This is a genomic window from Kitasatospora sp. NPDC056327 (assembly GCF_042261735.1).
In the GTDB taxonomy this organism is placed as follows: Bacteria; Actinomycetota; Actinomycetes; order Streptomycetales; family Streptomycetaceae; genus Kitasatospora.
Window position 1 is genome coordinate 1 of sequence record NZ_JBHJRC010000032.1, and the last position, 40,949, is coordinate 40,949.

Genomic DNA, 40,949 nt, shown 5'->3' on the forward strand with positions numbered 1-40,949 from the left:
GCCCCGGAGGGGGCGCCGGGGCCGGGACGGAAGGTCCGCCGGGGCCGGGGCGGTAAGCCCCGCACCAGGTCAGCGGGCGATACTCCAGGCGATGCCGTCGAGGATGTCGTGCTCGCTGACGACCACCTCCGCGGCGCCCGTCCGCTCCATGATCTCCAGCAGCTCCAGCGCACCCGCCGCGATCACGTCCACCCGGCCCGGGTGCATCGACGGGATGGCCGCCCGCTCCGCGTGGGTGGCGTGCAGCAGCCGGTCGGCGATCTCCGCGACCCGCTCCCGGGAGATCCGCGAGTGGTGGATCGCCTCCGAGTCGTACCGGGGCAGGTCCTGGGCGATCGCCGAGACGGTGGTGACCGTCCCGGCCAGGCCGACCAGGGTGGCCGCACCGGTCAGCGGGACGGTCTCCCCGGCCCGGTCCAGCTCCGCCCGCACGTGCGCCCGCGCCTCGGCGATCTGCTCGTCCGAGGGCAGCTCGGCTCCGGCGAAGTGCCGCTCGGTCAGCCGGACGCAGCCGATGTCCACCGAGCGCGCCGCCTCGACGCCGTCCGCGCCGAGCACGAACTCGGTCGAACCGCCGCCCAGGTCGAAGACCAGGTACGGGGCGGCGAACTGACCGCCGGTGAGCTCCTTGGTGGCACCGACGAAGGACAGGTGCGCCTCCTCCTCGCCGCTGACCACCTCGGGCTCGACCCCCAGGGCCGCGCGGACGCCGTCGACGTACTCGGCGCTGTTCTCGGCGTCCCGGGAGGCACTGGTCGCGACGAAGCGGATCCGCTCGGGGCCCACCCCGAAGCCGGAGATCACCCCGGCGTACTCCCGGCACGCGGCGAAGGTGCGCTCCAGCGCGTCCGGGTGCAGCCGGCCGGTGCGGTCCACGCCCTGGCCCAGCCGGTTGATGGTCATCCGCCGGTCGAGGTCGGTGATCGCCCCGGTCTCCGGGTCGAGGTCCGCGACCAGCAGCCGGATCGAGTTGGTCCCGCAGTCGATCGCGGCCACCCGGGTCGTGGTCATGCGCCGGCCTCCCCCGCCTCGTCCGCCCCGCGCGCGGCCCGCTTGGCGGCGCGCTCGGCGGTCTTCTGCTCCTTGGCCGCGATCACGGCCCCGTGGTCCTGCTCCTTGGCCCGGTTGCGGGCCACCCGGTCACCGGCGGCCGCGACCTCGGCGGCGGAGACGCAGGGGCCCTTGGCCCACCAGTCCTCCAGCATGCCGATCGCCTCGTCGCCGAGCGGGTTGACGCCCTCGCCGGCCGCAAGCGAGTGGCCGACCAGCACGTGCAGGCACTTGACCCGGTCCGGCATGCCACCGGCACTCGGGAAGCCCTCCAGCACCTCGATGGCGTCCCGGCGGGCGATGTAGTCCTCGTGCGCCTTCCGGTACGCCTCGGCCAGCTCCGGCTCCTCGGCGAGCCGGGCGGTCTGGTCCTTCATCACGCCGTCGGCCTCCAGGGTGCCGATCAGCGAGGCCGCCTTGGGGCAGGTCAGGTAGTACAGCGTGGGGAACGGCGTGCCGTCCGGGAGCCGGGGGGCCGTCTCCACGACGTCCGGGTTGCCGCACGGGCAGCGGTGGGCCACGCCGCGCAGACCGCGCGGGACCCGGCCGAGCTGTGCGGCGATGGCCGCGACGTCCTCGTCGGAGACGTTGGGGTGGTTCTCAGTGGTCATGGGGGGAGCTGTCTCCAGCGGGGACGGGGGCGGGTGGTGAGGAGGGGGCGGGCTGCGCCGGGGCGGCCGGGGGCGGGGCGACGGGTGCCGCCGGGGCGGCGGCAGCGGCGTCCACGGAGTCCCAGACACTGGCGTACCAGGGCCGGGCGGCCTTGGCCGGAGCGGCGGCCGGACCGGCCGCGGGCGGTGGCGCGCCCAGCGCGGACTTCGCCGCGTCCCGGGCCGCCGGGTCCACCGCGATGTACGGGGTCTCCCCCGGCATCGCGTAGTGCAGCCGGGTGCGGGCCTGCGCCCTGACGTACTCCGGGTCCTGCCAGCGGGCCTTCTCCCGGCGCAGCTGCTCGACCTGCTGCCGGGCGTGCTCGGCCCGGGCCCGCTGGGCCGAGATCTCCGAGCGCTGCGAGATGAACTGCCGCGTCGGGTACGCCAGGATCGCCACCAGTGAGCAGAGCACCAGCACGAGGACGGTCGCCCGGCTCGTGAACCGGGGCCGGGCCGCCAAGCCCGGGATCCTCCAGCCTGCCATCTCCGGTGTCCCCTCCTGGTCGCGACGGTGCCCCGCCGTCCACCCTACGGGGTGAACGGCGGGGCACCGGTCAGGCGTGCGCTACCGGGCGGCCGGCGGGACCGGCCGGGCGCCGCCGGGCGGGCTCAGCCCTCGTGCTTGAACCGCGGGAAGGCGCCGCGGCCGGCGTACTCGGCGGCGTCGTCGAGGATCTCCTCGATGCGCAGCAGCTGGTTGTACTTGGCGACGCGCTCGGAGCGGGCCGGGGCGCCGGTCTTGATCTGGCCGCAGTTGGTGGCGACGGCGAGGTCGGCGATGGTGACGTCCTCGGTCTCGCCGGAGCGGTGCGACATCATGCAGCGGTAGCCGTTGCGCTGGGCCAGCTCGACGGCGTCCAGGGTCTCGGTCAGCGAGCCGATCTGGTTCACCTTCACCAGCAGCGCGTTGGCGGTGCCGGTCTCGATGCCGCGGGCCAGGCGGGCCGGGTTGGTGACGAACAGGTCGTCGCCGACCAGCTGGACCTTGTCGCCCAGCTTCTCGGTCATGGCCTTCCAGCCGTCCCAGTCCGACTCGTCCAGCGGGTCCTCGATGGAGACCAGCGGGTAGGCGGCGACCAGGCCGGCGTAGTACTCGATGAGCTCGGCGGAGGTGAGCGCCTTGCCCTCGAACTGGTAGGCGTCGTCCTCGAAGAACTCGGAGGCGGCGACGTCCAGAGCCAGCGCGATGTCCTTGCCGGGCACGTAGCCGGCCTTCTGGATGGCCTCGACGATGAGGTCCAGGGCCTCGCGGTTGGAGTCCAGGTTCGGGGCGAAGCCGCCCTCGTCGCCCAGACCGGTGGAGAGGCCGCGCTCCTTCAGCACGCCCTTGAGCGTGTGGTAGACCTCGACACCCCAGCGGACGGCCTCGGAGAAGGACTCCGCGCCGATCGGGGCGATCATGAACTCCTGGATGTCGACGTTGGAGTCCGCGTGCGAGCCGCCGTTGAGGATGTTCATCATCGGGACCGGCAGGACGTGCGCGTTCGGGCCGCCCAGGTAGCGGAACAGCGGCAGGTCGCTGGCCTCGGAGGCGGCGTGCGCGACGGCCAGCGAGACGCCCAGGATGGCGTTGGCGCCGAGCGAGGACTTGTCCGGGGTGGCGTCCAGGTCGAGCATGGCCTGGTCGATCAGGCGCTGCTCGGTGGCGTCGTAGCCGACCAGCTCCGGGCCGATCTGCTCGATGACGGCCAGCACGGCCTTCTCGACGCCCTTGCCGAAGTAGCGGTTCTTGTCGCCGTCGCGGAGCTCCAGCGCCTCGAACGCACCGGTGGAGGCACCCGACGGAACGGCGGCACGGCCGGTGCTGCCGTCGTCGAGGCCGACCTCGACCTCGACCGTGGGGTTGCCGCGCGAGTCGAGAATCTCACGGGCGACGACGACATCGATGGACGGCACGAGGCATCTCCTAGCGGAAGCAGGTTCGGCTGACGGTGGATGCCGGTCGGCCGGACGATTGCGGAGTCGTTACGACCAGAGCCTAACCGCACGGACTGTCCGGGCCACGTCGACCTCGGTTCCGTCTCAGCGTGTGGCCCGGTTACCCACCGGTAGTTCACCTGGTTGCCCGACCCGGGAGGCCCGGATGGGGACGAAGGGGACCGAACGCCGGCCGGCCGCACCCCGGGGGCGCGGCCGGCCGGGGCGCGGTACGGCCCTTCGGGGCGGCGGCCGATCGACCGGGAACGGCCCCTCGGGCGCGTCACGGGCCGGTCGGCGCGGCGTCAGGCGAGGGCCAGGACCTGGCCCGGGACGATCAGGTTCGGGTCGGTGCCGACGGTGCCGCGGTTGCCGTCGTACAGCGCCTGCCAGCCGCCCTGGACGTGCTGGGAGGCGGCGATCCCGGCGAGCGTGTCGCCGGACCGGACGGTGTAGCCCTGGCCGGCCTGCTGCTGCGCGGCGGCCGGGGCGGCGGCCTGGCCGGCGTACTGCTGGTAGACGTCCTGGTGGCTGGTCCAGTACCAGCCACCGTTGTTCTGGTACCAGAAGACCTTGGCGTCGGCGTCCCAGCCGGACTTGCCGGCGAACGACGGCGCCTGCTGCTGGGCCTGCGGGGCCGGTGCGGTCTGCGGCTTCGGGGCGGCGTGCTTCGGGGCGTACGGCTTGGCGGTCCGCTCCTGGGCGGCCTGCGGGGTCTGCGCCTTGGGGGCGGCGTGCTTCGGCGCGGCCGGCTTCGGGGCCTCCTGCTTCGGGGCCTCCTGCTGCGGCTGGGCCTGCGGCTTCGGAGCGGCCGGCTTGGCGTCCGTCGAGGTGTCGACCGCCGCCGGGGCGCCGCCCTTGGTCAGTCCGGCCTTCTTGGAGCAGACCGGCCAGGCACCCGGACCCTGCGAGGCGAGCACCTTCTCGGCGACCGAGATCTGCTGCGCCTTCGAGGCCTGGTTGGCCTGCGGCGCGAAGGCGTTGCCGCCGTACGCCTTCCAGGTGCTGGAGGTGAACTGCAGACCGCCGTAGAAGCCGTTGCCGGTGTTGATGCTCCAGTTGCCGCCGCTCTCGCACTGGGCGACCGAGTCCCAGGTGGAGACCGGGGCGGCGGAGGCGCCGGTGGCGCTCAGGATCGGCATCGCGAGTCCGACGCCGGCGACACCGGCGACGGCGATGGCCTTCTCGGCCTGGGTGCGACGACGGTGACGGCCAGTTCCAACGAACAGCATGAGACGTCCCTCTCCGCACGCCTGCGAGGTGAGCTGTCGGGTTCGGACCGGGAGGTGGCCCGGCCGCGCGGAGGCGGCTTCACCCCTAGCCGTGGGAGACGGCGCAAAACCTGGGTCCCCCGCCCCTGCCCAGGGTTCTGGTCGGTTTCCCGGAGCGCGACGGGCAGGACTCGGCGTTCCGCGCACGGGGCCCGCAGCAGCGGGCTCCCCGGAGACTAGACAGATCATCAGAGCAATCACAAGCTCATATCGCCGACATCACACGAACATCACGTCATGTGAATGATTGCCTACCAACCGAGGATGTTTGTCCGGATTGATGCGGGTTCATGACCCGTGAAACCGCAGGTCGGCGACGATCCGTCAGCGTGTCGCACGCCTTCCCCTGCTGCCGCCGATCACCGTCATCCGCCGTCCGGCCGGCCGTTCCCGTCGTTCGGAAGTGCCCCGGCGGGCAGTTTCTCCGGCGTGAATTCCACGGGAAGTTCACGAAGTCCACGCATGATCAGACCGCCGCGCCAGCGGAGCTCCTCCGGGCCCGCGGCGAGCCGCAGGTCCGGCAGCCGGGACAGCAGGGTGGTCAGCGCGGCCCGCCCCTCCAGCCGGGCCAGCGGGGCGCCGATGCAGTAGTGGATGCCGTGGCCGAAGCCCAGGTGCGGGTTGTCCGTCCGGGCCAGGTCCAGGGTGTTCTCGTCCGGGAACCGGGCCGGGTCCCGGTCCGCCGCCGCGAGCACCACCAGCACCGGGTCGCCGACCGGGATCGCCACCCCGCCGATGGTCAGCGGACTGGTCGCGAACCGCCAGGTGGCGAGCTCCACCGGTCCGTCGTAGCGCAGGAGTTCCTCGATCCCGGTCTCCAGCAGCGCGCTCTCGCCGCGCCCGATCGACTCCTGGAGCAGGGCGCGCTGCCCCGGGTTGCGCAGCAGCGCGTACACGCCGTTGCCGATCAGGTTGACCGTCGTCTCGAAACCGGCGAAGAGGAGGATGAAGGCCATCGCCGCGGCCTCGTTCCCGGTGAGGTGCTCCCCGTGGTCGCTGGCCCGGATCAGCCCGGAGATCAGGTCGTCGCCGGGGTCCGCCCGCTTGCGGTGGATCAGCTCCGCCAGGTAGGCCCGCATCCGCTTCACCGCGCGCCCCACGCCGCCGCGCTGACCGCCGCCGTGCCGGATCATCATCCCGGCCCAGTCCCGGAAGTCGTCCTGGTCCTCGGCCGGCACCCCGAGCAGGTCGCAGATCGCGTAGATGGGGAGCGGGAAGGCGAACTCGTGGATGAGGTCGGCGGAACCGCGGGCCGCGAACCCGTCGATCAGCCGGTCGGTCAACTGCTGCACCCTCGGCTCGAAGGCCGCCACCCGGCGCGGCGTGAACGCCTTCGACACCAGGCGGCGCAACCGGGTGTGGTCCGGCGGGTCGATGTTCAGCAGGTGCGTCATGAGGTCGGCCTGGCGCTCGCCCGGGATGCCGACCCGGCCGGTGCGGTGCGCCTGCTCGCTGTGGTGCACCGGGTTCTTGGAGAGCCTGCTGTCCGCGAGCGCCTGCCGGGCGTCCGCGTACCGAGTGACCAGCCACGCCTCCACCCCGCTCGGCAGGGTGGTCCGGTGCACCGGCTCGTGCTCGCGCAGCCACGCGTACGCCGGGTACGGATCGGCGGCGAACTCCCAGGTGAACAGGGGCGGACGGGCGGCGTCGGACTGAGCTGGCATGGGTCGACGGTATCCCGAGCGTGTCCCGGCCGGCGCACGGCGTGCTCGCGGGCGGCGGCGGCCCGCCGGCCGCGTGCCATGTACACGCAGGAGCGGCCGTGCGCAATGTCCGCCGGGCGCAACAGGCGTGAGCCTGGTCACCTGAGGGGTAATTCCTGTTGCGGAGGGTCAGGACCTGCCTACGATCCTCCGCAAGATGTCCGTGGGCGCCGGTGCGGAGCCGCCCACAGGGAGGAGCTGGACCATGCGGGTCACCGGGTCGGTCGTCGTGATCGCCGTCCTCGACGGCGGTTCGGGGGCGGGTCTCGCCCGCCGGTTCGCCGCGGAGGGGACCGTCGGGATGCTGATCGCCGACCAGCGGGTCGGGATCGCCGAGGACCTCGCCGCCGAGCTCGACCGGCGGGGCTGCCCCGTCGTCGGCGTCTGCGGCGACATCCGCCGCCCCAGCGACGTCGCCGCCCTGGTCGACACCGCCGAGAAGCACCTCGGCCCGATCGACCTGTTCTGCGTGGCCGGGCCGGACGGCGAGCGGGTCGTCTCCCTCGCCGAACTGCCCGACCACCTCGACCTGGAACGGCTCGCCGAACTCGTCGCCCTGGTCGGCGAGGCGATCGGCGAGGTCGTCGTCCCGGTCCGGCGCCGTCCGGTGCCGGACGCCGCGGCGGCCTGACGGCCGGCCCCGGCGCGGGCTCCGCTGTGGCCCGGGCCACGTCACGGCGCGGGCCACGTCACGGCGCGGGCTTCAGGCCCTCCGCGGCGCGCACCGCGTCCCGGTAGCCGCGCGCCGCGGCCCGCAGCGCGGCGTCGACGTCCACCCCGGCGTCGTGCGCGCGCTGCGCCAGCGCCAGCAGCAGCCGGCCCGCCGACTCCGCCGTGAGCTCGGCGGGCAGCTCGTAGGGCTCGTCCGGCACCCCGGTGAACCCGGCCCGCCGCACCCGTGACACCAGCTTCGCCGCGTGGGCGAGCGAGGGCAGCCCGGCCGGCACGCCGTCCAGCACCGACTCGCGGTCCGACTTCTCGGCCGCCTTGAGCGCCTCCCAGTTGGCCTCCACCTCGGCCGCGCCGTTCGCCTCGGCGTCCCCGAACACGTGCGGGTGCCGGTACATCAGCTTGTCGACGATGTCGCCCGCCACGTCGTCGATCGTGAAGGCGTCGGTGGGGTGCTCCTCGGCGATCCGGGAGTGGAAGAAGACCTGGAGCAGGACGTCGCCCAGCTCCTCGCGGAGCGTGTCGCGGTCCCCCTCCTCGATCGCCTCGACCAGCTCGTAGGCCTCCTCGACCAGGTACTTCACCAGGCTGGCGTGGGTCTGCTCGGCGTCCCACGGGCAGCCGCCCGGCGAGCGGAGGCGGTCCATCACGGAGACCAGGTCCAGCAGGCGGGCGCCCGGCAGGTCGTAGGAGCCGGGGAGCACCTCGATCTCCGGGACCTCGCCCGCGTGCTCGACCGCGAGGCGGGCCAGCGCGTCGGTCAGCCCCGGATCGCCGTCCGGGCTGCCCAGCCAAACCGTCGGAGCGGGCGCGGCGGCGGTTCCGGGGGTGGTCCCCGTCAGCAGCCGGGCCAGCGCGGGAGCGGAGCCGGGCGGCACGATCTCCACCTCGACTCCGGCCTGCCGCACGGCGGGCACCTGCGGGTGACCGGCGTCGGCGGCGAGCACCCGCCCGGCCGACCGCAGCGCCTCCCAGGCGGGCCAGGACAGCAGGCCGGGTGCCACCCGGTGGGTCGTGATGAGGAGGATCAGCTTGGTGCCCGGGGGATTCGTCGTCACCCTTCGAACCTACCCGCCCGCCCCACCCACCCGCCGCCGGGTTTCACCCCCGGACACCCGCCCCGGGCGCAGCAGGCCTCCGGCCTGCGCAGGGCCCCGGCCGCGCGGGAAGTCGGACCCGCGGACTTCCCGCACACGCGGACCCAGGGCTTGTCCGCCACCTCACCCACCGCCGGGCTCCAGCCCCCGACAACCGAACCCGGGCCACGAAGGGCATCGCGCCGTACAGGAGGTCGAGCCCGTCGACTTCCCACGGAGGCAGGCCGCCCGGGCCCGGCCGACACCTCCCCACCTCGCTCCACCGGGCCCCCCAGGACACAACGCACGAGTCGCCGGGCCCATCGACTTCCGGCGCCGGCCGACGCGAGTTCCGTCGGCACTCCCCGATCCGCCATGGGGCACAGCCCCGGCTGCCGCTCCTTGGTCACCCCGGACGTCGCGCCGCACGGAACATCGGGCCCACGGGCTTCCGGCTGGACGACACCCCGGGCCACCGGCGCCACCACCTCCCGTCGGGCTTCGGCCCCGACGGCCACCCCCGGGACACCGGAAACATCACTCCGCACAGGAAGTCGGACCCGCCGACTTCCCGCCCAGGCGGGCCCGGGTTCCGCAACCACTCCCCATCACGGGGCTTCGGCCCCCGGCGGCCGGCCCTGGTCCGGCCGGCGCCTCACGCCGCAGCGCATGAGGTGTCAGGCCCATCGGCTTCCGGTGCCGGTGAACCCAGTTCCCACCGGCACCGCTTCACCGGACCGCCGCCGTGCCTCGCCCCCACTGTCCGCCCCCGCTGTGCGGCCCCACTGTGCGGCCCCGGGACCGCACAGGATCCCGGGCCCCGCGGGGTGTCGGCTCATCGAGTCCCCGAACGGGCGGCCCCCGGTTCCGCCGGCACCAATCCGCCGGGGCTTCGGGCCCGGCGGCCGGCCCCGGGCCGCGTGGGGCATCACGCCGCGGAGCGTGCCGGGTCCGCCGAATTCCGGTGTCGGCGGCCCCGGGCCCGGCCCAGGCACCGGCCCGCCCGGCCCGCGTTGCGCGCGGCCGGGCCGGGCGGTAGCTCTCCGGGCGCCCCGTGCCCGCCGGCACTCACCCCCTCCCCTGCTACCGGCGCAGGAAGTCGGACCCGCCGACTTCCTGCGTCAGCCGGAGTCGGCCCAGGGAGCGGGACCAGGCGGGCGGGCGGGGCTGCACACGCCGGTGCGGCGGGTCAACCCTGACGATCGTCCAGGGCCGCATCTGTCTTTCGGGTCGGGTGCGGCACCACCCCGGACGCCTACCTTCCGTGGCATGACGAACACGTTCAGGTACAGAACGGTCCTCGCGGTGCTGCTGCTCGGCGCGGGTGCCGGCACGGTCGGGTGGCTGGCGCCCGCACGCGGGGGCGGCGGTGGACCGGTCCACGTGGTCACCGGCTGGTCGGCCACCGGCTACCGCCGCGCGGCCGATGCCGTCGCCGACGCCCCGCACGGGTCGGCCGCCCTGCTGGAGCCCGCCACCGAGGCGGGCCTGCTGCTCCTGGGCCTGCTGCTCGCGCTCTGCTGGTGGACGGCGCGCGGGCGGCGGGCCGCCGGAGCGGTCGCGGGCGTCGCGCTCACCGGCCTCGGCACGGTGCTCGCGTACGGGGCGAGCGAGGCGCTGAAGCTCGTGGTCGACGAGGAACGGCCCTGCCGGGCCCTGCCCGGCCTGCCGTCCACCGCGCTCGCCGACTGCCCTCCGCCGGGCGACTGGTCGTTCCCCAGCAACCACGCGACGCTCGCCGTCGCCCTCGCCACCGGTCTGGTGCTGCTGCGGCCGCGCCTGGCGTGGCTCGCCGTACCGGTCGGCCTCGGCACGGCCGCCCTGCGGGTCGCCGCCGGGGTCCACTACCCGCACGACGTGACCGCCGGATCGGTGCTGGGCGCGACGGTCACCGCCGCTGTGGTCGTCGCCCTGCTGCCGGCCGCGACGGCGGCGGTGACCGCGCTGGGCGGCGTGCGGCTGCTCGGCCCGCTGCTGCTGGCACCCGCGCCGACGACACCGTCGGGACCGGGGCCGGCACCCGCCCCGGGCACCGGCAGCACGGACTCAGCCCGGTGGGCTCCCGGTCAGGCCGGCCTCGTGCGCGAGGACGGCCGCGGCGGCCCGGTTGGCCACCCCCAGCCGCGCCAGGACGCTGCTGACGTGCGCCTTCACCGTCCCTTCCACCACCCCGATCCGGCGGGCGATCTGGCCGTTGGACAGCCCGGCGGCGACGAGCGCCAGCACGTCCCGCTCGCGGGCGGTCAGCCCGGCCACCTGCCGCTGGGCGGCGGCCCGCCGGTCGGCCGGACCGCCGGCCCCGCCGGCGGCGAGGTGGGCCACCACCCGGGCGGCCACCCTTGGTGACAGATAGGCGGCACCGTCCGCCACCGACCGGACGCCGGCGATCAGTTCCTCCGGCTCACCGGACTTGATCAGGAAGCCGTTGGCGCCCCCGCCGAGGGCCCGCAGGATGTAGTCGTCCTCACCGAAGGTGGTCAGCATGACGATGCCGGTCGAAGCCCCCGTCCGAGTGGTGACGGCACTGCGGCGGATCTCGGCCGCGGCGGCGATGCCGTCCACGCCGGGCATCCGGATGTCCAGCACGGCGACGTCCGGACGGTGGCGCCGGACCAGGTCGACGGCCTCCCGCCCGTCACCCGTCTCGGCGACGATCTCGATGTCCGGGGCGGTGGTGAGGACGGCCCGCACGCCCGCGCGCACCATCGGCTCGTCGTCGGCGATCAGCACCCGGATCGGCACGCGGGCCCCTTCCTCCCGCTGCCCGTTCATCCGGCGCTCCGAACGCGCCACCGGCTCCGGACGCTCACTGGACCAGGGCGTCCAGCGAGATCAGCACGTCGTCCCGGAAGCAGAGCCGGTACGCGTCCCCGGAGCGGTCGTTGTTGAACGCGTCTGCCGTCATGGCGTAGTACTCGCACGTCACTCCTTCTCCACCGGGTGGCGGGTCGCCCACGGACGGATGGTACGGAAACTGACGTTCCGGCAGAAATCGCTGCACGACGGCCCGTTCCTGTCCGACGCGGAGCGAGGCGTAGTCGGCGGGGTCGAGGACGGCCCGGCCGGTCGTGTGGATCGTCCAGCCCCGCAGCACGGCGGTGAGTGTCAGCGCGACGGAGAGCGGTACCAGCACGACGGCCACCATCATCCGGCCCACCCGGCGGCGCGCCCGGCGCAGTTCGCGGGCCGGCGAGACCGCCGGCGGCGGCGGGACCGGGCCGGCCGGGGCGCCGGAACGCGGCAGGTCGGCCTCCACCTCGAAGCCCGTGCCGTCGGAGCACGGCCCGTGCCGGAAGGCGCCCCCGGCCAGCCGGACGCGCTCGGCCAGGCCGATGAGACCGCGGCCGCCCACAGCCGGGGCACCGTCCGTACCGGGGCACCGCTCGGCACCGGCCCCGGACGGGCCGTTCACCACCCGGACGCGGGCGCCGTCCCGGTCGTACGCCACCACCACCGTGACCGGCGCGCCCGGAGCGTGCTTGGCCGCGTTGGTCAGCGCCTCCTGGACGACCCGGTACGCCGCGTGCTCGGCCGCCCGCGGCAGACCGTCCGGCTCACCGGTGACGGTCAGCCGGACGTCCAGACCGGCTGCGGCCGCCTCCCCCACCAACTGGGGGAGGCCGGCGTCGGCGGGGCCCCGGGCCGCGTGCGTGTCGCTCTCGTCCCGGAGTATGCCGATCACCTCGCCGAGGCGTTCGACGGCGGCGGCCGCGCCCGCCCGGATCTCCCGGGCCGCGTCCCGGTGCGGTGGGGCCAGGTCGGGCGCCAGCTTCAGGGCACCGGCGCGCAGCGCGATCAGGCTCAGGTCGTGGCCGAGGGCGTCGTGCATGTCCTGGGCGATCCGGGCCCGCTCCCGCAGGCGCGCCTGCTCGGCCACCAGCCGCTGCTCGCGCTCGGCCCGCTCCGCGCGCTCCCAGCCGGCCCGCACCAGTTCCTGGGACTGCCGCCAGAACCGCCCCACCATCCACGGGCCCATCCCGGCGCAGACCAGGACGGAGACGAAGGACGTCACCTGCACCGACCGGTCCGGAACGAGGACGGCGACCAGTGTCCCGGCCGAGACCAGCACCACCAGCAGGACGGCCGCCTCCCGCACCCGCTCCGTCCGCACACCGGCCGCGAACGCCGCCGCGACCCCCGGCAGCGCCCACCAGAGGGACACCGCACTCAGCCCGAACGCCCCGGCCGCCAGCACCAGCAGCCCCCGGTCCACCCACCACGCTCTCGTCCGCACCCGCCCGACCCTACGGACCTCAGGTCCACCGCGGATCTGTCGAAAGTCATACCGTTCCCCCGAGGGGGTGGCGGCCCTGCCCCCGGAGGGGGGACGCCACCACCCGCACAGGAAGTCGGCGGGGCCGACCTCCTGTGCGCGCTGCGACTGCTCCGGCCCGACTGCGGAGCCGCGTACACCCGGGACAGGCCGATGCGGAGCACCGGCGGAACGGGGCGAGTGCGGGAGGTGACCGGCCCGTACCCGGTTCTTCCAGTGCCTCCGGCCCCACCTGGTGCGCAGCGGGCCCTCCTCGGCGGGTCACGCGCCCGCCCGACCCGCAGGACGGGCCGAGCGCGCTGCTCACGCCGCCAGGACGGCGCCGACCAACATCGTCCGGGCCGTACCGCAGAAGCCGCACGCGCGCAGTCACGCGTCTCCCGACCGCCGCGAGGCCGTGCAGGCGCGCCCGGACGCGCGGAAGCCGGCGCACTCCCACCGTGCAGCCGGACCGGAACGCACCATCCGGTCCGCACCCGCAGATGCCGCACCGGATCGCGGTCCCGAGTCGGCGCGCACGGAGGGGACGGACGGTCGGGTACTCCGGAGGCGCGGTCCTGCGAGGGGGAGGGAGTTGCCGCAGCAGCGTCGTGGCGCTTCCCGGTGCGCAGAGACGTACCGGGGCGACGAGGTCAGCCCTGCAATCCGGCAACACGGGTGTCCTCCGGCCGCGCATGCGGACCCGGACGTCCGCGCGCCAAGAGGCCGCAGCGGTACAGGTCTCCACCGACAACGGGCTCGGCCCCGGACGCCGGAGGGCCGGGAAGGCGCAGCGACGCAGGCGCCGCCCTGCCGCGAACGCCGGGTCAGGCGTGCGGGGGCCAGGGGGTGGCGGTGGTGCGGTGGGGTTGGAGGGTGTCGAGGGTCTGGCGGAGGCGGCGGACCGCCGGGTGGTGGGGGCCCTCGCGGCGTTCGCGGTCGAAGAGGAGCTGCAGCAGCCACGACCATGCCGCCTCGGCCTCACCGAGCGCGGCCAGCAGGACGCCGATCCGTTCCCGGAGGTCCAGCAGGCGCTCCGGTTCGGCCTCCGGCCACACCGCCAGCAGTGCCTGGTACTCGGCCAGCGCCTCCGCGCCGCGGCCGAGCTGTTCGAGGCACTCGGCGACCCGGTAGCGGGGCTCCAGCGCCGGCCGGCCGTGCGGGCCGCCCTCGGCGGTGGCCGCGAGCAGCCGGTACTCCGGGAGGGCGTCGTGGTGGCGGCGTTCCTGGAGCAGCGTGCGGGCGTAGATGCTGCGGACGGTGCGGACCGTCGCCGCGCCGTCGCCGGGTTCGGACCGGCCGCGCGCCAGCAACCGGGCGGCGAGGTCGAGCACCTCGGTGCGCCGGCCGGCGTCGACCAGGTCGGAGAGCCGGGCGCAGGCGGCCCCGAAGTCCTCCGCCGGCACGACGGGCACGACGGGGGGCGGCGGCCCGTACGGGGCGGCCGGGGTCGGCACGCCGACCGGCACGCCGACCGGCGCGACGGGCGGCGCGAAAGGCGGCGGAGTGCCCCACCCGCCCGCCGTCGCCGGCACCGGGCCGGGCCCTGCCGGTCCACCCCGTGCGGGTCCACCCCCTGCCGAACCCGCCGGGCGGGGCTGCGGCTGGAGCGGGTACCGGTACGGCCGGGCCGGATCGGGCAGCGGCCCGTACCGGGGCTGCGGCACGGAGACGGCGGCGGGCAGCAGCGGCAGCAGCCGCCCGTACACCTCCTGCGCGTCGGCCGGACGGTCCTCGGGCCGCTTGGCGAGCAGGTCGAGGACCAGCCGCTCCAGCGGCGCCGGCACCTCGGGACGCAGGTCGCGCAGCGGCACCGGCGGGTCGTCGACGTGCCGGCGCAGCAGCCCCAGCGGGGTCGGCGCGCGGAACGGCCCCTCGCCGGTCAGCATCTCGTGCAGCAGGCAGCCGAGCGCGTAGAGGTCGCTGCGCGGGTCGACGACGGCGGACAGCGCCTGTTCCGGCGCCATGTAGGACGGGCTGCCGATCGGGACGCCGGTGAGCGTGAGGCGGGTGGCCTCGGGGTCGATCGCGGTGGCGATGCCGAGGTCCAGCAGGACGGTCCGGCCGTCGTCACGGACCATCACGTTGCTGGGCTTGAGGTCCCGGTGGACGACGGCCACGTCGTGGACGGCGGCCAGCGCGGCACAGAGCTGGGCGGCCACCGAGACCGCGCGCTCGACCGGGAACGGCGCGTCCTCGGCGATGAGGTCGGCCAGGCTGACGCCCGGGACCCGCTGCATGACGAGGTACAGCTCGCCGCCGTCCTCGCCGGCGTCGAACACGGTCACCAGGCCCGGGTGGTCGAGGGCGGCGGTGGTGCGGCACTCCCGGAGGAAACGGCGGCTCAGTTCGTCGCCGTGCCGAAGGCGGGCGGATCCGGCGGGGCCGGCGGTGCCGGCGGCGGCGAGCAGGCGGTCGGTGCGCAGCAGCTTGACCGCGACCGGGCGGGCGAGCCGTTCGTCACGGCCGGCCCAGACCTGGCCCATGCCGCCGTGGCCGATCTTCTCGGTGAGGTGGTAGCGGCCGCCGATCACCCGGGCGACGGTCACGGGCGGTCCTCGCGGGCCTGCCGGCGCAGCAGTTCACCGAGTTCGCGCAGTTCGTCGGAGGTCGCGGGGCCCGCCGCACCGACGCCGGAACCACCGGTGCCGTTGCCGGGACGGGGCCCGGGGCCGGCACCGGGGCCGGCGGCCCGCACCGGCGGATGGGAGACGGCCGACGGGTGGGGGTCGGCGGCCGGATAGGGCTGTGCGGTCCCGTACGGCTGCCCGGCCCCGTAGGGCTGCGGGTACGGCGCCGGGGTGCCGTACGACGGGGCGGGCGGGTACGGCCGGGCCTGCGGGTACGGCTGGACCGGCGCGGCGGGCGCCGGATAGCCGTAGCCGGCCGTCGGCGCGTAGGAGGCGGCCGGGGCGGCGGGCGTCCGCGCGGCGCGGCCCGAGGCCCAGACCGCCCGGCGGTCCATCAGCAGGAAGTGCACCGGCGTGGTCAGCCACATCAGCACCATCGCCGTGGTGCCGACCGCGTCGGCGGTCGGGGCCTCGCCCTTGCCGTAGCTGCCCGCGATGCCCACGCAGATGATGTAGGCGAGGAACAGGGCGCCGAAGAGCGCCGCGCCCAGGATGTCGTACCCCCGGCGGCGGCGGACCGCCAGCAGCAGCGACGGGACCATGCCGAGCAGGCCGACGGTGAGCAGCGGCGCCAGCACCACCAGGGTCCGGCCGAGCACGCCGTACGGACCGGCCTGCCGCCCGGGGACCGGCGGCGGGACGGCCGTGGTGGTGGCGTAGGGCTGCGGCACGGCGCCGGGTATGCCGCCGGCGGGCGCGCCACCGGGCGGTGGGCCGAACTGCCCGGGGTACTGCCCTGACATGGCGCTCCTGAGCGGGTGAGGAGGACGGCCGTCCGGATCCCGGAAACGGCTCCGCACACGGTACCGCCCGCGCCCGTCGTGCCGGAGTCCTTCCGCGGTACGGCGGCCCGCGCAGGCGTCGGCCCGGCAGGCGCCCCGCCCGGCAGGCTCCCTGCCCCGGCCCGCGGCGGCGTGGCGCCCCGCGGGCACCGGTCGGGGACGACCCCGCCTCGGGGCGACCCTGCGTCGGGGCGACCCCGCGTCAGAGCGTCCGCGGGGGTTCGGCGGTACCGGCCGCGAGCGCGTCGGTGGCGGCCTGGGCGAGGGCGTGACCCAGGGCGGCGGCGCGCTGCAGGGTGGCGTCGAAGGCGGCGAGCCGGGCGAAGGCCGCACCGAGGCGGCGCTGTTCGGTGATCGGCAGGCGCGGCAGCTCGACCCGGCGGACGTCCAGACGGGTGGTCGTGGACGCGTGGCTGGCGGCCCTGCGGGCCACGGCCGTGGACCGCAGGTGGCCGGCCAGGAAGTCCGGATCGAGGGCGGCCGGGTCGGGCCGGAGCAGGTGGAGCTGACGGCCGAGCGCGGCGCCGGCGAGCGGGCCGTCGGGGCCGACGACGCGGGCGGCGCCGCCGCCCAGGGCGGGCACGAGGACGTCCCCGGGACGGGTGAGCAAGGTGCCGTCGGCACCGTCGGCGGTCCGGTCGAGGACGGCGCCGGGCGTGCCGCCGGTGACGAGGTCCTGGTCGGTGAGCACGGGGATGTCGCCCGGGTCGCCCTCGGCCCCGCCCCCGACCGGGCGGACCGGAGCCCCGGCGCCGGAGGAGTGCACCTCCAGCAGCCCGGAGCGGACCAGTTCGCCCAGGGTGACGACCGCACCGCCGGCCACCACGCCCGACGGCCCGGGCGTCCCCGGTGTCCCGGAAACCCCGGAAACCCCCGACGGCTCGGGCAGCAGCGCCCGGGGGTCGTCGAGCCCGGACAGCAGCTCGGTCAGCCGTCCGCCGAGGTGGGAGAGTCCGGCCGCGCCGCCGGCCGGGGCGGCCGGGGGGACGTGCCGGGCCGGGGACAGGTCGGTCTCGTCGTCGAGCAGGTCGATCGCGGCCACGGTCCGGTGGCGGCCGGGCCGGTCCGGCGGCAGCGGCCGTCCCTCACGGGCGGCGAGGTCGAAGGCGTGCCAGGCGTCCAGGACGGTGCGGCGCAGCTCGGGCCAGCGGACCCTGTCGCGACCGCCCTCGGCGACCTCGCCCGAACCGGGCGAGGCGGAGGCGGCGTCCAGCAGCAGCACCTGGCGGAAGTCGTCGCCGGGCAGCGGCGCGCGAAGCACCCACAGGTGCAGCGGCACCCCGTACGGCGGCGCGGCGCCGGCCGGGAGGGCGACGACGGCGCGCAGCGCGCCGGAGCGCAGCAGTTCGGCGCGGACCCGGCGGCCGGCCCGGCGGGCGGCGACGGTCGGCGGGAGCAGCAGGGCGGCGAGCCCGCCGGGCCGGGTGCGGGCGAGGCAGTGCAGCACCCAGGCCAGCTCCGACTCCCCGCGCGGCGGGACGAGGCCGCCGGGCCAGCGCCGGTCGAACTGCAGCTCGTCGTGGCCCCAGTCCCGCTCGTTGTAGGGGGGCTGGCAGAGCACCGCGTCGAAGGTGTGACCGGGGTGGGCGTCGGCGCGCAGGGCGTCCCCGCCACGGACGTCGACCGGGAGCGGGAGGGGGTCGTCGGCGGGCGCGCGCAGGGCGAGCCGGAGGGCGGCGAGGGCGGCGGTGACCGGGTCGGCGTCCTGGCCGTAGCGGTCGGTGCTGGACGGCAGCGCGAGCAGCAGGGCGCCGAGGCCGGTGGCGGGGTCGAGCACCGTGGCGGGGACTCCGGCGACGGCGGCGAGCAGTTCGGCGGCCTCCGGCGGGGTGGGGCTGAGCTGGCGGGTGTTGGCGTCGGCGTACCGGGCGAGGAGCTGTTCGAAGGCGTCGGACGGGCCGGTGGCGGCGGCGAGTTGGGCGAGCAGCCGGGCGAGGTCCAGCTCGGTGGACCCGAGCAGTCCGGGCTGTCGCAGGCCGGCGGCGGCGTCGGGGCCGAGCACGGTGCGGGCGGTCTCGGTGAGGGCGCGCGGGAGGCCGGTGGCGAGCTTGGCGTCCGGCAGTCCGGCGAGCCCGGTCCAGCGCTCCGGGGCGCGGTGGTGCAGCAGCAGCACGGTGCCGGCCCGGACCAGCGGGGCGGCCGGGTGGCCGGCCGGGTCGCGCAGGGTCTCGACGAGCCGCCAGACCCGTTCGAGCAGCGGCAGTTCGGCGATCTTGCCCTGGGCGCGGAGCCAGGACTCCACCTCGGCGAGCGCGAAGGCCGGACTGCTGTCGGTGCCGCCGACCGGGCGCGGGAAGTCGGGGTGGCGGCGGCGCCAGTTGCTGACGGCGGCGCGGCCCACCCCGGCGAGGCGGGCGATCTCGACGGCGGTCACCTCGGGACGGTCCGGCACGGTGGCTCCTTCGGCGACGGCGGCGGTGCTCTGCGGTTCGGGCGGGCGGTACGGGCGGCCCGGTGCGCGCCGGTACGAGGGGTGTGACCGAACAGCATAGTCAGGGCCTCCATCTCACGCGTTCACACGTGAACAGAGACGTTTCATGATTCGCCGTTGACATCGTTCACAGCGAATGGTGTGATCTCTCCTGTCGACAGCGGACCGCGGGTCGACACCGGAGAGCACCAGGAACCGACAGGAGACACCCATGTCCGTCATCACCCGCCGCAGCCGCCGCACCGCCGCTCTGCTGGCCGGCGCGGCGCTCGTCGTCCTCACCGCGACCGCCTGCAACTCCACCGGCGGCGCCACGGTCTCCACCGAGGCCAAGCAGACCGCCGCCTCCGCCCCGGCGGCCGACGGCGGCGCCCCGGCCAAGCCCGCGGAGAGCAAGCCCTCCGACGCCAAGCCCGCGAAGAGCAAGCCCGCGGAGGCGGCCAAGGCCCCGGCGAAGATCGGCGACACGATCGCCCTGAAGGGCACCCTGGAGAAGAGCAACACCGCCGACGTCACCGCCGTGAAGGTCGTCGACCCGGCGGAGAGCACCAACCAGTACCTCACCGCCGCGGACGGCAAGCACTACGTCGCCGTGCAGTTCCAGATCAGGCCGACCGGCTCCAAGGCCTACAGCGAGGCCCCGTGGAGCAGCGCCAAGGTGATCGACGGCCAGGGCCAGGCCTACGGCCCGACGCTCGCCGACACCAAGGCCGGCCCGTCCTTCCAGACGCCCACCAACATCGCCGCCGGTGAGACGGGCAAGGGCTTCGTGGTCTTCGAGGTCCCGAACGGCACCAAGCTCGACAAGATCCAGTTCTCGCTGGACAACGGCTTCGCCGACCAGGTCGGCCAGTGGAAGATCGGCTGACGGCCCTGTTCACAGCCGGAGCCCCGGCACACCGGCGCCCACGACCGCGGGCCGCGGGTCACGGACCGCGCCCCGTCCCCTCCTCCACGGGCCCGCCCACGACAACGGCGGCCCCGGGCGCCCACGCCCGGGACCGCCGTACCCACCCCGCCCACCCCGCCGATCCCGCCGATCGGCCGGTCCGGCCCCCGCAGCCCCGGCCCCGCCGACCCCGGCCCGCCCCACCCCCGGCCCCGGCCCGTCCCGCTCCGCACCGCCCCCGGGAGCGCCCACCGCTCCCGGGACCGGCTTCCGCTACTTCTTCGCCCCCGCCAGGGCGTCGAACATCGTCGCCAGGAACTCCCGGCTCCACGCCAGCAGCTCCCGCCCGACCAGCGGCTTGCCACCGATCCGCCCGGTGGACGGCCGGGGCACCAGCAGCTGCTGCGCCGCCGCCTTCACCTGGCTGCGCGGGTAGAGCCGGTTCAGCCGCAGCTGCTGCGACTCCCTCAGCTCGACCGGTCCGAACCGCACGTTGGAACCCTGCAGCGTGATGTCCGAGATCCCGCACCGCCGGGCGAACAGCCGAAGCGCCGCGACCAGCAGCAGGTTCTCCACCGGCTCGGGCAGCTTGCCGTACCGGTCGACCAGCTCGTCCCGGACCTGCTCGATGTCCTCCTCCGAGTTGACCGCCGCGATCGAGCGGTAGGCCTGCAGCCGCAGCCGCTCCCCCGGCGCGTAGTCGTGGGGCACGTGGGCGTCGACCGGCAGCTCGATCTTGACCTCCAGCGGCTCCTCCTCCGGCTCGCCGCCGCCCGCCAGCGACTCCCGGAACTCGGCCACCGCCTCGCCGACCATCCGCATGTAGAGGTCGAAGCCGACGCCCGCGATGTGCCCGGACTGCTCCCCGCCGAGCAGGTTGCCCGCGCCGCGGATCTCCAGGTCCTTCATCGCGACGTACATGCCGGCGCCCATCTCCGTGTGCTGGGCGATGGTGGCCAGCCGCTCGTGCGCCGTCTCGGTCAGCGGCTTCTCCGGCGGGTACAGCATGTACGCGTACCCGCGCTCCCGCCCGCGGCCCACCCGGCCGCGCAGCTGGTGCAGCTGCGAGAGGCCGAAGGTGTCACCGCGCTCGACGATGAGGGTGTTGGCGTTGGAGATGTCGATGCCGGACTCCACGATCGTGGTCGACACCAGGACGTCGAACTCCTTCTCCCAGAAGTCGACGACCACCTTCTCCAGCTGGGTCTCGCCCATCTGCCCGTGCGCGGTGGCGATCCGCGCCTCGGGCACCAGGTCCTTCAGCCGGGCGGCCGCCCGGTCGATCGACTCCACCCGGTTGTGGATGTAGAACACCTGGCCCTCGCGCAGGAGTTCACGCCGGATCGCCGCCGAGATCTGCTTCTCGTCGTAGGGGCCGACGAAGGTCAGCACCGGGTGCCGCTCCTCCGGCGGGGTGGTGATGGTGGACATCTCGCGGATCCCGGTGACGGCCATCTCCAGGGTGCGCGGGATCGGGGTCGCGGACATGGTGAGCACGTCCACGTTGGCCCGCAGCTTCTTCAGCTGCTCCTTGTGCTCGACGCCGAACCGCTGCTCCTCGTCGACGATGACCAGGCCGAGGTCCTTGAAGCGGGTCTCCGAGGAGAACAGCCGGTGGGTACCGATGACGACGTCCACCGAGCCCTCGAACAGCCCCTCCAGCACGGCCTTGGCCTCGCTGTCGGTCTGGAACCGGGACAGCGCCTTCACCGTCACCGGGAAGTTGGCGTACCGCTCGGCGAAGGTCGAGAAGTGCTGCTGCACCAGCAGCGTGGTGGGCACCAGCACCGCCACCTGCTTGCCGTCCTGCACCGCCTTGAAGGCCGCGCGGACCGCGATCTCGGTCTTGCCGTAGCCGACGTCGCCGCAGATCAGCCGGTCCATCGGGACGGACTTCTCCATGTCCGACTTGACCTCGGCGATGGTGGTGAGCTGGTCCGGCGTCTCCGCGTAGGGGAAGGCGTCCTCCAGCTCGCGCTGCCACGGGGTGTCCGGGCCGAAGGTGTGGCCGGGCGCGGCCATCCGGGCCGAGTACAGCTTGATGAGGTCGGCGGCGATCTCCTTGACCGCCCGCTTGGCCCGCTGCTTGGTCTTCGCCCAGTCCGCGCCGCCGAGCCGGTGCAGCGTCGGGGCCTCGCCGCCCACGTACTTGGTGACCTGGTCGAGCTGGTCGGTCGGCACGAAGAGCCGGTCGCCGGGGTGGCCCCGCTTGGCCGGCGCGTACTCCAGCACCAGGTACTCGCGGGTGGCGCCCTGCACGGTGCGCTGCACCATCTCCACGTACCGGCCGACGCCGTGCGCCTCGTGCACCACGTAGTCGCCGGCCACCAGCGCCAGCGGGTCGATCGCGTTGCGGCGCCGGGACGGCATCCGCCGCATGTCCTTGGTGGAGGACTTCTGGCCGGACAGGTCGGTCTCGGTGATGACGGTCAGCTTGAGCGTCTCGTCGACGAAGCCGTGCTCGATCGAGCCGCAGGAGACGTGCACGACGTCCCGGGTCGGCGCCTCGGACAGGTCGGCGACCAGCCGGGCCGGGATGCCCTCGTTGCCGAGCACCTCGGCGAGCCGGGAGGCCGGACCGTGGCCCTCGGTCACCATGACGACCCGCCAGTCGGCGGCCAGCCGCTCCTTGGCGTCGGCGATCGCCCGCGCGGTGTCGCCCCGGTAGGCCTCGACCGCGTGCATCCCGAGGGTCAGCGTGCCGGCGTCGAACTCCGGTGTCCCGCCGGCCGAGGTGTCGCTGCTCGCGAACGGGCTGACCGACCACCACGGCAGGCCGATCTCGGCGGCGTGCTCGCGCACCTCGGCGAGCGAGCGCAGCGAGGCGGCCGAGACGTCGATGGCCTCGATGTCGATCGGCCGGTCGCCGCCGGCCGCGGCCGCCACCCAGGAGGCGTGCAGGAACTCCTGGCTGGTCGCCACCAGGTCGGCGGCACGGGTGCGGACCCGCTCGGGGTCGCAGACCACCGCCACCGAGCCGAGCGGCAGCACGTCCAGCAGCAGTTCCATGTCGGCGACCAGGACGGGCGCCAGCGACTCCATGCCCTCGACCGCGATGCCCTCGGCGATCCGGTCCAGGATCTCGGCCAGCCCCGGGTGCAGCGCGGCCAGTTCGGCGGCCTTCGCCCGCACCTCGTCGGTCAGCAGCAGCTCGCGGCAGGGCGGCGCCCACAGACCGTGCTCGGCGATCTCCAGCGACCGCTGGTCGGCCACCTTGAAGTACCGGATCTCCTCGACGTCGTCGCCCCAGAACTCCACCCGCAGCGGGTGCTCCTCGGTCGGCGGGAAGACATCCAGGATGCCGCCGCGCACCGCGAACTCGCCGCGCTTCTCGACCAGTTCGACCCGGGCGTAGGCGGCCGCGGCGAGCCGCCGGGCGATGTCCTCCAGGTCGTGCGTCCCGCCCCGGCCTACGGCCACCGGCTCCAGCTCGGCCAGCCCCTTCACCTGGGGCTGAAGCACCGAGCGGACCGGCGCCACGATCACCCGGACCGGACCGGCCGCCGGGTCGTCGGCGCGCGGGTGGACGATGCGCCGCAGCACGGCGAGCCGGCGGCCCACCGTGTCCGAACGCGGTGAGAGCCGCTCGTGCGGCAGCGTCTCCCAGGCCGGGTACTCGGCGACGGAGTCCGGCGGCAGCAGCGAGCGCAGCGAGGCGGCGAGGTCCTCGGCCTCCCGGCCGGTGGCGGTGACCGCCAGCACCGGCCGGCCCCGGTCGCCGGCCGCCTGCCCGGCGAGCGCCCGGGCCAGCGCGGCGATCGCGAACGGCCTGGCGGCGGGCGGCCCGACCAGGTCGAGGTGACGGCGGCCGCCGGCCGCGGAACCGGTGGCGGTGGCGGCCTCGATCGCCTCGGCGAGGGCCGCGTCCCGCGCGACGACATCGAGCAGTCCGGTCAGGCTCATCTGGAGTCTCTTCTTCGTCCCGTGGCTGGTGCTGCCCTGGGGGCCGGAGGCCGGTCCGGGCAACGCGAACGGCCCGGCACGCCGAGCGGCCGGGGGTCTCCAGCCTACGCCGCGAGGCTGACGCGCACGCGGCACGCGCCCGGGGGCCGGACGGGCCGGGATCCGGCGGGGACGAACCACCGGTCGCGGACCGCCGCTCCGGTGGTTCCCCCGACTGTTTCCCCACCGTCGCGATCTGCCACGAACTGGACATACTCCTGTCACTGGCCGTCCATGGAGATCGCGCACCATAGTGAATGTGCCCGCCGCACCCAACCGTGGGGGATGGCTGCGGGGGCACGGTCGCACACCCGATGGGGGTCGGGAGTGCGAGGCCGGGCGACCCTGGGTGGGGGCGCCCGCCCACACGCCGGGAACCGTGGCGTCCTTTCCTGGAGGGCGCCACGGGTCTCGGCCTCACTTCCTCTCCCCGGTCTTCCGCTCACCGGCGCCGGGGCCGGGCGCCGTACCGCCGCCGCGACAGAGCCGCGGCGGCCGCTCCCGGCGGCTCCTGCGGCCCGATCCCGGGAAATCCCGCACGCCCGCTCTCCGCTCCCTACCCTGTGGGGAAACCCGTACGGACGCCCGGAGGGGCCGGGGGCGTCGCGGGGAAGGGGGAACTCCGTCATGCGCGTCGTCGTCACGGGCCAGGGCCGGGTGGGGCTGCCGCTCGCGGTCCGCGCGGCCGAGGCCGGGCACCGGGTGGTCGGCTACGACGTCGACGAGCGCCGGATCGCACGGCTGGCCGCGGGCGAACCGCCGGCCGGGGGCGTCCCCGCCGCACGGCTGCGTCCGCTGCTGGAGCACGGCGGCTACCTGCCCTCCGCCGACCCTGCCGACCTGGCGGGCTTCGACGTCGCGGTGATCACCGTGCCGGTCCCGCTGCGCGACGGCGTGCCGGACCTCTCGCACCTGGAGGCCTCGGCCGGTCTGCTCGGCCGGCACCTGCGGCCCGGGGCGACCGTCGTCCTGGAGTCACCCGCCTACCCCGGCACCACCGAGGACCTCCTCGCGCCGCTGCTGGAGCTGGGTTCCGGGCTGACCGCCGGACGGGACTTCCACCTCGGCTGCAGCCCCGAGCGGATCGACCCGGGCAACCCGGTCTGGCGGCTGGAGAACACCCCGAAGGTGGTCTCCGGGATCGACCCGGCCTCGCTGGCGGCGGTCGAGGGCTTCTACGGCGGGCTGGTCGAGCGGACCGTGCCGGTCTCCTCCTGCAAGGAGGCCGAACTGACCAAGCTGGTCGAGGACACCTTCCGGCACGTGAACACCGCGCTGGTCAACGAGCTGGCGATGTTCGCCCACGACCTCGGCGCGGACGTCCGGGAGGCCATCGCCGCGGCCGCCACCAAGCCGTTCGGCTATCTGCCGTTCGCGCCCGGTCCGGGGGTGGGCGGTCCCTGTCTGCCGATCGACCCGTCGTGCCTGCCCTGGCGGACCGAACGGGCGCTCGGCCAGTCGTTCCGGCTCGTCGAGCTGGCCAACGACGTCAACGGCCGCATGCCCGACTACGTGGTCCGGCGGCTCGGCGCGGCACTGGACGAACGGCGGCGTCCGGTCCAGGGCGCGCGGGTGCTGCTGCTCGGGCCGGCGCACGGGAGGGACGGCGGCGCCCGGCGGACACCGGCCGCCCGGATCGCCGAGCTGCTGGTCCGGATGGGCGCCGAGGTCCGCACGGCCGATCCGCACCCGGTGGCCGCGGTGCGCGTGCCGGGGCCGGCGGGGGCCGAGGGGCGGGGCGCCGGGCACGACCCGGGCGACGACCCGTTCGAGGGGGTGCGCCGGGTGGCGGCGAGTCCGGAGGAGCTGGCGGCGGCGGACGCGGTGGTGCTGCTCACCGACCACGAGGGTTCCGACTGCGAGGGTCTCGACTGCGAGGGTTTCGACTACGGGGCGGTCACCGAGCACTCCCGGTACGTGCTGGACTGCCGGCGTCTCGCGGGGGGCGCCGCGGTCGAGGTGCTCTGAGCCGCGGCACGGTCGCACCGGGCGGCGGCGGTCCGGGGGTGTTCCGGCCCGCGTCGGGGTCGGTGCCGGGCGTCCGCACCCGCCCGGCACCGCGGGTCGGCGGGCTCCTACTCGGCGGGGGCCCGCTCCGCGGGGCCTACCAGCGGGACAGGTTGATGTCGTACATCATCACCTGGTGGCCGACGTGGCCGTTGAAGTCGTACTGCTCCCAGTTGAAGACGGTCCAGGAGCCCATGCCGCCGCCGAGGTACGTGATCACCTTGTTGTTCCCGGCGTCGATCCGGTCGACGTTGTAGATCCGCACGGCCATCCAGCCGTCGTTCGCGAAACAGAGCCTGCCGCTGTAGCCGTAGTTGTGGACCTTCGCGAAATCGTTGCGATTTCCACAATCGACCCGGTTGACGGCCTCGGCATTCGTCGCCGGCAGTAAGGTGGCGGCGGCCGCCGCGAGCAGGGCCAGTGCGCCGGTCCGGCGGCTCCGGACATTTCCGGGACGATACCCCGGAGAACGCTCGAAAAGATTTGTACGGCGAATCACAGGAAACCTCCGAAGGGGTAGCGGTTGCGACTCAAGAGGCTGACATGGAGCCGCACGGCCGAACAGTTCTTTTCCGGCCAAGCCGCGTGACCGCCGTTCCCGCCGGACCGTGTCGCACAGGTATGCGCTAGGGTCCGAACAGCCCTACCGCCCTGGATGATCGGAGCGTCGCTTGGCACGGCCATCGCATGTGGGACGATTCACCGTCATCACAACAGCAGTCGTTTTATCGGCCTTTCTTACGGGCTGCGCCGGGCCCTCCGGCGACGGTTCCGCGGATTCCGCCCTGACGCCGCCGGCGATCGAATCACCGAAAGCGCCGGAATCCGGGCGCGCCGGAATGACCGGACTTCCGCTCTCCGCTTATCAGGGCGGCGACCCGGCCGCCGTGAGGGAGATTCAGGTGCGAAATGCCCTGGTCGTCTCGTGCATGAACCGCGCCGGTTACGCGGGCTTCCGCGGCGACGGCCTCCAGGAGGCCAGGCCGCCGGACAACGCCACCGCCCTGCCGGCCGGCGCCTGGGGCTACCTCGGCGCGGAGATCGCGGGCGTCCAGGGGTTCCACCCGCCGAAGCGGGCCGTCCCCGCCGCGGCCCCCGCGCCGCCGGCCGGGGCCGGGGAGGCCTACGACGGCGCCCGGGTCGACTGCGACCGGCAGGCCGCCGAGCGGATCGGCGCACCGCCGGGGCCGGGGGCCGACCTCCTCGGACGGCTCTTCGACGACTCCATCGCCGCCACCGGGCAGGATCCGCGGGTCACGGCGGCGACCGGGGAGTGGGCCGCCTGCATGGCCGCGGCGGGGTTCCGGGCCGACGCCCCGGGGACCCTCCCGGACCGGTTCCGCGCCGGTCCCGAGGTCACCCCGGCCGAGCTGGCCACCGCCCGGGCCGACGCCGACTGCACCACCCGCAGCAACCTCGCCGGGATCTGGTTCGGCGTCCTGGCCGGCTACCAGCGCCAGCAGATCGACCGCAACAGCCAGGCGCTGAACGCCCACCGCGAGGCCGTCCGCGCCCAGGACGCCAGACTCGCCGGGCTGCTCGCCGACGCCGGATCCGGGCCGACGCCGTGAGCACCGCCCGCCCGGGTGCGTGAACGCGCCCGGCCCCGGGCGCCGGAGGGGCGCTCGGGGCCGGGCGGGCCGACGGGCGGGCAGGCGGGTGGCTCGGGCGGACCCGCAGGCCCGGGCCGGTCAGCGGCGGCGGTAGGCCACCGTGTTCGGGGTCGCGTAGTCGGTTCCGTCGTCGACGATCACGATCTTCGGGACGATCCGGGTCTCCTCCTCGGGCGGCCGCCCGGCCGCGGCGGCCCCGCCGCTCCCGGCGCCGTCCCCGGAGTCCGGCGCCACGTCCGGCGCCGCGTCCGGCGGACCGGCCGGACGCGGCGGAACCGGCCCGGTGGCGAGCGCCGTCGCCCCGGCCGGGGACGGGGCGACCCGCCCCGGGGTGACCGGGAGCACGGCCGTGGCCGCCTCCGCGGCGGGTGCCTGGGCGGGCGGCAGCGCCGGGACGGGCTGCTTGCGCAGGTCCGCCCTCGGGTCCGTGAGGACGGGCAGCGGGATCTCCCCGGTGTCCGCCTCCGAGTCGACCACCGGGCCCGGCCGGCCGACGAGCGCGACGGTGCCGCCCGCCGCGGCGACCGCGGCGGCGGCGGCCGGCTCGATCGCGCCGACCGCCGCACCGGTGAGCGAGGCCAGCGTCGCCTTGATGTGGTCGAGGTGCTGCTGCACCGTCTCCAGCCTGGTCGCGTACTCGCGCTGCTCGCGCTCGCCGGCCGCGTTGATCCGCTCGGCCTCGCGCCGGGCCTGCTCGACCAGCTGGTCCGCCCGGGCCTGCGCCTCGGCGTCGGCCTGCTTGATCTGGCCGAGCACGGTCTCCCGGAACTGCTCCGCCTCCTTGACCCGCCGCTCGGCGGTGGCCGAGACCACCGCGTCCTCGCCGTCGGCCTCGGCCTGGGCCTGGGCGAACATCTCGTCGGCCTTGCGGCGCAGCTCGGCCAGCTTGGCCTCGGCCCGCTCGGACGCCTCGGCGGCGGCGACCCTGACCTTGGCGGCGTGCGCGGTGGCGCCGTCGCGGACGGAGCGCACCTCGCGGTCGGTGTCGGCCCGGATCGTCTCGGCCTCGGCCCGGGTGCGCTCGTCGGTGCGGCGGGCGGCGGCGTCGGCCTCGGTCCGGGTGGTGGTCGCGTACTCCTTGGCGGCGCGGTCGAGCGCCTGGCCCGCCTCGTACACCTCGTCGCGGAGGTCCTCGGCCCGGCGCTCGGCCTTGTCACGGACGGCGCGGGCCTCGTTCTCCGCCGTGCGGGCCAGGCCGGCGGCCTGCTCGCTCAGGACCTGGTAGTCCGGTTCCGGGGCGTCGGCGGCGGCCTGCTGGATCTCGGCCAGCCGGCGCTCCATCTCCCGGATGCCGGAGCCGAGCACGCTCAGCCGCTCCCAGGACTCGTCGCGCTGCGCGGTGAGCGCGGTCAGGGCACGTTCGACCTGGTCGGGCGCGTAACCGCGCCGGGCAACGGTGAAGCCGTACTGGGGGACGGCATCGCTCATGGGCTCTTCCCCTCGTGTCGCGGGCTGCGGAGCCCATGATCGGACGGATCGGTCTGCTCGGTGACCAGGTCCGGGAACCCGGTCGGGATTCGGTTGTCGGGTGGATCGAAACCGGTCGAGGATGGGCGCTTGCGACCATCCTCTTGACCTATTTTGCGCAGATCAGGGCGAAACCCCAACGAGACACCGCCGCGGCGGTACGCCGAAGGGGCCGTTCCGGGCACCGGAACGACCCCCTGCCACCTGCGCGGATCCGGCACGGCCTGCTAGAGCAGACCGTCCCAGAACTGCTCCAGCAGCACGGCCCACCAGGTGTCCGCGGACTGGAGCGCAGCGGGGTCGATCGCGGCCAGCTGGGCCTGGAAGTCGGTCGTCCAGCGACCGGCCTGGTCCGGGGTCAGCCCGTACCGCAGCCGCCACATCCGGCCCAGCAGGGCCAGCGAGCGGACGAACTCCGGTACACCTGTGTTGACGAACCGGGGGGGCTCGCCGGTTCCTTCCGGATCCACCGCGACCACGTGCGCCGTACCGTACTGCACGCAGAGCTGGCGGCCGTAGTCGTTGCCCAGCACCAGGTATCCGCCGAAGTCCGGGCCGCCCGGCAGGCCGCGCTCGGCGGCCAGCTCGGCGAGCGTCGGGATCGGCCGGCCGTCCTGCGCCTGGGCCCAGAAGAACGGTCCGAACTCGCGCGGCAGCCCGGCCCACATCAGCGTCTGCGCCACCGGCTCGGGAACGCCCTGGCGGGCCACCGCCCGCTGCTCGAAGCGGAACACGTTCGGCCCGAAGGCCTGGCCGAGTTCCTGGGCGAGCTGCTGCGGCGCGACCGGCGGCAGCGCCGGGACGGTGCCGGGCGCGGGCAGCGGCACCCGGAACGGGCGGACCCGCTGCGGGCCCGAGGCCAGCTGGTGCAGCTCGTCCAGGTGGTCGAGCAGCTGCGCCATGCCGGCCTGCCGGGAGTGGTGGTCCCGGCCGTAGTCGGCGGTGTGGGTGAGCCGGACGTTCGGCCAGGAGGCGGCGATCATCCGGTTGCAGTACCCGCCGGGCAGGTCGCAGGACTCCAGCTCGGTGTAGAGCTCCAGCACCTGCTCCGGCGGCACGTTGAGCCGCCGCAGGTCCTGGAGGATCTTCCACTCCGGGTGCGGGGTGCCGGGCTCGCTGCGGTGCAGCAGCTTCTGCTCCGAGCCGTCCGGGCCCCGGTAGCTGAGCGCGGCGAAGTAGCCGGGACCGACGGCGGGCACGCCGGGCGGCACCGGGGCGCCCGGCTGCGGGGCCGGGGGAACGGCCGGGGCGACCGCCGCCGGGGCGGACGGCGGGGTGCCGACGGGCGCGGGCCCGCCCGGGTACCCGTAGCCGGCGCCGGGCGCGACGGGGGCGCCCGGACCGGGCGGCGGCGGGACGGCGGGGCCGCCGGAGGGCGGGGTACCCGGGTCTGCGGGGGCGCCGCCGAGCAGCGCGGGATCGATCGCGCCCGCCAGCTGGGTGCGCTCGTACGCGACCCCGCCGGGCGGCGTACCGGGCGCGGCGGGCGGCGTGGCCGGGGCGTCCCCGGGACGCAGCCCCACCGGGGGCGGGGGCGGCGGGGCGCCGGTCGCGTTGCGGCCGCCGGAACCGGCGGGGGCCGCGGGGCCGGAGCCGCCGCGCAGCCCGGCGGGCGGGGGCGGCGGCGGAGCCGAGGCCGGGTTGCGGCCGAGCCCGCCGGGAGCGGAGCCCGCGCCGGGACCGGCCGGGCCTCCGCGCAGGCCGGCCGGCGGGGGCGGCGGCGGGGCGGAGGCGGGGTTGCGGCCGAGCGAGACGGGCGGGGCCGACGGCGCGGGCTCACCGGCGGGCGGCACCGGCGCACCGGGCGGGCCGTCGGGCGGGGCCAGCATGGTCGGGGCGTGCTCGACGTTGGCACCGGCCGGCGGCGGGACGGGCGCGCCCGGCAGACCCGCCAGACCGGGCGGACCGTCCGGCGGCGCCAGCAGCGTCGGCGCGGGCTCCACGGACGAACCCGACGGCGGCAGCGGCGTCCCCCGCCCCGGCGTCCCCGGACCACCGGGACCACCGGGAGCACCCGGCAGACCCGCCAGACCGGGCGGACCGTCCGGCGGCGCCAGCAGCGTCGGCGCGGGCTCCACGGACGGACCCGACGGCGGCAGCGGCGTCCCCCGCCCCGGCGTCCCCGGACCACCGGGAGCACCCGGCAGACCCGCCAGACCCGGCCGGCCGCCCTCGGGCAGCAGGACCGTGGCGGCCTCCGAGCCGGCCCGCGGCTCGGAGGGCAGCCCGGCGCCGTTGGTCCGCAGCCCCTCCGGCAGCAGCACGGTCGCGGCCTCGGGGCCCGCCCCGTGCCCGGACGGCCCGGACGGCCCGGCGGGCTCGTCGTGGCCGGGCGGCGGCGCGAGCATGGTCGGCGCGTCGCCGGGGGGCCGCTCGGAGAGCGGCGGCGTGGTCAGGACGGCGGGCGCGGGGGCGGGCCCCGCCGGCGGAAGCACCGGAGCCGCCGGAGCCGGGTGGGCGGGCGGGGCCGCCGGCGGAACGCCCGGAGCGGCTGGAGCGGCCGGCGGCGCGACGGGCGCGGGACCGGCGGCGGGCGCACCCAGCCGCTCCGCCTCCGCGGCGAGCGCCGCCTCCCCGGCCTCCTGCAGCCACTGCGGCGGGCTGAGCAGGAAGGAGGTCGCCTCGACCGGCCCCGGCGTGGGCCGGGCCGCCCCGGCCGGGTTGGCCGCGACCGGCCGCCCGTACGCCTCCTCGTACTGCCGGACCACCTCGTTGACGGGCAGCGCGGGCCAGAGGGTGCTCGCGCCGGAGTCCCGGGCGATCACCAGCCGGGCCTCCCCCTCCGCGGCGGCCGTGCCGTCGGCGGGCTGCACCGCCCAGCAGACGAAGCCCAGATCGAACTCCCGGACCCGCACCTCGCGCTGCCGCTCCCGCGGCACCCCGCCGTTGATCCACTCCTCGGCGAGCTCATGCGCCTGCGCGTACGTCACCACGCCCGGTTCACCCCTGTCCCCATCGTCCCCGCTCGTTCCACATCCTCGGCACCGCCGACACCGCCGGGCCCCGCACCGGACGGCCCCACCGCGGACGCCATCTCAGCCCACCGGAACGGCGCGGGCGAACCCGCCGTCCACCATCAGCTCGGCGACCGTCTCCAGCTCCGGCGGGCTCCCCGCCAGCCGCAGCAGGAAGTCGTCGAAGTCGTTCCCGCAGGGCAGCAGCAGCCTGCCCACCCGGTCCTCGGGGCTCTCCGGCCCGCCGGTGTCACGGGCGTCGTCGTAGAGGCAGAACCAGACCGACCCGGCCCGCTCCCCGCGCACCTTGAGCGCCACGATGCCGCCCTGGGCGTAGGCGATGCCCAGGTAGTCCTTGGTGAGGTGGTCGCGCAGGCACTTGTTGGCGTAGACGACGTCCTCGGTGCCGTACTCCTCGGTGAGCGTCAGGAACGGCTGGTCGAGCAGCAGGCCCAGCTCCGGGTCCAGCGCCACCCCCACCGGGGCCCGGCCGCCGCCGAGCTTGAGGAAGGTGCGGTAGGCGCCCGGCAGCCGGTGGCCCAGCCGCTCCTCGGCGCGCTGCACGAGGTCCTCGGTGACGCCGATCGGGTCGCCGCCGTCCTTGGCGAGCGAGAAGTGCACCGGCCGCCGCTCCTGCAGCGGCCGGGTGCCGCGGCGCGCGTGGTCGGCGGAGGAGGTGGCCAGCCCGCCGTGGTGCCGCAGCAGCGCCTTGACCTCGACCGGGACCAGTTCCATCCGCCGCCGGCCGGGCGGCGCCCCGCCGACCGCGTGGTGCCAGGTCCAGCCGGGCGGGGTGGCGACGGCGGTCTCCAGGTCGGCCCAGAGCGGGTGGCCCTGGGTGAACAGCGCGGCGTTGGCCGAGACGTAGTCGGTCAGCCGCAGTTCGTCGACCCCGAAACCGGGCGGCGGGTCGGCGACCTCGGCCGCCGCGGCGGCGTAGGGGCCGAAGTCCGGATAGCCGTGCTCGTCCACCCGGACCCCGGCGGGGTGGCGCTCCGCGCGGACCGGGTCCGGGAACTGCACCACCTGACCTGCGTACGCCGCGTTCGGTGCGGCGGCGACGCCGGGCCGACCTGTCGTCATCTGGGAGCCCCCACTGGCTGCTGCAAACTCTCGGTGCGCTTGTCGGGGACCAGCGTAGGGGGTGCGTCCCGGGGCCGGTCCCCCGCCCGCCGGGACCGGTGGGCGGGGGCGGCCGGCGGCCCCGGACCGCCGGCCGCCGCGGCTCAGCGGGCCGGCGTCCCGGCCAGCACGTCCACCACCCGTTCCTGCTGCTCCGCGGTGATCTGGGGGTACAGCGGCAGGGTCAGCAGCTCCCCCGCGGCCCGCTCGGCGACCGGGAACGACCCCGGGCCGTGACCGAGGTGCCGGAAGGCCGGCTGCAGGTGGACCGGCACCGGGTAGTGCACGCCCGCGCCGATCCCGGCCGCGTTCAGCGCCGCGAGCAGTGCGTCCCGCCGGCCGCGGCCCGCGCCGATCCGCACCGCGTACAGGTGCCGGACGTGCTCGTTGCCGGGGGCGGTGCGCGGCGCGGTGACGCCCTCCAGCCCGGCCAGCAACCGGTCGTAGCGGTCGGCCGCGGCCCGCCGGGCCTCGTTCCAGGCGGGCAGCCGGCGCAGCTTGGCCCGGAGCACGACCGCCTGCAGCGCGTCCATCCGGGAGTTGAAGCCGAACCGCTCGTGCTCGTACTTGCGGGCCGAGCCGTGGTCGCCGATCAGCCGGACCGCGGCGGCCAGTTCGGCGTCGTCGGTGACCACCGCGCCCGCGTCGCCGTACGCGCCCAGGTTCTTGCCGGGGTAGAAGCTGGTGGCGGAGATCCGGCCGTGCAGCGCCCGGCCGTCCTGGCGGGCGCCCTGGGACTGCGCGGCGTCCTCGACCACCGGGCGGTGGCCGGCCAGTTCGAGCAGCGGTGCCATCGGGGCGAGCTGGCCGTTGAGGTGGACGGGCAGCAGCGCGACGGCATCCCCCGCCACCTCGGCGGCCTTCGCCGGGTCGAGCAGCAGGTGGTCGGGGTCGGCGTCGGCCAGGACCGGGCGCAGACCGGCCCGCTGCACGGCCCCGGCGGTGGCGACGAAGGTGTTGGCGGGCAGCACCACGCCGCCGCCGGGCGGCAGGCCGAGGGCGCGCAGGGCCAGTTCGAGGGCGTCGGTGCCGTTGGCGGCGCCGACGCAGTGCCGGGCGCCGGAGAAGGCCGCGTACTCCTCCTCGAAGGCGGTCACCTCCGGTCCCCTGACGTAGCCGCCGCTCGCGAGCACCCGGTCGAAGCCGGCCCGGACCTCCGCCTCGATCTCGGCGTGCGCGGCGGCGAGGTCGACGAGCGGGACGGGCTGGTCGGTGGTCATCCTGTGGTCTCCCCTGGGCCGGTCGGAAGCTGTCGGACGTACGGGCGGGGGCCGGTGCGACGGCGGGCCGGCGCGACGGCGGGGCCGGCCCGGCTCCCGTGCCCCGCCGGGACACGGCGCACCGTGCGCGGCACGCGGGGTGCGCCGCACCGGCGGGACCGGCGGCCGGATCAGCCGGCGCCGGGACCCGCGCCGACCGGGACGGTGGCACCGCCGAGTTCGAGGCTGAGCGAGGCCGCCTCCAGCAGCTGGAGCACCCGCAGCCCGGCCCGGCCGTCGGTGAGCGGGGCCCGGCCCTCGGTGACGGCCGCGGCGAACTCGGCCATCACGTTGCGCAGCGCCTCCTGCTCGACCAGGGCGGGGGCGACCATCGAACCGACCCGGTAGGAGATCCGGGCCCGGTGGCGGATCGCGTCGGTCAGCTCCTCCGGCGGGGTGAGGTCCACCCCGCGGTCGTGGACGGCGAGCCGGGCCTGCGGGTTGAGGTCGTCCCAGACCAGGGTGCGCCGCGAACCCCCGATCAGCGTGGTGCGGACCTTGGTCGGCGAGAGCCAGTTGACGTGGCAGTGCGCCAGCGCGCCGTTGCTCAGCCGGACGGTCAGGTAGGCGACGCAGGCCCGGCCGGCCCCGATCGGGTCGGCGCCCTGGGCGGAGACCCCGACGGGTTCGACGCCCGGCGGCAGGACGAAGTCCAGGATCGACAGGTCGTGCGGGGCGAGGTCCCAGAGCACGTCGACGTCCTGCTGGACCAGCCCGAGGTTGATCCGCACCGAGTCGAAGAACTGGATGTCGCCGATCTCCCCGCCGTGCACGAGTTCGCGGATCCGGCGCACCACCGGGGTGTAGCAGAAGGTGTGGTCGCACATCAGCACCAGCCCGCGTTCCTCGGCGAGCCGCACCAGCGCGGCGGCCTCCGCGGCGGAGGTGGTGATCGGCTTCTCCACCAGGACGTGCTTGCCGGCCTCCAGCGCGGCCCGGACCAGCCGGTGGTGGGCGGCGGCCGGGGTGGCCACCGCGACCGCGGCGACCCGGTCGTCGGCCAGCACCTCCTCGAACGCGGTGGTGGCCCGGACGGTGCTGTACTCGCCGAGCACCCGCCGCAGCTTCGTCTCGTCCAGGTCGCAGAGCCAGTGCAGGCGCAGGGCCGGTGTCTGCTGCGCGTTGCGGACCAGGTTCGGGCCCCAGTAGCCGGCCCCGACCACCGCCATCCCGATCCGGTGCTCCGGTGCGGCCGGTGGCGGCGCGCCCGGGGTGGGCACGTGTCCGCCCGGCGCTTCGGTGGCGGCTTCGGTCTCCGTCATCGCAGGCCCCCTTGCCAGGAGTCGGGGCTCCCCGGCCCCAACGGCCGTGGCGAGCGGGGACGTTGCCGCCTCCTCCGGCTCCCTCTCCGGACCGGCCGGCCCCTCGGCTCGCTGCTGGAACGCTACCGGCCGGCGCCCGCGGCCGGGCCGGTTTCGGGAAACCCGGGGACGGGTCGTGACGATGCCGTGCGGATCCCGCCGACATCGTGTGACCGTCCGCCGGTCGGCTCGGCGCGCCGCACCCCGGGTGTGCGCTTGTCAGTGTCATTTGACAGGCTGGCCCCTGACAGCCGTGCCACGAACGGGCCCGGGGGGCCTGGTCGAGCGGGAGGACGGGCGGACAGCGGACCAGGAGGAGGGCGACGCCATGACCACCGGGGAACCGGAGGGAACACCGCTGCTGCGCCACCACCGCGACAGCCTGCTGCCCGCCGTGGCCGCCGCGCTGTCCCTGAAGGGCGGCGAGGTGCACACCCTGGCCGGCGACAAGTCCGACCGCCGTCCCGTGCTGCACCCGCTGGTCGGCGGTTTCCTCGACGCGCTGCCGCCCGAGCACCGCGAGCGCTTCACCGGACGCTGCCCGGAGGCGGTCCTGCTCTCCCAGTACCTGGCCGCGGTGGACGGCCGCCGCTCCAAGCGCGCCGCCCGCAAGCCGATGAGCCTGCACGAGGCGCGCAAGGCGCTCAAGGGCGCCCGGCTGACGACGGTGCGGATCCGCGAGGAGCACGACCCGGCCCACGGCACCCACGCGCCGCCGTGCCGTTCCTGCGCGCCGCTGCTGGAGCACTTCACCGTCCAGAGCGTCGCGGTCGGCCCGGCCGCCGGCTGACCGGTCCGCCGTACGGCCGCCCCCCACCGGCCGCACGGCGCACCGCCCGTCCCCCGTCCCCGAACCACCGGAGCCCGTCCTGAATCCGCCCAGCCCACCCCCGCCCCCGCCGCCGGCCGCAGTCGGCGGACCAGCGCTGCGGACCCGCCCGCGCTTCCCGGCCGACGTCGCCGCCGAACTGAAGGCGGCCGGCTGGCACCCCGGGCGCTGGCAGATCCGGCAGGCCGAGGAATGGGCCGACGCCCTGGTCGGGTACGGCAGCCCGGCGGGCGTGCAGCACGCGGTCTTCCCGGCGGCGGTGGAGGCCTGGGCCGAGTTCGGCGGCCTCGCCTTCGACCTGGTCGGGCCCGGCCGGCAGCTGGCCCGCACCCCGTTCCTCGTCGACCCGCTGTGCGGCCTGCACCAGCCCCGCACCCTGGCCGACCTGGGCCGCGCCCTGGACACCCGGATCGCCCCGCTGGGCGAGGAGGCGTACGGCCAGGCGCTGCTGGCGATCGACGAGGAGGGCCGGGTCTACAGCCTGGACCACACCGGCGAGTGGTTCCTCGGCCACGGCGTCGACCAGGCGATCAGCACGCTGGTCCTGGGCACCGCGCCGGAACGGCTGCGCACCGCCGACGGGGCCTGAGCCCGGCACCGGGCGGAACGGGTCCCGAGCGGAACGGGTCCCGGGCGGAACGGAGCGGGTGCCGCGCGGGACGAGCGTGCCCGGACGGACGGGGCCGGGGAGGCCGGGGGAACGACCCGCCCCGGTCTGCCGTCCGCACCGGCCGCCGGCCTGCCGGCTACACCAGCCGGTCGTCGCGGATCGCCAGCCGGGACGGCAGCACCGCCTCGACGCGGAACCCGCCGTCCCGCTCCGGCCCCGCCGAGAAGGTGCCGCCGAGCGCGACCACCCGCTCGCGCATCCCGACCAGCCCGTTGCCGCCGCTGGGCAGCCCCGCCCCGGCCCGCTCGCCGACCGGGCAGGCGTTCACCACGCTCACCCGCACCCCGTTCGGGGCGTAGGCCAGCAGCACCGACACCTGTGCGCCGCCCGCGTGCTTGTGCGCGTTGGTCAGCCCCTCCTGCACCACCCGGTACGCGGTCTGCTCGGCCTCGCCGGTGAACTCCTGCCGGCTGCCGCTGACCGTCAGGATGACGGCCATCCCGGCCGCCCGGGACTGGTCGACCAGCCTCGGCAGCGCCGCCAGCGAGTCGGGCTCCGGCGCGGTCTCGTCGGACATCCGCAGCACGCCGAGGATCTCCCGCAGCTCGTTGAGCGCCTGCCGGCCGACCTCGCCCATCAGCTTGGCGCTCTGCGCCGCCTTCTCCGGGTCCTTGGCGACGATCCGCTCCAGCGCCCCCGCGTGCACCACCATCAGCGAGACCCGGTGCGCCACCACGTCGTGCATCTCCCGGGCGATCCGGGTGCGCTCCTCCAGCCGGGCCCGGCGGGCCCGCTCCCGGGCCTGCTCGGCCAGCAGGTCCAGCTCGGTCTCCAGACCGTGCGCGCGGTCCTTGAGCGACTCGATCAGCCGCCGCCGCGCGCCCACGTACAGGCCGGTCACCACCGGTGCGGCGGTCGCACCGGCCGCCACCAGCAGCGACAGCACCAGCTGTCCCCAGAGCGGCGGCTGCTCGACCACCGGCTCGCCCGGGCTGAACATCGACATCAGGATCACGCCGGTCGTCTCGGCGTAGGCGAGCGCGGAGAGCGCCACCACCCGCCGGCGGCGCGAGGGCCACTCCCAGGTCTCGGCCAGCGTGTACAGCGCGACCAGCAGCAGCACCATGCTGGGCACGGCGGGCATCACGATCAGCGCGACCACCACCGGCACGGCCGGCCAGCGCCGCCGCAGCACCAGGGTCGCCCCGGCCAGCGCGGCGAACACCGCGATCCCGAACTGCGCCGTCGCGCTCAGGTGGATCCGGCCGCCGACCGTCGTGACCGAGCTGCTCGCGCACTCCAGCGCCGCCAGGGCGGCGAGCCCGGCGTCCAGGAGGGCACTGCGCCGCCGCGGCCACCACAAGAACGACGATCGGTCCCGCGCGCGCTCCCCAGGCGACTTGCTCATGCCCCACAGACTACGGCGCGCCCCCGCCCCGCCCCCACCGGGTCGGGACGGGCGATCCGCCGGGCGGTGCCCGCCGGGCGCCGGACCGCCGCCGGAGGTCACGAGTGGTCCAGACCACATACGGTCCCGGGGCATGGCTGTCCGCCATCCGGCCACTTCGCGGACAGCGCCCGTCACGACACCTATGCTGGTCGCGTCGGACAGCGCGGTCCGCACGCGTCACACCCGCCACACGCGGGGCGGCCCTGTGACGATGAGCCGTTGCCGAACACCCCACCACCCCGAGGGAGCCAGCCGTGACCGCTCCGGTCCCCAGCCAGGCGGACAACCCGACCCCCGTCGTCGCCGACAACGCCGCGCTGCGCGCGGACATCCGGCGCCTCGGCGACCTGCTCGGCGAGACGCTGGTCCGCCAGGAAGGTCCCCAGCTGCTCGGCCTGGTCGAACAGGTCCGGCTGCTCAGCCGCACCGACGGCGAGTCCACCGCCGAACTGCTCTCCGACATCGACCTGGAGACCGCCGCCAAGCTGGTGCGCGCCTTCTCCACGTACTTCCACCTCGCCAACGTCACCGAGCAGGTGCACCGCGGCCGGGAGTTCGCCATCCGCCGCGCCCGCGAGGGCTCGCTGCTCGCGCAGACCGCCGACCAGCTGGCCGAGGCCGACGGCAAGCACCTCCAGGACACCCTGGCCCACCTCGCCGTCCGCCCGGTCTTCACCGCGCACCCGACCGAGGCGGCCCGCCGCAGCGTCCTCAACAAGCTCCGCCGGATCGGCGAGCTGCTCGACCGCATCCACCGCGAGGAGACCGCCGCCGGCCTCTCCCAGGCCGACCCGGCCCGCACCTCCTCCGCCCGCCGCCAGGCCGACCGCCGGCTCGCCGAGGTCATCGACCTGCTCTGGCAGACCGACGAGCTGCGCATCGCCCGCCCGGAGCCCACCGACGAGGCCCGCAACGCCGTCTACTACCTCGACGAGCTCTACCGCGACGCCGTCCCGCAGGTCCTCGAAGAGCTGCACGAGGAGCTCGCCCGGGTCGGCCTGGAGCTGCCCGACGGCGTCCGCCCGCTCACCTTCGGCACCTGGATCGGCGGCGACCGCGACGGCAACCCCAACGTCACCCCGCAGGTCACCTGGGACGTCCTCAACCTCCAGCACGAGTACGGCATCAAGGACGCCCTCGCCGCCGTCGACGACCTGCGCAGCACCCTCTCCACCTCCGAGCGGCTGGCCGGCGCCTCCGTCGAACTGCTCGCCTCGCTCAACACCGACCTCCACCTGCTCCCCGAGCTGAGCCCGCGCTACAAGCGGATGAACGCCGAGGAGCCGTACCGCCTCAAGGCCACCTGCATCCGGCTCAAGCTGGAGAACACCCGCGAGCGCCTCGCCGGCGGCACCCCGCACGTCGAGGGCCGCGACTACCTCGGCACCCGCGAGCTCGTCGCCGACCTGCGGCTGATCCAGGACTCGCTGCGCGCCCACCGCGGCGGACTGATCGCCGACGGCCGGCTCGCCCGCGCCATCCGCACCGTCGAGGCCTTCGGCCTGCAGCTCGCCACCATGGACGTCCGCGAGCACGCCGAGGCCCACCACCACGCGCTCGGCCAGCTCTTCGACCGGCTCGGCGAGGAGGCCTGGCGCTACAACGACATGCCGCGCGAGTACCGCCAGCGGCTGCTCGCCAAGGAGCTGCGCTCGCGCCGCCCGCTCGCCCCGACCCCGGCCCCGCTGGACGCCGCGGGCGCCAAGACCCTCGGCGTCTTCACCACCATCCGCGAGGGCTTCGAGCGGTTCGGCGACGAGATCGTCGAGTCCTACATCATCTCGATGTGCCAGGGCGCCGACGACGTCTTCGCCGCCACCGTGCTGGCCCGCGAGGCCGGCCTGATCGACCTGCACGCCGGGATCGCCAAGATCGGCATCGTGCCGCTGCTGGAGACCACCGACGAGCTCCAGCAGGCCGACCGCATCCTCGACGAGATGCTCTCCGACCCCTCCTACCGGCTGCTCGTCTCGCTGCGCGGCGATGTCCAGGAGGTCATGCTCGGCTACTCCGACTCCTCCAAGTTCGGCGGCATCACCACCTCCCAGTGGGAGATCCACCGCGCCCAGCGCCGGCTGCGCGACGTCGCCCACCGCTACGGCATCCGGCTGCGGCTCTTCCACGGCCGCGGCGGCACCGTCGGCCGCGGCGGCGGCCCCTCGCACGAGGCCATCCTGGCCCAGCCCTGGGGCACCCTGGAGGGCGAGATCAAGGTCACCGAGCAGGGCGAGGTCATCTCCGACAAGTACCTGCTGCCCTCGCTCGCCCGCGAGAACCTCGAACTGACCCTCTCCGCGACGCTGGCCGCCTCCGCGCTGCACACCGCCCCGCGCCAGGCCCCCGAGGAACTGGCCCGCTGGGACGCCGCCATGGACCGGGTCTCCGAGGCCGCGCACACCGCCTACCGCGGTCTGGTCGAGCAGGAGGACCTGCCGAAGTACTTCTTCGCCGCCACCCCGGTCGACCAGCTCGCCTCGCTGCACCTGGGCTCGCGCCCGTCGCGCCGCCCCGACTCCGGCGCCGGCCTCGACGGCCTGCGCGCCATCCCGTGGGTGTTCGGCTGGACCCAGTCCCGCCAGATCGTCCCCGGCTGGTACGGCGTCGGCGCCGGCCTCGCCGCCGCCCGCGAGGCGGGCCTCGGCGACGTGCTCGACGAGATGTACGGCCAGTGGCACTTCTTCCGCAACTTCCTGTCCAACGTCGCCATGACGCTGGCCAAGACCGACCTGCGGATCGCCCGCCACTACGTCGAGCAGCTGGTGCCCGCCGAGCTGCACCACGTCTTCGAGCAGATCCAGGCCGAGCACGAGGTCACCCTGCGCGAGGTGCTGCGCCTCACCGGGGAGAGCGAACTGCTGGAGCACAACCCGGTGCTCAAGCAGACCTTCGCCGTCCGCGACGCCTACCTCGACCCGATCTCCTACCTCCAGGTCGCGCTGCTGCGCCGGCAGCGCGAGGAGGCCACCACCGGCCGTCAGGAGGACCCGCTGCGGGCCCGCGCCCTGCTGCTGACCGTCAACGGCATCGCCGCCGGCCTGCGCAACACCGGCTGACCGCCGACCGCCCGGGGGC

General features: G+C 75.7%; 27 protein-coding genes, 1 pseudogene and 1 riboswitch. Of the genes and pseudogenes, 8 read left to right on the forward strand and 20 right to left on the reverse strand.

Going from position 1 to position 40,949, the window contains the following annotated elements:
* Positions 1–69: 69 nt before the first annotated feature.
* The 6 genes from ACFCX4_RS07630 to ACFCX4_RS07655 form a co-directional block, all read right to left on the reverse strand.
* Entirely contained in the window at positions 70–1,011 is a 942-nt protein-coding gene (locus tag ACFCX4_RS07630; RefSeq protein ID WP_376139702.1) for an exopolyphosphatase, read from the reverse strand.
* Positions 1,008–1,679: a DUF501 domain-containing protein gene (locus ACFCX4_RS07635; RefSeq protein ID WP_376139726.1), complete on the reverse strand. Its 672-nt coding sequence runs from the start codon at positions 1,677–1,679 to the stop codon at positions 1,008–1,010. The genes ACFCX4_RS07630 and ACFCX4_RS07635 overlap by 4 nt, the downstream gene beginning before the upstream one ends.
* Complete coding sequence (locus tag ACFCX4_RS07640) at positions 1,651–2,163, reverse strand: septum formation initiator family protein (protein ID WP_376139727.1); 513 nt, start codon at positions 2,161–2,163, stop codon at positions 1,651–1,653. The genes ACFCX4_RS07635 and ACFCX4_RS07640 overlap by 29 nt, the downstream gene beginning before the upstream one ends.
* A gap of 149 nt (positions 2,164–2,312) precedes the next feature.
* Complete coding sequence (gene eno, locus ACFCX4_RS07645; protein WP_376139703.1) at positions 2,313–3,599, reverse strand: phosphopyruvate hydratase; 1,287 nt, start codon at positions 3,597–3,599, stop codon at positions 2,313–2,315.
* 326 nt (positions 3,600–3,925) lie between these two features.
* Entirely contained in the window at positions 3,926–4,852 is a 927-nt protein-coding gene (locus ACFCX4_RS07650; RefSeq protein ID WP_376139704.1) for a transglycosylase family protein, read from the reverse strand.
* A gap of 4 nt (positions 4,853–4,856) precedes the next feature.
* Positions 4,857–5,006, reverse strand: a riboswitch (cyclic di-AMP (ydaO/yuaA leader).
* 250 nt (positions 5,007–5,256) lie between these two features.
* Positions 5,257–6,555, reverse strand: a complete 1,299-nt coding sequence (locus tag ACFCX4_RS07655; protein ID WP_376139705.1) for a cytochrome P450 — start codon at positions 6,553–6,555, stop codon at positions 5,257–5,259.
* Between the two features lie 244 nt (positions 6,556–6,799).
* Between ACFCX4_RS07655 and ACFCX4_RS07660 the strand changes: the two genes are divergently transcribed.
* Complete coding sequence (locus ACFCX4_RS07660; protein WP_376139706.1) at positions 6,800–7,225, forward strand: SDR family NAD(P)-dependent oxidoreductase; 426 nt, start codon at positions 6,800–6,802, stop codon at positions 7,223–7,225.
* A gap of 58 nt (positions 7,226–7,283) precedes the next feature.
* On the opposite strand, the gene ACFCX4_RS07665 is transcribed toward ACFCX4_RS07660, so the two are convergent.
* Positions 7,284–8,321, reverse strand: a complete 1,038-nt coding sequence (locus ACFCX4_RS07665) for a MazG family protein (protein ID WP_376139707.1) — start codon at positions 8,319–8,321, stop codon at positions 7,284–7,286.
* A 1,287-nt stretch (positions 8,322–9,608) separates the two neighbouring features.
* On the opposite strand from ACFCX4_RS07665, the pseudogene ACFCX4_RS07670 reads away from it, so the two are divergent.
* Positions 9,609–10,235: pseudogene (locus ACFCX4_RS07670) on the forward strand (phosphatase PAP2 family protein); the annotation flags it as partial.
* Between the two features lie 150 nt (positions 10,236–10,385).
* Here the strand turns inward: ACFCX4_RS07670 and ACFCX4_RS07675 are convergent.
* The 5 genes from ACFCX4_RS07675 to ACFCX4_RS07695 all read right to left on the reverse strand — a co-directional run bounded on the left by ACFCX4_RS07675 (position 10,386) and on the right by ACFCX4_RS07695 (position 18,395).
* On the reverse strand, positions 10,386–11,111 hold the full coding sequence (locus ACFCX4_RS07675; RefSeq protein WP_376139708.1) for a response regulator: 726 nt from the start codon (positions 11,109–11,111) through the stop codon (positions 10,386–10,388).
* Positions 11,112–11,145: 34 nt separating this feature from the next.
* Positions 11,146–12,573 carry a sensor histidine kinase gene (locus ACFCX4_RS07680; RefSeq protein WP_376139709.1) on the reverse strand — a complete coding sequence of 476 codons (1,428 nt, stop codon included), beginning with the start codon at positions 12,571–12,573 and terminating at the stop codon, positions 11,146–11,148.
* Between the two features lie 845 nt (positions 12,574–13,418).
* On the reverse strand, positions 13,419–15,140 hold the full coding sequence (locus tag ACFCX4_RS07685; RefSeq protein ID WP_376139710.1) for a protein kinase: 1,722 nt from the start codon (positions 15,138–15,140) through the stop codon (positions 13,419–13,421).
* Positions 15,137–15,964 carry a hypothetical protein gene (locus ACFCX4_RS07690; protein ID WP_376139711.1) on the reverse strand — a complete coding sequence of 276 codons (828 nt, stop codon included), beginning with the start codon at positions 15,962–15,964 and terminating at the stop codon, positions 15,137–15,139. Before ACFCX4_RS07690 ends, ACFCX4_RS07685 begins: the two co-directional genes overlap by 4 nt.
* A gap of 241 nt (positions 15,965–16,205) precedes the next feature.
* Positions 16,206–18,395, reverse strand: coding sequence for an N-6 DNA methylase (locus ACFCX4_RS07695; RefSeq protein WP_376139712.1), 2,190 nt, complete (start codon positions 18,393–18,395; stop codon positions 16,206–16,208).
* 250 nt (positions 18,396–18,645) lie between these two features.
* Here ACFCX4_RS07695 and ACFCX4_RS07700 point away from each other — a divergent pair, with 250 nt between their 5' ends.
* Positions 18,646–19,302, forward strand: a complete 657-nt coding sequence (locus ACFCX4_RS07700) for a DUF4352 domain-containing protein (protein ID WP_376139713.1) — start codon at positions 18,646–18,648, stop codon at positions 19,300–19,302.
* Between the two features lie 294 nt (positions 19,303–19,596).
* On the opposite strand, the gene mfd is transcribed toward ACFCX4_RS07700, so the two are convergent.
* Positions 19,597–23,226 carry a transcription-repair coupling factor gene (gene mfd, locus ACFCX4_RS07705; protein WP_376139714.1) on the reverse strand — a complete coding sequence of 1,210 codons (3,630 nt, stop codon included), beginning with the start codon at positions 23,224–23,226 and terminating at the stop codon, positions 19,597–19,599.
* A 666-nt stretch (positions 23,227–23,892) separates the two neighbouring features.
* Between mfd and ACFCX4_RS07710 the strand changes: the two genes are divergently transcribed.
* Entirely contained in the window at positions 23,893–25,233 is a 1,341-nt protein-coding gene (locus ACFCX4_RS07710) for a nucleotide sugar dehydrogenase (RefSeq protein ID WP_376139715.1), read from the forward strand.
* Between the two features lie 136 nt (positions 25,234–25,369).
* Here ACFCX4_RS07710 and ACFCX4_RS07715 read toward each other — a convergent pair whose 3' ends face one another.
* Positions 25,370–25,771: a beta/gamma crystallin domain-containing protein gene (locus ACFCX4_RS07715; RefSeq protein WP_376139716.1), complete on the reverse strand. Its 402-nt coding sequence runs from the start codon at positions 25,769–25,771 to the stop codon at positions 25,370–25,372.
* A gap of 403 nt (positions 25,772–26,174) precedes the next feature.
* Between ACFCX4_RS07715 and ACFCX4_RS07720 the strand changes: the two genes are divergently transcribed.
* Positions 26,175–26,843: a hypothetical protein gene (locus ACFCX4_RS07720; protein ID WP_376139717.1), complete on the forward strand. Its 669-nt coding sequence runs from the start codon at positions 26,175–26,177 to the stop codon at positions 26,841–26,843.
* A 120-nt stretch (positions 26,844–26,963) separates the two neighbouring features.
* Here ACFCX4_RS07720 and ACFCX4_RS07725 read toward each other — a convergent pair whose 3' ends face one another.
* The 5 genes from ACFCX4_RS07725 to ACFCX4_RS07745 all read right to left on the reverse strand — a co-directional run bounded on the left by ACFCX4_RS07725 (position 26,964) and on the right by ACFCX4_RS07745 (position 34,949).
* Positions 26,964–28,313 carry a hypothetical protein gene (locus tag ACFCX4_RS07725; RefSeq protein ID WP_376139718.1) on the reverse strand — a complete coding sequence of 450 codons (1,350 nt, stop codon included), beginning with the start codon at positions 28,311–28,313 and terminating at the stop codon, positions 26,964–26,966.
* A gap of 266 nt (positions 28,314–28,579) precedes the next feature.
* On the reverse strand, positions 28,580–31,285 hold the full coding sequence (locus ACFCX4_RS07730) for an SUKH-4 family immunity protein (protein WP_376139719.1): 2,706 nt from the start codon (positions 31,283–31,285) through the stop codon (positions 28,580–28,582).
* Between the two features lie 102 nt (positions 31,286–31,387).
* Entirely contained in the window at positions 31,388–32,389 is a 1,002-nt protein-coding gene (locus ACFCX4_RS07735; RefSeq protein ID WP_376139720.1) for an SMI1/KNR4 family protein, read from the reverse strand.
* Positions 32,390–32,532: 143 nt separating this feature from the next.
* Positions 32,533–33,648, reverse strand: coding sequence for a DegT/DnrJ/EryC1/StrS family aminotransferase (locus ACFCX4_RS07740; protein ID WP_376139721.1), 1,116 nt, complete (start codon positions 33,646–33,648; stop codon positions 32,533–32,535).
* A 170-nt stretch (positions 33,649–33,818) separates the two neighbouring features.
* The gene (locus ACFCX4_RS07745) at positions 33,819–34,949 is read right to left on the reverse strand and encodes a Gfo/Idh/MocA family protein (RefSeq protein WP_376139722.1); all 1,131 of its coding nucleotides are present in this window, start codon (positions 34,947–34,949) and stop codon (positions 33,819–33,821) included.
* Positions 34,950–35,316: 367 nt separating this feature from the next.
* Between ACFCX4_RS07745 and ACFCX4_RS07750 the strand changes: the two genes are divergently transcribed.
* Entirely contained in the window at positions 35,317–35,778 is a 462-nt protein-coding gene (locus ACFCX4_RS07750; RefSeq protein WP_376139723.1) for a YwqJ-related putative deaminase, read from the forward strand.
* Between the two features lie 136 nt (positions 35,779–35,914).
* Complete coding sequence (locus tag ACFCX4_RS07755; protein WP_376139728.1) at positions 35,915–36,406, forward strand: SUKH-3 domain-containing protein; 492 nt, start codon at positions 35,915–35,917, stop codon at positions 36,404–36,406.
* A 157-nt stretch (positions 36,407–36,563) separates the two neighbouring features.
* On the opposite strand, the gene ACFCX4_RS07760 is transcribed toward ACFCX4_RS07755, so the two are convergent.
* A complete protein-coding gene (locus ACFCX4_RS07760; RefSeq protein WP_376139724.1) occupies positions 36,564–37,835 on the reverse strand; it encodes a sensor histidine kinase in 1,272 nt (423 codons plus the stop codon).
* Positions 37,836–38,131: 296 nt separating this feature from the next.
* Between ACFCX4_RS07760 and ppc the strand changes: the two genes are divergently transcribed.
* Complete coding sequence (gene ppc, locus ACFCX4_RS07765) at positions 38,132–40,930, forward strand: phosphoenolpyruvate carboxylase (protein WP_376139725.1); 2,799 nt, start codon at positions 38,132–38,134, stop codon at positions 40,928–40,930.
* Positions 40,931–40,949: the final 19 nt, after the last annotated feature.

Excerpts from the sequence above, each read along its gene's own strand:
- ACFCX4_RS07630 (WP_376139702.1), bottom strand. The coding sequence starts at position 1,011 with ATGACCACGACCCGGGTGGCCGCGATCGACTGCGGGACCAACTCGATC.
- ACFCX4_RS07650 (WP_376139704.1), bottom strand. The coding sequence starts at position 4,852 with ATGCTGTTCGTTGGAACTGGCCGTCACCGTCGTCGCACCCAGGCCGAG.
- ACFCX4_RS07655 (WP_376139705.1), bottom strand. The coding sequence starts at position 6,555 with ATGCCAGCTCAGTCCGACGCCGCCCGTCCGCCCCTGTTCACCTGGGAG.
- ACFCX4_RS07660 (WP_376139706.1), top strand. The coding sequence starts at position 6,800 with ATGCGGGTCACCGGGTCGGTCGTCGTGATCGCCGTCCTCGACGGCGGT.
- ACFCX4_RS07675 (WP_376139708.1), bottom strand. The coding sequence starts at position 11,111 with ATGAACGGGCAGCGGGAGGAAGGGGCCCGCGTGCCGATCCGGGTGCTG.
- ACFCX4_RS07690 (WP_376139711.1), bottom strand. The coding sequence starts at position 15,964 with ATGTCAGGGCAGTACCCCGGGCAGTTCGGCCCACCGCCCGGTGGCGCG.
- ACFCX4_RS07700 (WP_376139713.1), top strand. The coding sequence starts at position 18,646 with ATGTCCGTCATCACCCGCCGCAGCCGCCGCACCGCCGCTCTGCTGGCC.
- mfd (WP_376139714.1), bottom strand. The coding sequence starts at position 23,226 with ATGAGCCTGACCGGACTGCTCGATGTCGTCGCGCGGGACGCGGCCCTC.
- ACFCX4_RS07710 (WP_376139715.1), top strand. The coding sequence starts at position 23,893 with ATGCGCGTCGTCGTCACGGGCCAGGGCCGGGTGGGGCTGCCGCTCGCG.
- ACFCX4_RS07725 (WP_376139718.1), bottom strand. The coding sequence starts at position 28,313 with ATGAGCGATGCCGTCCCCCAGTACGGCTTCACCGTTGCCCGGCGCGGT.
- ACFCX4_RS07735 (WP_376139720.1), bottom strand. The coding sequence starts at position 32,389 with ATGACGACAGGTCGGCCCGGCGTCGCCGCCGCACCGAACGCGGCGTAC.
- ACFCX4_RS07740 (WP_376139721.1), bottom strand. The coding sequence starts at position 33,648 with ATGACCACCGACCAGCCCGTCCCGCTCGTCGACCTCGCCGCCGCGCAC.
- ACFCX4_RS07745 (WP_376139722.1), bottom strand. The coding sequence starts at position 34,949 with ATGACGGAGACCGAAGCCGCCACCGAAGCGCCGGGCGGACACGTGCCC.
- ACFCX4_RS07750 (WP_376139723.1), top strand. The coding sequence starts at position 35,317 with ATGACCACCGGGGAACCGGAGGGAACACCGCTGCTGCGCCACCACCGC.
- ACFCX4_RS07760 (WP_376139724.1), bottom strand. The coding sequence starts at position 37,835 with ATGAGCAAGTCGCCTGGGGAGCGCGCGCGGGACCGATCGTCGTTCTTG.